The sequence below is a fragment of the Pseudomonas sp. A-1 genome (genome assembly GCF_004801855.1).
Taxonomy (GTDB): domain Bacteria; phylum Pseudomonadota; class Gammaproteobacteria; order Pseudomonadales; family Pseudomonadaceae; genus Geopseudomonas.
In genome coordinates this window covers 1-56,567 of sequence record NZ_SSTC01000016.1, presented here as the reverse complement: position 1 = coordinate 56,567, position 56,567 = coordinate 1, and the positions used below count along the sequence as shown (strand labels likewise).

Genomic DNA, 56,567 nt, shown 5'->3' with positions numbered 1-56,567 from the left:
CATGGCCTTGGCCAGCACCGGGTTCACCTTCTTCTCCTCGCACGGGGTGTTGAACATCATGTGCAGGAAGTTTTCCGCGTAGCTCAGGTCGTTGCGCGGGTACATGATCGGCTGGCCGACCGAGTACTTGTAGGCCATGGCGGCCATGGTCGGCATCTTGGCGATCAGGCGGATCGCGGAGATCTCGCGGTGCTTCGGATCGTTATTGTCCAGCGAGTCGTGGTAGAAGGCGGACAGGGCGCCGACCAGGCCGCACATCACCGCCATCGGGTGTGCGTCGCGGCGGAAGCCGTTGAGGAACGACTTCATCTGCTCGTGAACCATGGTGTGGTTCTTCACCAGGCCGGTGAACTCGGCCTTCTGCGCAGCGGTCGGCAGCTCGCCGTAGAGCAGGGCGTAGCAGGTTTCGAGGTAGTCGGATTTCTCGGCCAGCTGCTCGATCGGGTAGCCGCGGTGCAGCAGGACGCCCTTGTCGCCGTCGATGAAGGTGATCTTCGACTCGCAAGCGGCGGTCGACATGAAGCCAGGATCATAGGTGAACACCCCCTGGCTGGTCAGGCTGCGAACGTCGATGACGTCCGGGCCCATGGAGCCAGAGAGAATGGGCAGCTCGACGGGGGCGGCGCCCTCGATGATCAACTGTGCTTTCTTGTCAGCCATAACCGGCCTCCTAAAATTGTGCTTGGCTTGAAATCATCTTTCTATACACGGCCCCCCAGGCAGGGCCCGTGCCACTATAGAGCGATAAAGGCGAAAGTCAATTTGTCCGAAAGTCGGTCGACACGCCTTCTGCGCGCGCATGTTCGCTCAAGTTCACGGCTATTTACTCCTTTCGGACGGGTGCGACAATCAGTCCTTTAGGCTAAGGCCGCGCGTTGTCAGGCCTGACCTAACTGTCTATACTGCGTGGCCGACCGCCAGAGGCTATGCCAGGCCTAGGTTCTGGCTGTTGTCACTACCTGGTGATGGGTACCTGACAAGTGCACTTCCCGACAACTTGCCCTGCTGGTTGGGGCTCTCAGTGTGAAAAAAGCCGTGAATAGCAAACGACCCGTAAACCTAGACCTTAGGACCATCCAACTCCCAGTCACTGCTTACACGTCCATCGCTCACCGTATCTCCGGCGTCATTCTGTTCCTGGGCATCGCTGTGCTGCTGTACGCACTCGACCTGTCCCTGGCGTCCGAGGAAGGCTTCGAGCAGGTGAAGGCGTGTCTGGCCAGCCCCCTGGCCAAGCTCGTGATGTGGGGTCTGTTGTCCGCGCTCCTGTACCACCTGGTAGCCGGCATTCGCCATCTGATTATGGATATGGGCATTGGCGAAACGCTGGAAGGCGGCAAGCTGGGCTCCAAAATCGTCATCGCCATTTCCGCGGTGCTGATCGTTCTTGCAGGGGTGTGGGTATGGTAACCAACGTCACTAACTTCTCCCGGTCGGGCCTCTACGACTGGATGGCCCAGCGGGTCTCCGCTGTGGTGCTCGCGGCTTACTTCCTCTTCCTGCTGGGCTACCTGGTCGCCAATCCGGGGCTGGGCTATGCCGACTGGCACGGTCTGTTCGCCCAGGGCTGGATGCGCATCTTCAGCCTGCTGGCCGTCGTCGCCCTGAGCGTGCACGCCTGGGTCGGCATGTGGACCATCTCCACTGACTACCTGACGCCGATGGCGCTGGGCAAGTCGGCCACCGCTGTGCGTTTCCTCTTCCAGGCAGTCTGCGGCATCGCCATGTTCGCGTTCTTCGTCTGGGGTGTGCAGATTCTTTGGGGTATCTGATCCATGGCTAGCATTCCTACTCTTTCCTTCGACGCCATCATCATCGGTGGTGGCGGTGCCGGCATGCGCGCCGCGCTGCAGCTGTCCCAGTCCGGTCACAAGACCGCCTGCGTGACCAAGGTCTTCCCGACCCGTTCGCATACCGTGTCCGCCCAGGGCGGCATCACCTGCGCCATCGCTTCGGCCGACCCGAACGACGACTGGCGCTGGCACATGTACGACACCGTCAAGGGCTCCGACTACATCGGTGACCAGGACGCCATCGAGTACATGTGTTCCGTAGGTCCGGAAGCCGTGTTCGAGCTCGAGCACATGGGCCTGCCGTTCTCCCGCACCGAGCAGGGCCGCATCTACCAGCGTCCGTTCGGTGGTCAGTCCAAGGACTACGGCAACGGTGGCCAGGCTGCCCGTACCTGCGCCGCGGCCGACCGTACCGGTCACGCCCTGCTGCACACCCTGTACCAGGCCAACCTGAAGAACGGCACCACCTTCCTCAACGAGTGGTTCGCCGTCGACCTGGTGAAGAACCAGGACGGTGCCATCGTCGGCATCATCGCCATCCGCATCGAGACCGGCGAGACCGTCTACATCCGCTCCAAGGCCACCGTGCTGGCTACCGGCGGTGCCGGCCGTATCTACGCCTCCACCACCAACGCCCTGATCAACACCGGCGACGGCGTGGGCATGGCCCTGCGTGCCGGCGTGCCGGTGCAGGACATCGAGATGTGGCAGTTCCACCCGACCGGCATCGCCGGCGCCGGCGTGCTGGTGACCGAAGGTTGCCGCGGTGAGGGTGGCTATCTGATCAACGCCCACGGCGAGCGCTTCATGGAGCGTTACGCTCCGAACGCCAAGGACCTGGCCGGTCGCGACGTGGTCGCCCGTTCCATGGTCAAGGAAGTGATCGCCGGCAACGGCTGTGGTCCGGACAAGGATCACGTGCTGCTGAAGCTCGATCACCTCGGCGAGGAAGTGCTGCACAGCCGCCTGCCGGGCATCTGCGAACTGTCCAAGACCTTCGCCCACGTCGACCCGGTGGTCGCGCCGATTCCGGTGATCCCGACCTGCCACTACATGATGGGTGGCGTTGCCACCAACATCCATGGTCAGGCCATCACCCAGGACGCCAACGGCAACGACAAGATCATCGAAGGCCTGTTCGCCGTGGGCGAAGTGGCTTGTGTGTCGGTGCACGGCGCCAACCGTCTGGGCGGCAACTCGCTGCTCGACCTGGTGGTGTTCGGCCGCGCTGCCGGTCTGCACCTGGAGAAGGCCCTCAAGGAGGGCATCGAGCACCGCGGCGCCACCGAGAGCGACCTCGAGGCTTCCCTCAAGCGCCTGTCCGGCGTCAACGAGCGCACCACCGGTGAAGACGTTGCCCCGCTGCGCAAAGAGCTGCAGCAGTGCATGCAGAACTACTTCGGTGTGTTCCGTACCGGCGAATACATGCAGAAGGGCATCGCCCAGCTGGCAGAGCTGCGCGAGCGCATCGCCAACGTCAAGATCGCCGACAAGAGCCAGGCCTTCAACACCGCGCGTACCGAAGCGCTGGAGCTGCAGAACCTCCTCGAAGTGGCCGAAGCCACTGCGATCGCCGCCGAGGTCCGCAAGGAGTCCCGTGGTGCCCACGCCCGCGAAGACTTCGAAGAGCGCGACGACGAGAACTGGCTGTGCCACACCCTGTACTTCCCGGGTGAGAAGCGCGTGGCCAAGCGCGGCGTGAACTTCTCGCCGAAGACCGTTCCGGCGTTCGAGCCCAAAGTGCGTACTTATTAAGGGAGGCTGATATGTCGCTTGGTAAAACTCTGCAAGTCAGCGTCTACCGCTACAACCCGGAGAAAGACGCTGCTCCGTTCATGCAGGATTTCAACGTCGAGATCGACGGCAAGGACCTGATGGTCCTGGATGTCCTGGCGCTGATCAAGGAGCAGGACGTGACCTTCTCCTACCGTCGCTCCTGCCGCGAAGGCGTTTGCGGTTCCGACGGCATGAACATCAGTGGCAAGAACGGCCTGGCCTGCATCACCCCGATCTCGCAGGTGATCAAGAACGGCAAGCTGGTGATCCGCCCGCTGCCGGGCCTGCCGGTCATCCGTGACCTGGTGGTCGACATGAGCATCTTCTACAAGCAGTACGAGAAGGTGCAGCCGTTCCTGCAGAACGACACTCCGGCTCCGGCCATCGAGCGTCTGCAGTCCCCGGAACAGCGCGAGAAGCTGGACGGTCTGTACGAGTGCATCCTGTGCGCCTGCTGCTCGACCTCCTGCCCGTCGTTCTGGTGGAACCCGGACAAGTTCCTCGGTCCGGCCGCCCTGCTGCAGGCCTATCGCTTCCTGGCCGACAGCCGCGACACCAAGACCGAAGAGCGTCTGGCGTCGCTGGACGACCCGTTCAGTGTGTTCCGTTGCCGCGGGATCATGAACTGCGTGAACGTTTGCCCGAAGGGTCTGAACCCGACCAAGGCGATCGGCCACGTGCGTAACATGCTGCTGCAAAGCGGTACCTGATGAGCCGCCACGTGCGGTGAGTCAAAAGAATCTGCGCGGAGTGGCGGCTTGCCGGCACTCCGCGCAGTTGCAGAACCAGCCGTAGCCCACAAAGCCGCGGTTCTTGATTAAAAAACGACCAGCAGGGGCAACCGGGCTGGAGCCCGGACCATCAGCGGGATCCCAAGTGGCTTTGCCGAAGTCGCTGCTCTGGACTTTAAGCCACGGCGGTCTCCACGCCAGATGGTGTCCCCTTACCGAGGGTGACCTAGCATGCATGAAAGCGTAATGCAGCGGATGTGGAACAGTGCCCACCTGTCCGGTGGAAACGCTGCCTACGTCGAAGAGCTCTACGAGCTCTTCCTGCACGATCCCAACGCTGTGCCCGAAGAGTGGCGCACCTACTTCCAGAAGCTGCCGGCCGACGGCAGCCAGTCCCCCGACGTCTCCCATGCCACGGTCCGCGATCATTTCGTGCTGCTGGCCAAGAACCAGCGTCGCGCCCAGCCGGTGTCCGCCGGCACCGTCAGCAGTGAGCATGAGAAGAAGCAGGTCGAAGTGCTGCGTCTGATTCAGGCCTTCCGCATGCGTGGCCATCAGGCATCCAAGCTCGACCCGCTCGGCCTGTGGGAGCGCAAGGCGCCGGCAGACCTGTCGATCCATCACTACGGCCTGACCGACGCCGACCTGGATACCGTGTTCCAGACCGGCGAGCTGTTCATCGGCAAGCCGGAAGCGACCCTGCGCGAGATCCGCGACGCCCTGCAGGCGACCTACTGCGGCACCATCGGCGCCGAGTTCACCCACATCGTCGATTCCGAGCAGCGCAAGTGGTTCCAGCAGCGTCTGGAGAGCGTGCGTGGCCGTCCGCAGTACAGCAAGGAAGTCAAGGCGCACGTCCTCGAGCGTCTGACCGCCGGCGAAGGCCTGGAGAAGTACCTGGGCACCAAGTACCCGGGCACCAAGCGTTTCGGTCTGGAAGGCGGCGAGAGCCTGGTGCCGATGGTCGACGAGATCATCCAGCGCTCCGGCTCCTACGGCGCCAAGGAAATCGTCATCGGCATGGCCCACCGCGGCCGCCTGAACCTGCTGGTCAACGCCCTCGGCAAGAACCCGCGCGACCTGTTCGACGAGTTCGAGGGCAAGAAGCTGGTCGAGCTGGGCTCCGGTGACGTGAAGTACCACCAGGGCTTCTCCTCCAACGTCATGACCTCCGGTGGCGAAGTGCACCTGGCCATGGCGTTCAACCCGTCCCACCTGGAAATCGTTTCCCCGGTGGTCGAGGGTTCCGTGCGCGCTCGTCAGGACCGTCGCGGCGATGCCGCCGGCGACAAGGTGGTACCGATCTCCCTCCACGGCGACTCGGCCTTCGCCGGTCAGGGCGTGGTGATGGAAACCTTCCAGATGTCGCAGATCCGCGGCTACAAGACTGGCGGCACCATCCACATCGTCATCAACAACCAGGTCGGTTTCACCACCAGCAACCCGGAAGACACCCGTTCCACCGAGTACTGCACCGATCCGGCGAAGATGATCCAGGCGCCGATCCTGCACGTGAACGGCGACGATCCGGAAGCCGTGCTGTTCGTCACCCAGCTGGCCGTCGACTACCGCATGCAGTTCAAGCGTGACGTGGTCATCGACCTGGTCTGCTACCGCCGTCGCGGCCACAACGAGGCCGACGAGCCGAGCGGCACCCAGCCGCTGATGTACCAGAAGATCGCCAAGCAGCGCACCACTCGCGAGCTGTACGCCGATGCCCTGGTCAAGGAAGGCAGCCTGAGCCAGGAAGAGGTGCAGGCCAAGGTCGACGAATACCGCACCGCGCTGGACAACGGCCTGCACGTGCTGAAGAGCCTGGTCAAGGAGCCGAACCCCGAGCTGTTCGTCGACTGGCGCCCCTACCTGGGCCATGCCTGGACCGCCAAGCACGACACCAGCTTCGACCTGAAGACCCTGCAGGAGCTGAACGCCAAGCTGCTGCAGATTCCGGAAGGTTTCGTGGTCCAGCGCCAGGTTGCCAAGATCCTCGAGGATCGCGGTCGCATGGGCGTCGGCGCCATGCCGATCAACTGGGGCTGCGCCGAGACCCTGGCCTACGCCACCCTGCTGGTGGAAGGTCACCCGGTGCGCATCACCGGCCAGGACGTCGGCCGTGGCACCTTCTCGCATCGCCATGCCGTGCTGCACAGCCAGAAGGACGCCAACCGCTACATCCCGCTGCAGAACCTCTACGAGGGCCAGCCGAAGTTCGATCTGTACGACTCCTTCCTCTCCGAGGAAGCCGTGCTGGCCTTCGAATACGGCTACGCCACCACCACGCCGAACGCGCTGGTGATCTGGGAAGCCCAGTTCGGTGACTTCGCCAACGGCGCCCAGGTGGTGATCGACCAGTTCATCAGCAGCGGCGAGACCAAGTGGGGCCGTCTGTGCGGTCTGACCATGCTGCTGCCGCATGGCTACGAAGGCCAGGGTCCGGAGCATTCCTCCGCCCGCCTGGAGCGTTACCTGCAGCTGTGCGCCGAGCACAACATCCAGGTCTGCATGCCGACCACTCCGGCGCAGGTCTACCACATGCTGCGCCGCCAGGTGATCCGCCCGCTGCGCAAGCCGCTGGTGGCCCTGACTCCGAAGTCGCTGCTGCGCCACAAGCTGGCCATCTCCACCCTGGAAGACCTGGCTCAGGGCTCCTTCCATCCGGTGCTGCCGGAGATCGACAGCCTCGATCCGAAGAAGGTCGAGCGGCTGATCCTGTGCAGCGGCAAGGTCTACTACGACTTGCTGGAGAAGCGTCGCGCTGAGGGTCGCGAGGACACCGCCATCGTCCGCATCGAGCAGCTCTATCCGTTCCCGGAAGAGGAGCTGGCCGAGATCATGGCGCCGTACAAGCACCTCAAGCACGTGGTCTGGTGCCAGGAAGAGCCGATGAACCAGGGCGCCTGGTACTGCAGCCAGCATCACATGCGCCGCGTCATCGCCGCACACAAGAAGACCCTCGGCCTGGCCTACGCCGGTCGCGAGGCTTCCGCTGCGCCGGCCTGTGGCTACGCGTCGATGCACGCCGAGCAGCAGGAAAAGCTGCTGCAGGATGCTTTCACCGTTTAATGCCTTCACACTGCGCTGCCGGACCCCGGGTCCGGCAGTCGCATGCCTGAAGAACCCGAATCCATAGGAAATGCACAGAATGGCTATTGAGATCAAAGCCCCGACTTTCCCGGAATCCGTCGCTGACGGTACCGTTGCCACCTGGCACAAGAAGCCGGGCGAAGCCGTCAAGCGTGACGAGCTGATCGTCGACATCGAAACCGACAAGGTGGTGATGGAAGTCCTGGCCGAAGCCGATGGCGTGCTGGCCGAAATCGTCAAGAACGAAGGCGACACCGTGCTGAGCGGCGAACTGCTCGGCACCCTGACCGAAGGCGCTGCCGCCGCTGCCCCGGCTGCCGCTCCGGCCGCTGCCGCTGCTCCGGCTGCCGCCCCGGCCGCCGCTGCCGAGGAAGCCATCCTGTCGCCGGCCGCGCGCAAGATCGCTGCCGAGAACGACCTGGATCGCAACGCCATTCCGGGCACCGGCAAGGGCGGTCGCGTCACCAAGGAAGACGCCGTCGCTGCCGTCGAGGCCAAGAAGGCTCCGGCTCCGGCTGCCAAGCCGGCCGCTCCGGCTGCCGATGCGCCGATCTTCGCCGTCGGCGACCGCGTCGAGAAGCGCGTGCCGATGACCCGCCTGCGCGCCAAGATCGCCGAGCGTCTGGTCGAAGCCCAGTCCACCATGGCCATGCTGACTACCTACAACGAAGTCAACATGAAGCCGATCATGGATCTGCGCAACAAGTACAAGGACCTGTTCGAGAAGAAGCACAACGGCGTGCGCCTGGGCTTCATGTCGTTCTTCGTCAAGGCCGCCACCGAGGCGCTGAAGCGCTTCCCGGGCGTCAACGCCTCGATCGACGGCAACGACATCGTCTACCACGGCTACTCGGACATCGGCGTGGCCGTCTCCAGCGACCGCGGTCTGGTGGTTCCGGTGCTGCGCAATGCCGAGCTGATGAGCCTGGCCGAGATCGAAGGCACCATCGCCGGCTACGGCCGCAAGGCGAAGGAAGGCAAGCTGACCATCGAGGAGATGACCGGCGGCACCTTCACCATCTCCAACGGCGGCGTGTTCGGCTCCCTGCTGTCCAGCCCGATCGTCAATCCGCCGCAGACCGCCATCCTCGGCATGCACAAGATCCAGGAGCGCCCGATGGCCGTCAACGGCCAGGTGGTGATCCTGCCGATGATGTACCTGGCGCTGTCCTACGACCACCGTCTGATCGATGGCAAGGAAGCGGTCAGCTTCCTGGTGACCATCAAGGACCTGCTGGAAGATCCGGCTCGCCTGCTGCTGGACGTCTGATCCCGCGCTTCTCCCACGACGGCCCCTGACAGAGGGGCCGTCCGGTTCATCCCAAAAGGATCGAGAGTTATGACCCAGAAATTCGACGTAGTGGTGATTGGCGGTGGCCCGGGCGGCTACGTGGCGGCCATTCGCGCAGCCCAGCTGGGCTTCAAGACCGCCTGCATCGAGAAGTACAAGGGCAAGGATGGCAAGACTGCCCTGGGCGGCACCTGCCTGAACGTCGGCTGCATTCCCTCCAAGGCGCTGCTGGACAGCTCCTGGAAGTACCACGAGGCCAAGGAAAGCTTCGGCGTCCACGGTATCGAGGTGAAGGACGTCAAGATGGACGTCCCGGCGATGATCGACCGCAAGGCGAACATCGTGAAGAACCTGACTGGCGGCATCGCCAGCCTGTTCAAGATGAACGGCGTGACCCTGATCGAAGGCCACGGCAAGCTGCTGGCCGGCAAGCAGGTCGAAGTCACCGGCGAAGACGGCAAGGTCGAGGTGCTGGAAGCCAGCAACGTGATCATCGCCTCCGGCTCCAAGCCGATCGACATCCCGCCGGCACCGGTCAACCAGGACACCATCGTCGATTCCACTGGCGCCCTGGAGTTCCAGAGCGTGCCGAAGAAGCTGGGCGTGATCGGCGCCGGCGTCATCGGCCTGGAGCTGGGCTCGGTGTGGGCCCGCCTGGGTGCCGAAGTCACCGTGATCGAGGCCCAGGACAAGTTCCTGCCGGCCATCGACGAGCAGGTCGCCAAGGAAGCCCAGAAGCTGCTGACCAAGCAGGGCCTGGACATCCGCCTGAACGCCCGCGTCACCGGTTCGGAAGTCAAGAAGAAGCAGGTCACCGTGTTCTTCACCGACGCCAACGGCGAGCAGCAGCTGACCTTCGACAAGCTGATCGTCTCCGTCGGCCGCCGTCCGGTGACCCAGGACGTGCTGGCTGCCGACAGCGGCGTGACCCTGGACGAGCGCGGCTTCATCTTCGTCGACGACCAGTGCGCCACCAGCGTGCCGGGCGTGTACGCCATCGGCGACGTGGTGCGCGGCCCGATGCTGGCCCACAAGGCCTCGGAAGAGGGCGTGATGGTCGCCGAGCGCATCGCCGGCCACAAGGCCCAGGTCAACTACGACCTGATCCCGTCGGTCATCTACACCCACCCGGAAATCGCCGCCGTCGGCAAGACCGAGCAGCAGCTGAAGGCCGAGGGCGTCGCCGTCAACGTCGGCGTGTTCCCGTTCGCCGCCAGCGGCCGCGCCATGGCTGCCAACGACACCCACGGTCTGATCAAGGTCATCGCCGATGCCAAGACCGACCGCGTGCTGGGCGTCCACGTGATCGGCCCGAGCGCCGCCGAGCTGGTCCAGCAGGGCGCCATCGCCATGGAATTCGGCTCCAGCGCCGAAGACCTGGGCATGATGGTGTTCTCGCACCCGACCCTGTCGGAAGGCCTGCACGAGGCCGCTCTGGCGGTGAATGGCCACGCCATCCACATCGCCAACCGCAAGAAGCGCTGACGCGCCTGGCGCCGGCTGACACCTTCGTCAGCCGGCCCCGCAACGGCCCCTGGCAGCGGAAGTCCGGTACTTCCGCTGCCAGGGGCCGTTGTCGTTTCTGGCGGTTGCGCGGAGCGGAAAGCCCATTCCAGAGCTCTAGCCACTGAAGTGCATTCCCGGTTAGGATTCGGTCGCCAATACTTACAACTAAAGTGGTATGGAAAGATGAATCTTCACGAATATCAGGGTAAGCAGTTGTTTGCCGAGTATGGTCTGCCGGTGTCCCGGGGCTACGCAGTCGATACTCCGAAGGAAGCAGCCGAGGCCTGTGACAAGATCGGCGGCAGCGAGTGGGTGGTGAAGGCCCAGGTGCATGCCGGCGGTCGCGGCAAGGCAGGCGGCGTCAAGCTGGTTCGTAGCAAGGATGAGGCCCGCGCGTTCGCCCAGCAGTGGCTGGACCAGCGCCTGGTGACCTACCAGACCGATGCCAACGGGCAGCCGGTCAGCAAGATTCTGGTCGAGGCCTGCACCGATATCGCCAAGGAGCTGTATCTGGGTGCGGTGGTCGACCGCTCCTCGCGGCGCATCGTGTTCATGGCCTCCACCGAAGGCGGCGTGGACATCGAGAAGGTCGCCCACGAAACCCCGGAGAAGATCCTCAAGACCACCATCGACCCGCTGGTCGGCGCGCAGCCGTTCCAGGGCCGCGAACTGGCCTTCAAGCTCGGTCTCAAGGGCGATCAGGTCAAGCAGTTCGCGCAGATCTTCGTCGGCCTCGCCCAGCTGTTCCAGGACTACGACCTGGCCCTGCTCGAGGTCAACCCGCTGGTGATCAAGAAGGACGGCAACCTGCACTGCCTGGATGCCAAGCTCAACATCGACGGCAATGCCCTGTACCGCCAGCCCAAGCTGCGCGAGATGCAGGACCCCTCCCAGGACGACCCGCGCGAGGCCCACGCAGCCAAGTGGGAGCTCAACTACGTGGCGCTGGACGGCAACATCGGCTGCATGGTCAACGGCGCCGGCCTGGCCATGGGCACCATGGACATCGTCAACCTGCACGGCGGCCGCCCGGCCAACTTCCTCGACGTCGGCGGCGGCGCTACCAAGGAGCGCGTCACCGAAGCGTTCAAGATCATCCTCTCCGACAGCAACGTGCAGGCGGTGCTGGTGAACATCTTCGGCGGCATCGTGCGCTGCGACATGATCGCCGAGGGCATCATCGGCGCGGTCCGCGAGGTGGGCGTCAAGGTGCCGGTGGTGGTGCGTCTGGAAGGCAACAACGCCGATCTGGGCGCCAGGGTACTGGCGGATAGCGGTCTGAACATCATCGCGGCGAGCAGCCTGACCGACGCTGCGCAGCAGGTCGTCAAGGCCGCGGAGGGCAAGTAATGAGCATCCTGATCAACAAGGACACCAAGGTCATCTGCCAGGGCTTCACCGGCAGTCAGGGCACCTTCCACTCCGAGCAGGCCCTCGAGTACGGCACCCGCATGGTCGGCGGCGTGACTCCGGGCAAGGGCGGCACCACCCATATCGGCCTGCCGGTGTTCGATACCGTCAAGGATGCCGTGGCCGCCACCGGCGCCACCGCGTCGGTGATCTACGTGCCGGCGCCGTTCTGCAAGGACTCCATCCTCGAGGCGGCCTTCGGCGGCATCCAGCTGATCATCTGCATCACCGAAGGCATCCCGACCCTCGACATGCTCGAGGCCAAGGTCAAGTGCGACGAGCTGGGCGTTCGTCTGATCGGCCCGAACTGCCCCGGCGTGATCACCCCGGGCGAGTGCAAGATCGGTATCATGCCCGGCCATATCCACCTGCCGGGCAAGGTCGGTATCGTGTCGCGTTCCGGCACCCTGACCTACGAGGCGGTGAAGCAGACCACCGACGCCGGTTTCGGCCAGTCCACCTGCGTGGGCATCGGTGGTGACCCGATCCCGGGTTCGAGCTTCATTGATATCCTCAAGCTGTTCGAGGCCGACCCGCAGACCGAGGCGATCGTCATGATCGGCGAGATCGGCGGCAGCGCGGAGGAGGAGGCGGCGGCCTTCATCAAGGCTAACGTGACCAAGCCGGTGGTGTCCTACATCGCCGGCGTCACCGCGCCGCCCGGCAAGCGCATGGGCCATGCCGGCGCCATCATCTCCGGCGGCAAGGGTACCGCGGACGAGAAGTTCGCCGCCCTGCAGGATGCCGGGGTGAAGACCGTGCGCTCGCTGGCCGATATCGGCAAGGCGCTGGCCGAAGTGACCGGCTGGACCATGAAATAAGCTCCGGTGGAGCGGGCTTGACGGAAGGAGCCACCTGCGGGTGGCTCTTTTCGTTGTGCCTGGCGCCGGATTCCGTTCCCACTTTCTGGTTGTGTGCATGAATCATTTGAAAACCGTCGATGTCCTGGGTCTGGGCTTCATGACCTTCGCGCTGTTCCTCGGGGCGGGCAACATCATCTTCCCGCCGAGCGCCGGCCTCGCCGCTGGCGAGGCCATGTGGAGCGCGGCCCTGGGCTTCCTGCTCACCGGCGTCGGCCTGCCGCTGCTCACCGTGGTGGCCCTGGCCCGGGTGGGCGGCGGCATGGCGCAGCTCACTGCGCCGCTCGGCAAGAGCGCCGGCCTGCTGTTCGCCGTGACGGTCTACCTGGCGATCGGTCCGCTGTTCGCCACGCCGCGTACCGCGGTGGTGTCGTTCGAGATGGGCATCGCGCCGCTGGCCGGCAGCGGCAGCCTCGCGCAGGCCCTGTATACCCTGGTGTATTTCGCCCTGGTGCTGTTCCTCGCCCTCAATCCCGGGCGTCTGCTCGAGCGCGTCGGCAAGCTGATCACCCCGGTGCTGATCGTCGCCCTGCTGGTGCTCGGCGGCGCGGCGGTGTTCGCCCCGGCCGGTACGGTCGGCGCCACCGCGCCCGACTATCAGGCGGCGCCGCTGATGCAGGGCTTCCTGCAGGGCTACCTGACCATGGACACCCTCGGCGCGCTGGTATTCGGCATCGTCATCGCCACTGCCATCCGTGACCACGGTGTGGACATGGCGCACCGGGTCACCCGCTATTCGATCCTCGCCGCGCTGATCGCCGCCATCGGCCTGGCGCTGGTCTACCTGGCGCTGTTCCGTCTCGGCGCCACCAGTCACGCCATCGCCGGCGATGCGCAGAACGGCGTGCAGATCCTCACCGCCTACGTGCAGCACACCTTCGGCATGGCCGGCAGCCTGCTGCTGGCGCTGGTCATCACCCTGGCCTGCCTGACCACCGCCGTCGGCCTGATCACCGCCTGCGGCGAGTTCTTCAGCAACCAGTTCCCGGTGTCGTATCGCACGGTGGTGATCGTGGTCAGCCTGTTCAGCCTGCTGGTGGCCAACCTCGGCCTGACCCAGCTGATCAGCTTCTCGGTGCCGGTGCTGGTCGGCCTGTATCCGCTGGCCATCGTGCTGGTGCTGCTCAGCCTGGCCGACGGCCTGTGGCTGCATCCGCCGCGGGTGTTCCGCCCGGTGATGGCGATGACCCTGGTGTTCGGCGTGTTCGCCGGCCTGGACGCCGCCGGCCTGAAGGCCCTGGTGCCGGGCTGGCTCGGCAGCCTGCCGCTGGCCGAGCACAGCCTCGGCTGGCTGCTGCCGGCGTTGCTGACCCTGCTGGGCGCGATGATCTTCGACCGCCTGCGGGGCTGCCCGCCGGTGCGCGCGTAATCCTGCTGGTGCCTCCGGCAAGGGTGCCGGAGGCACAGGCGCAGCATACAAGGAGTTGTCATGACCATCGACGCGCACTACCTGCCCCATGTGGCCGCCCTGGCCTGGTTCATCCTCTGCTGGCTGGGCTACACCCGCTACGCGATCTGGAAGGGCAAGGACACCCCCTGCCTGGCCAGCGTGATGCACCTGTACCGCGAGGACTGGATGCGCCGCCTGCTGATGCGCGACAACCGCATCGCCGATGCCAACGTGATCGGCAACCTGGAGCGCAACGCCTCGTTCTTCGCTTCCAGCACCCTGATCATCCTCGCCGGCGTGCTGACCGTGCTCGGCTCCACCGAGCGGGCGGTGTCGGTGCTGGAAGGCCTGCCGTTCGTGCAGGAGGTCAGCCGCGAGCTGTCGGAGATCAAGATCATCTGTGTGGCGCTGGTGTTCATCTACTCGTTCTTCACCTTCAGCTGGTGCATGCGCCAGTACAACTTCGCGGCGATGATGGTGGGGGCGGCGCCGATGATCTCCGAGCGCAACGTCACCGAGGCGGAGCGCCGTGCCTTCGCCGAGCGCACGGCGCGGGTGATCTCGCTGGCCGCCAACCAGTTCAACCTGGGGCTGCGTTCCTACTATTTCGGACTGGCGACCCTGGCCTGGTTCATCAATCCCTGGGTCTACATGCTGGCCACCGCCGGGGTGGTGTTCGTGCTGTACCGGCGCGAATTCCATTCCGACGTGCTGGAGGTGATGGCCTACAGCCCGGCACCGCTGGGCGAGCCGGCCAGGGACAGGATGGAGTAGCGCAGGGAGGAGGAGCGCCGCCCCGCCCGGTCGCGCAGACCGGGAGGGCGGCAGGGTGGGGGGGTTACTGCTGCTTCTGTTCTTCGGCAGGGGCGGCCTCTCCGGCCTTGTCCTGCATGGCGGCGCCTGCATCCTGCATCGTCTTGCCGGCTTCCTCGACGGCAGCGCCTGCCTTCTCGGTCATTTCGGCTGCCTTCTCCTCGACGGCAGCGCCTGCCTCCTTGGCAGCCTCGCCAGCCTTCTGCACGGCGGTGGCGGGCGCCTGGGCGGCGGAGCCGCTTGCCGACTCCACCTTGTCTTCAGGCTTGTCGCCACAGGCCGCGAGGCCGAGGGTGGCGGCAAGCAGCAGGGCGTAAGTCAGGGGCTTTTGCATGTTGGTGCTCCTTGGGAGTATCCGAATCAGGTGAAAGGCGAATGCCGGTCAGATTCAGGTGTAGTGCAGCATCGGGAGGCTGGCAAATCGCCTGCCGAGGCTCGTCCTGCACGGCTTTCCCCGTTCCTCGCAACAACTGGGACGAGTATCGGGGAAGCTCCATTCGCTCATCCGATGAGAGTGCCATTTCGGGCAAAGGTTCCGGGCCGAACCCCGATGTATCGGCGCTTGGGCTGCTGTCGTCGAAGCGGGTATCATGCGATGCCGTTCGTCCGCCAGAATGCCGGCGGGGTTTCCTAGCAGACAAGGTCTTTCGATGAGTCAACTTCTCGTGCTTGAGCGCGGCAACCGCTTCACGGTCGACCAGCCATGATGTCTTCTTTCCCCTCCCGCCACCTGCGGAAGCCTGCCTGATGGATTCCTTGCTGATAGTCGCTGGCCTGCTGCTGATCCTGTCCGGCCTGTTCTGGCTGGTGGCCAGTGCCTTCGCCACCAGTCTGCTGTGGGGGTGCGGCAGCCTGCTGCCGCCGCTGCCGCTGTTGTTCATCCTGCGCCACTGGCGCCGCGCGCGCAGCGCCGTGATGCTGATGGGCCTGGGCTGCATTCCGCTGGTGGTGGGTTTCACCATGCTGGCCGGCCACGATCCCGACCGCCTGGCCGCCATCCTCAGCCTGCGCTGGCTGGAGCCCGAGCCCAAGGCCGCTGGCGGCCTGGAGATCCGCCTGGGCGGCGAGTTCAACGGCAAGCCCTTCGCGCCCGATCTGGGCGAACTGATCGATGGCGCCCTGGTGCTGCGCGAGGGCGACGATTCCTTCGCCCGGCGCGAGCTGCGCATCCGCCTGCCCGCCCATGACGGCGGCGAGCTGCGCGTCGACGTGCTGCCGGAGGATCACGGGACGCTGCCGGAAATCGAGCTCGACTGGCTGCTGCCCGACCAGGACCAGCCCGAGTCTCGGCGCATCGTCGACGGCTACACCCTGCATCTCGACCTGCGGCCGGTACCGCCCAACCGGCTGCGTGGCGACTTCCACCTGGTGCTGCCGCCGGCCTTCCGAACCTCGCTGAGCGGCGAGGTCGAGCTGTACACCGACCGCCTGCGCTACCGCGACGGGCGCGTGGATACCCGCCACAACACCGAGGAAACCATCGCCTGGCTGGTCACCGACTACCTGCAGCGCAGCACCCGGCAGCGCGACCTGGTGCTGGAGCCGCTGCCGGCGCTGGACCTGGACGGCGAGCAGCTGCAGCTGGAAGTGCTGGCGCGGGTGGGCGGGGTGCTGCGCCGCTTCGACGTTGCCCTGCGGCGCAGCGAGCTGCAGGGCTGGCATGTGCAGGGCGACCAGGCGCCGGCCCTGCCGCGGCCCAGCGAGGAGGAGCTGCGTCGCACCGCGCCGGTTCCCACCACTGTGGTACGCGGCGAGCCGCGCCCGCTCGACCGGCGCATCGGTTTTTCGCTCGAGCGCCTGCTCACCTCGCCGAGCCGCTACCAGGGCGTTCGTGTCCACGTGGTCACCGAGCGTGGCCGCAGTGCCGAAGGGCGATTCGATGGACTCAACCCCGAAGGGCGTCTGGTGATCCAGCATTCGCTGGGCGGCCAGGGCGAAGCCAGCTTCATCCTGCGCCCGAGCGAGGTGGCGCAGATCCAGCTGCTCGAGCCCTGAATCCGGGCTTTCGCGGCAAGCCCTTGAAATTCCGGGCGAAGTCTCCATATCCACGGCACTCGCCGCAGACGCGGCTTTGTCATCCGTGGAGTTCGCATTCATGAGCGTGGAGACTCGCAAAGAGACCCTGGGTTTTCAGACTGAAGTGAAGCAACTGCTTCACCTGATGATCCATTCCCTGTATTCGAATAAGGAGATCTTCCTGCGCGAGCTGATCTCCAACGCCTCCGACGCCGCCGACAAGCTGCGTTTCGAGGCGCTGGCCAATCCGGCGCTGCTGGAAGGCGGCGATCCGCTGAAGATCCGCCTGAGCTTCGACAAGGAGGCGCGTACCGTCACCCTCGAGGACAACGGCATCGGCATGAGCCGCGACGAGGTGATCGCCCACCTCGGCACCATCGCCAAGTCCGGCACCGCCGACTTCCTGAAGAACCTCTCCGGCGACCAGAAGAAGGACTCCCAGCTGATCGGCCAGTTCGGCGTGGGCTTCTACTCGGCGTTCATCGTCGCCGACCAGGTTGACGTCTACACCCGTCGCGCCGGCGCCGCTGCCAGCGAGGGCGTGCACTGGAGCTCGAAGGGCGAGGGCGAGTTCGACATCGCCAGCATCGACAAGGCCGAGCGCGGCACCCGCATCGTCCTGCACCTGAAGGCCGACGAAGCCGAGTTCGCCGACGGCTGGCGCCTGCGCAACATCGTCAAGAAATACTCCGACCACATCGCCCTGCCCATCGAGCTGCCGAAAGAGCAGTTCGGTGAAGAAAAGCCGGCCGAGCCCGAGTGGGAAACCGTCAACCGCGCCAGCGCACTGTGGACCCGCCCGCGCAGCGAGGTCAAGGACGAGGAGTACCAGGAGTTCTACAAGCACGTCGCCCATGACTTCGAGAATCCGCTGTCCTGGAGCCACAACAAGGTCGAGGGCAAGCTCGAGTACACCTCGCTGCTCTATGTGCCGGGCAAGGCGCCGTTCGACCTCTACCACCGCGAGGCGCCCAGGGGCCTCAAGCTCTACGTGCAGCGCGTGTTCATCATGGACCAGGCCGACCAGTTCCTGCCGCTGTACCTGCGCTTCATCAAGGGCGTGGTCGACTCCAACGACCTGTCGCTGAACGTCTCCCGCGAGATCCTGCAGTCCGGCCCGGTGATCGACTCGATGAAGTCGGCGCTGACCAAGCGCGTCCTCGACATGCTGGAGAAGCTGGCCAAGGACAAGCCGGAGGACTACCAGACCTTCTGGAAGGCCTTCGGCCAGGTGCTCAAGGAAGGCCCGGCGGAAGACTTCGCCAACAAGGAGAAGATCGCCGGCCTGCTGCGCTTCGCCTCCACCTCCGACGCTTCCGGCGAGCAGAGCGTGGCGCTGGCCGACTACCTCGGCCGCCTGAAGGAAGGCCAGGACAAGATCTACTACCTCACCGGCGAGAGTTACGCCCAGGTGAAGAACAGCCCGCACCTGGAGGTGTTCCGCAAGAAGGGCATCGAGGTGCTGCTGCTCACCGACCGCATCGACGAGTGGCTGATGAGCTACCTGCCGGAGTTCGATGGCAAGCAGTTCGTCGACGTCGCCCGCGGCGATCTCGATCTCGGCAAGCTGGACTCGGAAGAGGACAAGAAGGCCCAGGAAGAGGTGGCCAAGGCCAAGGAGGGACTGATCGAGCGCCTCAAGGGCGCGCTGGGCGAGCAGGTCGCCGAGGTGCGCGTCTCCCACCGGCTGACCGACTCGCCGGCGATCCTCGCCATCGGCGAGCAGGATCTCGGTCTGCAGATGCGCCAGATCCTCGAGGCCAGCGGGCAGAAGGTGCCGGAGTCCAAGCCGATCTTCGAGATCAACCCGCAGCACCCGCTGATCGAGAAGCTGGATGCCGAGCCCGACGAGGACCGTTTCGCCGACCTGTCGCACATCCTCTTCGATCAGGCCGCACTGGCCGCCGGCGACAGCCTCAAGGACCCGGCCGCCTACGTGCAGCGCCTCAACAAGCTGCTGGTGGAGCTGTCGGCCTGAACGGCTGAACCCCGCCCGCGGTGGTCCTGAAGATGCCGCTCGCCCTCCGGGGCGGGCGGCATTTTTCATGGTGGCGGAAAAGCGCGAGCGTCATCGCTTCGTCATGAAAAGGTCATAGGCTCGCCGCATCGCAACGAAGGAGAGCCACATGCGACTGTTCAAGATGGGGGCGCTGGCGGCGCTGGGGTTGGTGTCCGGTCTGGCCATGGCCGAGGTGCGGGTCGAGGGGCCGGTGGAGTACGGCGTGTTCGCGACGCCCGAGCGCGAGGTGCAACCGGGCGAGCGGGTGCTGCTGCGCAACAACCAGCAGATCCGGCAGACCGCAGAAATTCCCGCCCGGCTCGGCACCAGGTTCGGCCTGCGCCTGACCCTGAGCGGCAAGCAGGCGGACGACGTGCCGCTGACCCTGCTGTACCTCACCCCCGGGGTGGTGACGCCTGACGGCCAGCGCCACGACCGCTTCGAGGTGGTGCAGAAGCTGGCGCCCGGCGCCAGCCAGGAGGTGATGGCCTTCGAGTTCAGCGAGCCGCACGAGGTGGTTCCGGGCGAGTGGCACTTCCTGGTGTTCCAGGGCGACCGCAAGCTGGCCGAGCAGCGCTTCAGCGTGCGCTGAGTGGTGCAAGACGACGAAGCCCGGCGCAGCTGCTCCGGGCTTCGTCGTCTCTGGACTCAGGCCAGGGTGGTCAGCAGGTTGGTTCCGTGCAGGAGGTTGTCGGCCAGCGGGCAGCGCCGTTCGATTTCCTCCAGCACCGCCTGCTTTTCCTCGCGACTGAGGTCGGCGTCGAGCTCCACCTTGACCCGCAGGGCCTGGAAGCCCGGGCGCACGTCGCTGCGCCGGCCCAGCAGGCCGTCGGGATCGTAGTCGGCCTCGATCTCGAACTGCATGCCGCGCAGCTCGAACTTGCGCTGGTGGGCGATGAAGCGGCCGATGGTACCGAAGCAGCCGGCCACCGCGGCGAGGATGATCTCCAGCGGCGTCGGTCCCAGGTCCTGGCCGGCGGCGTTCTTCGGCTGGTCCATGCGGATCACGTGGTTGCCGGCGGCCACGGTGATGGTGAAGGCGTTATCGAGGCTGCCGCTGGCGCGGATGGTCTTCAGGGTCATGGGATGTCCTTGCGTTCGGAAGGGAGTCATCACTCTATACCCTAGGGGGTATGTGCTGCCAGCGGCAGGGAAGTGGCGGAGGGCGGAAACGACGACGGCACCCGAAGGTGCCGTCGTGGATGGTGCGGGAGCGGCTTACTCGCCGGTCCAGCGCTTCAGGACCAGGGTGGCGTTGGTGCCGCCGAAGCCGAAGCTGTTGCTCATCACGGTGTTGAGGGTGACGTTATCGCGGGTCTGGGTGACGATCGGCAGATCGGCCACTTCCGGGTCCAGTTCCTCGATGTTGGCCGAGCCGGCGATGAAGTTGCCTTCCATCATCAGCAGGGTGTAGATCGCTTCCTGCACGCCGGCGGCGCCCAGCGAGTGGCCGGACAGGCTCTTGGTCGAGCTGATCGCCGGGGCCTTGTCGCCGAACACGGTGCGCACGGCCTTGGCTTCGGCGACGTCGCCGACCGGGGTCGAGGTGCCGTGGGTGTTCAGGTAGTCGATCGGGGTGTCGACGGTGGCCAGCGCCTGCTGCATGCAGCGCACCGCGCCTTCGCCGCTCGGGGCGACCATGTCGTAGCCGTCGGAGGTGGCGCCATAGCCGACCACCTCGGCATAGATCTTCGCGCCGCGGGCCAGGGCGTGGTCGAGGGCCTCGACCACCACCATGCCGCCGCCGCCGGCGATGACGAAGCCGTCACGCTTGGCGTCGTAGGCGCGCGAGGCCTTCTCCGGGGTGGCGTTGTACTGGGTGGACAGCGCGCCCATGGCGTCGAACAGGAAGCTCTGGCTCCAGTGCTCCTCTTCGCCGCCGCCGGCGAACACGATGTCCTGCTTGCCCATCTGGATCTGCTCCATGGCATTGCCGATGCAATGGGCGCTGGTGGCGCAGGCGGAGGAGATCGAGTAGTTGACGCCCTTGATCTTGAACGGGGTCGCCAGGCAGGCGGACACGGTGCTGCCCATGGTGCGCGGCACGCGGTACGGGCCGACGCGCTTGACGCCTTTCTCGCGCAGGGTGTCCAGGGCTTCCATCTGGTTGAAGGTGGAGGCGCCACCGGAGCCGGCGATCAGGCCGGTACGCGGGTTGGAGATCTGTTCCTCGGACAGGCCGGCATCCTTGATCGCCTGCTCCATGGACAGGTAGGCGAAGGCGGCGGCGTCACCCATGAAACGGTAGACCTTGCGGTCGATCAGGGCTTCGAGGTCGAGGTTGACGGAGCCGGAAACCTGGCTGCGCAGCCCCATGTCGGCGTACGACTGGTTGAAGCGGATGCCGGATTTGCCGGCGCGCAGGTTGGCGGAAACGGTCTCTTTGTCAGTGCCGAGGCAGGACACGATGCCCATCCCGGTGATTACGACGCGACGCATGCGGGTAACCCTTAGAAGCTGTCAGTGGAAGTGAACAGGCCGACGCGCAGGCCTTCGGCACTGTAGATCTCGCGGCCATCGACGCTGACGGTGCCGTCGGCGATGCCGAGGATCAGCGAGCGACTGATGGTGCGCTTGATGTGGATGTTGTAGGTGACCTTCTTGGCGGTCGGCAAGACCTGGCCGAAGAATTTCACTTCGCCCGAGCCGAGGGCGCGGCCGCGGCCGGGGTTGCCCTGCCAGCCCAGGTAGAAGCCGACCAGCTGCCACATGGCATCCAGGCCCAGGCAGCCGGGCATCACCGGGTCGCCCTCGAAGTGGCAGGCGAAGAACCACAGGTCCGGGTTGATGTCGAGCTCGGCCACGATTTCGCCTTTGCCGTACTTGCCGCCGGTCTCGCTGATGTGAACGATGCGATCGATCATCAGCATGTTGGGGGCGGGCAGTTGCGCGTTACCCGGGCCGAACAGTTCACCGCGGCTGCAGCTGAGCAGTTCTTCCCGAGTGAAGGCGTTTTGTTTGGTCATGCGAGCTCCTCGACGGTCCCTGAGCGCAGGGGGCAGATCTTTTCTGGCCTCGCCCCTCCCGGGGGGAGCGCGGCTTTGGTCTGGTTATAGACTATGGCCAGGTGATGAAAGTCACAGGCCGACCGGGGGCATTCTGCGACGAATGACTGCCAGCCAAGACTGTGCGGGTGCAAGCCTGCCGCATTTCGCACCTTTTCGCCAGCCGTCTATGGTCGGTTGTGCACCCAGCGCTGCAGGATGGCCCGCAGGTCCGAGCGCTTGAAGGGCTTGGCCAGGTAGTCGTTCATCCCGGCTGCCAGGCAGGCCTCGCGGTCGCCCTGCAGGGCATTGGCGGTCAGGGCGATGATCGGCGTGTGGCGGTTCGGTCCGTCGCTGTCACGGATCTGCCGGGTGGCGCTGAGACCGTCGAGGTCGGGCAGCCGGCAGTCCATCAGGATGGCCGCGAAGGGCTGCTCGGCGACGGCCTGCAGCGCCTGCCGGCCGCTGCCGACCAGCTGGGGAGTGAAGCCGAGGCTGCGCAGGATGGCTTCGATCACCGTCTGGTTGACCGGGTTGTCCTCCACCAGCAGCACATGCTGGCCGCCGCCCTGTGTCGCCTCGCTGTCCAGCAGCACCTGCTCGTCGGCATGGCGGTAGCGCCAGGGCAGGGGCAGTTCCAGGGTGAAGGTCGAGCCCTCGCCGATGGTGCTCTCCGCATGCAGGCCGCCGCCCATGTGCTCGGCCAGGGTGCGGGCGATGGACAGGCCCAGGCCGGTGCCGCCGTAGCGGCGCGAGGTGGAGGTGTCGGCCTGCTCGAAGGCGTCGAACATGTGCTGCAGGCGTTCGGGGGCGATGCCGATGCCGGTATCGCGCACGGCGATGGTCAGCCAGAGCATCTGCTGCTGGTCGAGCACCTGCCAGCGTGCGGTCACGCCGACGTGGCCCTGCTCGGTGAACTTCAGGGCGTTGCCGATCAGGTTGACCAGGATCTGCCGCAGGCGGGTGGGGTCGCCGCGGACCTCGAACTGCTCCAGGCCGGGCTGGATGTCCAGATGCAGCTCCAGGCCGCGCTGCTGGGCGCTGGGGCGGAACACCTGCACCGAGTTGGTGAGCAGCTCGTCCAGCGGGAAGGGAATGTGCTCCAGCTCCAGCGAGCCACGCTCGATGCGCGAGAAGTCGAGGATGTCGTTGATCACCTTGAGCAGGTGTTCGGTGGACTCGGTGGCCAGCGCGGTGTACTCGGCCTGCTCGCCGGTCTGCGTGGTGGTCTCCAGCAGCTGCAGCATGCCCAGCACGCCGTTCATCGGCGTGCGCAGTTCGTGGCTCATCATCGCCAGGAAGTCCGACTTGGCGCGGCTGGCCTGCTCGGCTTCCTCGCGGGCGGCGACCAGTTGGGCGATGCTGCGCTGCTGCTCGATCTGGGCCTGCTCCAGTCCGGCGGCCAGCAGGTTGATGTGGCGCGCCAGATCGCCGATCTCGCCATGGTCGGCCACCGGCAGTTCGGCCTGGTAGTCGCCTTCCTTGATCGCCTGCAGCGCCCGGCCCATGGCATGGATCGGTTCCGACAGGCTGCGCGCCAGGCGGTAGGCGAGCAGCAGGGTCAGCGTCAGCGCCAGCAGCGCCAGCAGGCCGGCGCGCAGGAAGATCTGTGTCTGGCGGCGGTCGAAGGCCTCGTCGGTCATGCCGACCACCACCCGGCCCAGGCGCTCCTCGGCCGGTTCGCGCGCCGCCAGCGGCGGGCTGAGCAGGAAGGGATCGTCGAGGCGGACCTGCTGGCGGAGGATGTCGGCCTCGAACACCTCGATCCGCGCATCGCGCCCGCCCTGGGCGCGCTCGACGTAGGCGAGCACTTCGCCGGTCCGGTCGTGCACCTCGATGAAACGCACATGGGGGATGTCGAGGCTGGCCCGCAGCAGGCCCTCGAGGATCGGGATGTTGCCGGAGATCACCCCGTACTCGGTGGCCGGGGCCAACTGGTCGGCGATCAGCTGGCCGGTCTGGGTCAGCTCGGCGTGCAGGTCCTGCAGGCGCGAGTAGGCGAGGTAACCGGTCAGCAGCAGGGTCAGCAGCAGCGCCGGGCCGAGGCTGATGGCCAGGGTGCGGGTACGGATGTCGCTGTGGCGCCAGCGCAGCATCATGGCAGGCTCTCCCATTGCTGCAGGCGCAGCGCCTGGTCGCGGTCGTCGCTGAGTTCCACGCCCAGGGAGCGTGCCACCTGCGGGTTGCTGAGCACCTTGAAGTGCTGCGGGTAGGCCTCGCGCGGCCAGTGCTGCGGCGCCAGCGAGAGCAGCCGGTCGAGCTCGTTGAGCCAGTCCTGCTGGTCGCTGTAGCTGCTGCTCAGGCTGCCGGCGCGGATGAACGCCGCGGTCGGTCCGATCAGCGCCAGTCGGCGCCCGTAGCTGGCCAGCAGCACGCCCTTGATGGTGCCTGGGTTGTACAGCGCGGGGTCGTCGACGCCCAGCAGCACGTCGCTGCCGTCGAGCAGTCGGTTGAGCGGGCGGCTGTCGCGGGTGTCCGGCCAGTACCAGGTGGTGATGGCGAGGCCCTGGGCGGCGGCCAGGCGGCGCAGTTCGTTGACCAGGAAGCGGCTGTCGTCGCCGTACAGCAGGCCGACCCGGCGTGCCTGCGGCAGCAACTGGCGGATCAGGCGCAACTGGCGGGACGGGGCCGGATCGCTCCACAGCAGGGTCAGGTGGGGCGGGCGGCTGTCGCCGAGACGCCGGAAGGCCTGCACACGGCTGATCTGCATCACCAGGGTCGGTGGTCCGCCCGGGGTGCCGAGCCGCCAGTCCAGCGCATCGGCGCCGAGCAGCACCAGGCGGCTGTCGGCGGGCAGGGACTCCGGGCTGGTCAGCGCCGAGGTATGCACGAAGCGCACCCGGTCATCCGGGCGGCGTGTCGCCAGGTCGTCGACGAAGCGCTGCAGGGCCGGGGTATCGTTGCTGGCGGCGACCAGGATATCGGTCGCCTGGGCCAGCGCCGAAGCGGCCAGCAGGCAGAGGAGGGCGAGCGCTTGCAATAATCTCATCCTTGAGTACGGGCGCACGGGTCAGAGCTCGAATCCGGCGGAGAGCCAGAGTACGCGGCGCTCATCATACATATTGTCGGACCAGCCGAGGGGCTCGTCGTCCAGGCGTTGTTGCACGACACCGGCCAGCTCCAGCTGGCTGCTGCCCAGCTGCAGGCGCTTGGCCAGGCGCAGGTCGAGGCGCTCGAAGCGGTATTCGTTGAGCAGGTCGGCGCCGTAATAGAAGACGGAACTCGACCAGCCGCGGCCCCAGTCGTGCAGCCAGCCGGCCGAGCCGCTGTGGCGCGGGGTCAGTCGCTCGTCGTGGCGATGGCTGGCCTCCAGTTCGATGTAGGCCTGGCTCAGGCGCAGGCGGTCGCGCAGCCCCAGGCGCCAGTCCAGCTCGCTCTCGATGCCGCGCAGGCGCAGACGGTGGTCGTTGCTCGGCTCGAACCGCTCGAGGGTCAGGGTCTCGCTGATCAGGCCGCCGATCTCGTCGTGGAACAGCTTCACGTCCAGGTTCAGGCCGAGGTCGGCAAAGTGGCCGTGGTAGCCCAGCTCGCGCGAGCGCATGTGCTCCTGGCCGAGCTCGCCGGTGCCGCGGGCGCTGGCGAAATACAGCGCCTCGCCCATGCCCAGGGCGGCCGGACGCAGGTCCCGGACCCGGTAATGCCAGTCGGCGTAGTTCTCGAACATGTCCGGCGAGCGCACCGCCTCGGAGTAGACGGCGCGCAGGCTGTGCGCCGGGGTGATCAGGTAGTTGAGCGCCAGGCGCGGCGACAGCGAGTCGCCGGCGCTGCTGTCGTGCTCGTAGAGGGCGCCGCCCTGCAGCAGCCAGTGGCGGTCGAGCTGCCACTCGAACTGGCCGAAGCCGCGGGCGATGTCCTTGCTGCGCCGGCCGCCCAGGTAGGTCTCGCCGTCGGCGCTGTCATGACGATAGCTCAGGCCGCTGACCAGGCGCAGGCTGTCGGACAGGCTGAGGGTATCCTGCAGCTCGAGGTCGAAGCGGTTTTCCCGGGTGTCCTCGTTGATCAGGCCGCAGCTGTGGGCCACGTTGCCGGTGGCGGGATCGAAGGTGCTCGCCACCTGGCCGATGAACTGGCTGGCCAGGGTCGTCTGCTCGGGTGTGCCGGGCGGCGGGGTGAAGTCGTTGCGCGCCAGGTTTCGGAACAGCGCCTTGACATAGGCCGGCGAGGAGGCCCACAGCTGGTGCAGTTGCGGGCTGAACCCGACCTGGGCCTCGCAGGCGCGCCACTCGCGCAGGCGCTCCCAGTGCTGCAGCGAGCTCTGCACCTGCAGGCGGTGGTCGGCGTTCAGGTCGAGGTTCCAGCGCAGGCTGGCGGCATAGTCGCGGGCGCGCACGTCGGCCGCCTCGTCGGCCTCGCCCGGCTGGGCGGCGATCGGGAACACCGACTCGTAGCTGTTCGGCGCCTGGTTGGTGCCCTCCTTGAGCGCCAGTTGCCAGTCCAGCGACTGGCGCGGATCGAGATCCTGCTGCACGCGCAGGTTGAGGCGATTGAGGCGGCGATCGTCACGCGCCGGGCTGCCGTCGCGCTCGTGGTCGAAGCCCTCGTCGTGCCAGCCGGACAGCGACAGGCGCAGGTTGCCGCCGTCCCAGCCGTTGCCCTGGCTGGCATACCAGTCGGCGATGCCGCGCTCGCCGCGGGTGATCTTCAGGCGGGTGCCGTGGGTGTCGCGCGGTGCGCGGGTGAAGATGCTGACCACCGCCATCAGCGCGTTGGCGCCATAGCTGACCGTGTTGGGGCCGCGGAACACCTCGATGCGCTCGATGTCCTCGATGGCCACCGGGATGTCGCTCCAGTCGACCCGGGCCAGGCCCGAGTGGTACACCGAGCGGCCATCCACCAGCACCTGCAGGCGGCGAGCCTGGGCGGCGTTGCTGCCGTGGTAGTTGACCGTGGTCAGGTTGCCGTCAGGCACCACCAGCATGCCCGGCACCAGGCGCAGCAGTTCCGGCAGCTCGCGGGCGCCGCTGGCGCGGATCAGCTCGCGGTCGAGCACGGTGACGCTGCCGGGGACCTCGGCGGGCGACTGCTGCAGGCGCGTGGCGGTGAGCACCTCCGGCAGGTCCGCCGCGCCGACGAACAGATCCTCGGCCGCCGCCGCGCCGGCGAGCAGGCCGAGAGATAGCGCCAGCGTTGTGCGCAGGGGGGCGGACACGTACGGTGTCTCCATTCGGACTCGAGCGGCGCGCATGTTACCCGAGGGCGCGCGTTCTGCCAGCACGACCTCGTCACGGTGTGCTGGTCGACCGGCGGTCGCCCCGTATAATGCAGCGATTGCCGAGTGGCGACCCGATATGGATGGAACATGACTGAGCAGCAACCGATTGCCGTGCTCGGCGGCGGCAGCTTCGGCACCGCCCTGGCCAACCTGCTGGCGGAGAACGGCCAGCGCGTGCGCCTGTGGATGCGCGACGAGGCCCAGGCCGAGGCGATCCGCAGCACCGGCGAGAATCCGCGCTACCTCAAGGGCATCAAGGTGCACGCCGTGGTCGAGCCGGTCAGCGACCTGGCCGCCACCCTGCAGGCCTGCGAGCTGGTGTTCGTCGTGCTGCCGTCCTCGGCCCTGCGCGCCGCGCTGCAGCCGGTGGCCGGCCTGCTCGCCGGCAAGCTGCTGGTCAGCACCACCAAGGGCATCGAGGCGGATACCTTCAAGCTGATGAGCCAGATCCTCGAGGAGATCGCCCCGCAGGCGCGCATCGGCGTGCTGTCCGGGCCGAACCTGGCGCGCGAGATCGCCGAGCATGCGCTCACTGCCACGGTGATCGCCAGCGAGGACGAGGAGCTGTGCCGGCGCGTGCAGCAGGTGCTGCACGGCCGTACCTTCCGCGTGTATGCCAGCCGCGACCGCTTCGGCGTCGAGCTGGGCGGGGCGCTGAAGAACGTCTACGCCATCATGTCCGGCATGGCCGCCGCGCTGGGCATGGGCGAGAACACCAAGAGCATGCTGATCACCCGCGCGCTGGCGGAGATGACCCGCTTCGCCGTGCGCATGGGCGCCAACCCGATGACCTTCCTCGGTCTGGCCGGGGTGGGCGACCTGATCGTCACCTGCTCCTCGCCGAAGAGCCGCAACTACCAGGTCGGCTTCGCGCTGGGGCAGGGGCTGAGCCTCGAGGAGGCGGTGTCGCGTCTGGGCGAGGTGGCCGAGGGGGTCAACACCATCCGCGTGCTCAAGGCCCGCGCCGACCAGCTCGGCGTCTACATGCCGTTGGTCGCCGGCCTGCATGCCATACTTTTCGAGGGCCGCACTTTGCAGCAGGTGATCGGCCTGCTGATGTCCGGCGAGCCGAAGACCGATGTCGATTTCATTTCCGCCAGTGATTTCTGAGGGAGCGCGTTGCATGTCCGATGACAAACAGAGTCGTGAAGGCCTGATCCTGCGGGTGCTGTGGATGGTGCTGTTCGCCATCGTCTGGCAGCTCGCCGAGCTGGTGCTGGTGGCCGTGGTCCTGCTGCAGCTGGTCCTGCGCCTGATCAACGGCGCGCCCAGCCGCGCGCTGATGGATTTCGGCGATGGCCTCAGCCAGTACCTGGCGCAGATCGGTCGTTTCGGCTGCTTCCACAGCGACGAGAAGCCCTGGCCGTTCGCCGACTGGCCGGCGCCCCGCGAGGCGCAGGGCGAGGGCGCCCGGCCGCTGACCCCGGCTCCTGTCGTGGCGCCGGCGGCTGCCGCATCCGCAGCCGTTGCCCCGGTTGCGGCCAGTACGCCGGCCGAGGCGCCGGTTGCCGAGTCCGCTGCCGAGGCCACCGAAACGCCGTCCGGGACGGACCAGGCCGCTCCGGCTCCCGAGGCCGGCAAGGCGGACGGCCCGGATGCGCCGGCGGAGCCCCGGGCATGAGGCTGTGGCTGCTGCGCCACGGCCAGGCCGGCCCCTACGTGCGCACCGGCGACCACCTGCGCGAGCTGACCGAGCGCGGCCGCACCGAGGCCCTGCATGCCGCCGGCCACCTGCTCGGCGAGCCGCTGGATGCCATCCTGGTCAGCCCCTACGTGCGCGCCCAGCAGACCGCCGAGCTGGTGCACGAGGCCCTCGGCCGCGAGCCGGCGCTGCATACCGTCGACGGCATCACCCCCGACGACGACCCGCGCGCCGCCCTGGCCATGCTCGCCGGACGCCGCGAGCAGAACCTGCTGGTGGTCACCCACATGCCGCTGGTCGGTGCCCTGGCCGGTCTGCTGGTGCACGGCCACCTGCAGCAGCCGGTGACCTTCAATACCGCCAGCCTGGCCCTGCTCGAGGGCGACATGGCCCTGGCCGGGCTGATGGACCTGCGCGCCCTGTACCATCCGCCGGAGCGCTGAGACGACCATGACCGTCGCCGTCGAGGAAATCCGCCTCAACCTGCCGCACATCGAACTGGCCGCCCATCTCTATGGTCCCGAGGACGGCCAGCCGGTGCTGGCACTGCACGGCTGGCTGGACAACGCCATGAGCTTCGCCCGCCTGGCGCCGCGTCTGCCCGGCCTGCGCATCGTCGCCCTCGACCTGGCCGGCCATGGCCACTCCGGGCACCGCGCTGCCGGCGCCAGCTACCAGCTGTGGGACTACGCGCTGGACGTGCTGGCGGTGGCCGACCAGCTCGGCTGGCAGCGCTTCGCCCTGCTCGGCCACTCGCTGGGCGCCATCGTCGCCACCCTGCTGGCCGGCGCCGTACCCGAGCGCATCGAGCGGCTGGCACTGATCGACGGCATGTTCCCGCTGACCCACGAGCCGGAGCAGGCGCCGCACAAGCTCGGCGAGGCGCTCCGGGCCCAGCTGGCGCTGCGCGACAAGCGCCGCCCGGTGTACGCCAGCGTCGAGCGGGCGGTGGAGGCGCGCCTGCGCGGCGGCTCCCCGCTCAGCCACGAGGCCGCCGAACTGCTCGCCAGCCGCGGCCTGACGGCGGTGGCCGGCGGCTATACCTGGCGCACCGATCCGCGGCTGACCCTGCCTTCGCCGCTGCGCCTGACCCGTGCCCACGCCGAGGCCTTCGTGCGCGCCGTGCGCTGTCCGGTCGACCTGGTGCTGGCCGAACAGGGCCTGCCGGTACAGCGCGGCGAATGGCTGGCGCTGCTCGACAGCCTGCCGGTGCGCGTGCACCGCGTGCCGGGCGGTCATCACCTGCACCTGGACGACGAGGCCGGCGCGCAGGCGGTTGCAGACTGTTTCAAAGCCCTGTCCGCCGCGCCTTGACTTGTGCCGGCCAACTGTCGAGGCTGAGCGGCATCGCAAGGGAGAAACTGCATGACCGAGCTGTACACCGCTGCGCCGGCCGGCGCGGGCGGGTCGCCGAGGGGCGCCTGGCGCCGCCTGCCGCTGATCGCCAGTCTGGCCATCCTGCCGGCCTGGGCCGAGGTGCCGGGCAGCCAGGACCTGGAGATCCTGCCGCGTTTCCCGCGCGCGGAGATCGTCGACTACCGGGTGCAGGACAACGTCGAGCGCATCTATCCGCAGAGCGCCCTGCGCCGCATCAGCGGCCGCCTGCGCGTGGATGCCGAGATCGATGTGGTCGGCCGCCTCAGCGCGCTGACCTACGAACTGCCGCAGGGCCACGGCAGCGCCGACGCCTTCGCCCAGGCGCGCACCGCCCTGCTGGCCCTGGACGCGCGTCCGCTGCACTGGTGCGAGGGGCGCGAGTGCGGCGCTAGCAGCCTGTGGGCCAACAACGTGTTCGGCAACGCGCGCCTGTACGGCCCGGACGAGCAGCAGGCCTATCTGCTGCTGCAGCTCGCCGCGCCGCGCCAGGACAGCCTGCTGGCGCTGTACGCCATCACCCGCGGCACCCGCCGCGGCTACCTGCACGTCGAGCTGCTGGAGGCCAATGCGCCGCAGGGCGAGCATCTGCCCAACGCCGAGACCCTGCTGCGCCAGCTCAAGGATGCCGGCGTGCTCGAGCTGGCGCAGCTGCCCGCCGAGCCGGCCGATCCCTGGCTGGCGCTGCTGACGCGCGCCCTGCGCCTGGATACCGGCGTGCGCCTGCTGCTCGGCGGCCAGGCCGCCCCGGCCTGGCGCGAGGCGCTGATCGAGCGCGGCACCCGCGCTGCCCGGCTGGAAAGCGAGCCGGGCGAGGCGCCGGGTCTGCGCCTGGAGTGGCTGCGTTGAGCCGGGAGCCGTGCCGATCGCACGCCACTTCTTCGCCGGCACCGGCCGGCGCTGCGCAGCAAGGGAAGGCCAATGATCGAGCATGACCGCTTGCTGGTGCAGATCCTCATGCTGGGCCTGCTGGCCGCCTGTCTGTGGGTGCTGGCACCGTTCTGGTCGGCGCTGTTCTGGGCCGCGGTGCTGGCCTTCGCCAGCTGGCCGCTGATGCGCGGCCTGACCCGCCTGCTGCGCGGGCGCACCTCGGCAGCCGCCGGCGTGCTGACCCTCGGCTGGATGCTGCTGGTGGCGGTGCCGCTGGTCTGGCTCGGCTTCAACCTGGCCGACCACGTCCGCAGCGTCGTGGCCCTGCTCAAGGATCTGCAGGTCGAAGGCCTGCCCGAGCCGCCTGCCTGGCTGGCCGGAGTGCCGCTGTTCGGCGCGCAGCTGGTGGGCCTGTGGAACAAGCTCGACGTGCAGGGCGCGGCGCTGCTCGCCGCGCTCAAGCCGTATCTGGGCGAGGTCGGCAACTGGCTGCTGGCGCGCAGCGCGCAGATCGGCGGCGGCGTGCTGGAGCTGGCGCTGAGCCTGGTGCTGGTCTTCTTCTTCTACCGCGACGGGCCGCAGCTGGCCGACTATGCGCGCAGCCTGCTGGAGCGCCTGATGAGCGGGCGCGCCGATCACTACCTGGAACTGGTCGCCGGCACCGTGCAGCGGGTGGTCAACGGCGTGATCGGCACCGCCGCGGCGCAGGCGGTGCTGGCGCTGATCGGCTTCCTGATCGCCGGGGTGCCGGGCGCCCTGGTGCTGGGCATCCTCACCTTCGCCCTCAGCCTGATCCCCATGGGCCCGCCGCTGGTGTGGATTCCGGCCAGCGCCTGGCTGATCTGGCAGGAGCAGTACGGGATGGGCTTGTTCCTCGCCATCTGGGGCCTGGTGGTGATCAGCGGCGTGGACAACGTGCTCAAGCCCTACCTGATCAGCCGCGGCGGCAACCTGCCGCTGGTGGTGGTGCTGCTCGGCGTGTTCGGCGGCATCCTCGCCTTCGGCTTCATGGGCCTGTTCCTCGGTCCGACCCTGCTGGCGGTGGCCTACAGCCTGATCGGCGACTGGATCGCCAACCAGCCCCACAAGCGCCATGCACCGCGTCCCGGAGACTCCGGCTGAGCCGGCGCCATTCTCCTTCACTCAATGGAAGAGTCGACATGCACAAGACAGGAATCGCCCTGGGTCTGATCCTCGCCGCGGGCGCCGCGGTCACGCTGCCGCCCTGGTATAGCGGCACGCAGCTGGAGGGCACGCTGCAGGCCGCGCTCGAGCGCGGCAACCAGCAGCTGCGCGAGGCGCTGCCCGGGCAGGGCACCAGCCTCGAACTGGTGGCCCTCGAGCGCGGGATCTTCTCCAGTACCGCTCGCTACCGGATCGCCTTCGGCGAGGCCGAGGGCGCCGATGGCGACCCCGCCGAGCTGCTGTTCAGCGACCGGATCGAGCACGGCCCGCTGCCGCTGTCGCGGCTGGCGTCCTTCGAGCTCGCGCCGGTCCTGGCGGTCAGTCGCTTCAGCCTCGAGCGCAGCGCGGCGGTCACGCCCTGGTTCGCCGGCGCGGGCGGGGCGGTGCCGCTGAGCGGCTACCTGGTGCTGGGCTATGACGACAGCGTGACGGGGCAGGTCAGCCTGCACCCCCTGGAGCTGGCTTCCGACCAGGGCCGGTTGCGCTTCTCCGGCATCGACCTGGCCCTGACGCTGGGCGCGCAGGCGCAAACCGTGCAACTGTCCGGCGGCATGGACAGCCTGACCTTCGATTTCCCCCGCGACGGGGAGGTGGCGCAGGTCCGCCTCTCCGGCCTGAGCCTGAACAGCGAGCACCGCCTCGGCGCTTCCGGCTTCTATGTCGGCGGCAGCCGCCTGGCCCTGGCCCGCGTCGAGCTGCTCGACGCGGACCGCCCGGGGCTGCTGGTGGAGAACTTCGTGCAGACCGACCGGATCGAGGAGCAGGGCAGCCGCCTGAGCGCCGCGCTCGACTACGAGGTCGGCAGCCTCGGCTACGGTGGCAAGCCGCTGGGTTCGGCCAGCCTCGGGCTGACCCTGGGCAATCTCGACGTGGCCGCCCTGCAGCGGCTGGAGAGCTGGTACAAGGAGCTGCTCGCGCGCATGAATGAGCCGCAGGCGCAGCCCGTCGCATTGACCGACAGCGACGAAAGGCGCCTGCGCGATGGTCTGGAGGCGCTGCTCGCCGGCAAGCCGAGCGTGTCGCTCGATCGGCTGGCGCTGAGGACCGCCAGCGGCGAGAGCCGCTTCGACCTGCGGGTCGAGCTGGACAGGCCGCAGTCCTACGAGTTGCCGCCCGCGGAGCTGGCCCGGCAACTGATCGGCAGGCTGGAAGCGCACCTGGTGCTGGGCAAGCCGACGATCCGCGACCTGATGAACTTCCAGGCGTCCCTCGACCCGGACGCCGATCAGGGCGCGGCGGCCCTGCAGGCCGAGGAGGTGGCCGAGCTGGCCGCGATGATCGCCACCAGCATGCAGGTCGGCCGGGTGGAGGGGGAGGACATCGTCAGCCGCCTGAGCTATGCCGGCGGACAGGTCGACTTCAACGGCCAGGCCATGCCAGCCGAGGAGTTCGTCGCCATGGTCGCCGGCATGGCGCCAGGATCGCCCCTGGAGCTGATGCCGGGAGTCGTCGACGGGGAAGGCGAACTGGCCGGTCTGGAGGAAGAAGCGGACGAGGGCTACGACCTGGAGTCCGTGTCGGAAGGCGGTGCGCCCGGCGGCGAGTGAGCGGCCGGGCTGATGGTGGCAGCGGGCGCGGCTGCCTCAGTCGTGGTGCTGCTCGTACTTGTCCAGCGCGTCGCCGGCGATCTGCCGGCCGAGGGCGATCAGCTCCGGCGCCTTGTAGAACTCGAAGAAGCGGCACACCCGCTTGGGCACGTTGACCAGGATGTCCGGCGGATAGCCGGCGATCTTGTACTGGGCCAGCGAGTTCTGCATCACGTCGATGCTCTGGTTGATCATCTCCAGCAGGCTGTCCGGCGCCTCGTTCTCCACCACGTGCAGGTGAGTGGCCTTGGCCGCGGCGACGCCGTGGGTGGAGCCGCCCGCCAACTGCGCCTCGTGCCCCTCGAGCAGCACCGGCAGTTCCGGCCCGCCGCGCCGGCGGAACGGCAGGCGCGCGCCGAGGGCGCCGATCGACGTCATCATCTGGTCGAGACGGTTCTTCATCGCCTGCGGCCGCTCGATCACCGGCAGCTCGTACTGCAGCTGGTTGCTGGCGTTGACGTTGACCGCGACTATCAGGTCGCAGCGACTGGACACCACCGGCACGATCGGGATCGGGTTGAGCAGGCCGCCGTCGACCAGCACCCGCGAGCCCTGCACCACCGGGGTGAACAGGCTGGGAATCGCCGCCGAGGCGCGCATCGCCTGGTGCAGGCAGCCTTCCTGGAACCACACTTCCTGCTGGTTGGTCAGGTCGGTGGCCACCGCGGTGTAGGGGATCGGCAGGTCCTCGATGTTGATCTCGCCGAGAAAGGCGCGGATGCGCCCGAATACCCGCTCGCCGCGGATCGCGCCCATCGAGAAGCTGACGTCGAGCAGGCGCAGCAGGTCCAGGTAGTCGAGGGTTTCCACCCAGCGGCGGTACACCGGCAGCTTGCCGGCGGCGTAGATGCCGCCGATCACCGCCCCCATCGAACTGCCGGCGATGCAGGCGATCTTGTAGCCGCGCGCCTCCAGCTCCTCGATCACCCCGATGTGCGCGTAGCCGCGCGCGCCGCCGGAGCCGAGCACCAGTGCGACAGTCTTGCCCATGATCCTATCCCCCTGTCCTTGCAGGCCGGGCAGCAGCATCTGCCCATACCCATGATTCCAGTATGGCCCCGAACGCCCCCGCAGGTCTTGCCCCGTGGCGTTTGCTAGAATCGCCGCCATCGCGAATTCCCCGGAGTGACTCATGAGCGAACCGATCCGCCTCACCCAGTACAGCCACGGCGCCGGCTGTGGCTGCAAGATTTCCCCCAAGGTGCTGGAAGTGATCCTCGCCGGCAGCGGCGCGCAGAACCTCGACCCGAAACTGTGGGTCGGCAACGCCTCGCGCGACGACGCCGCGGTGTACGCCATCGACGAGGAGCGCGGTGTGGTGTCCACCACCGACTTCTTCATGCCGATCGTCGACGATCCGTTCGACTTCGGTCGCATCGCCGCCACCAACGCGATCAGCGACATCTACGCCATGGGCGGCGACCCGCTGATGGCCATCGCCATCCTCGGCTGGCCGGTCAACGTGCTGGCGCCGGAAGTGGCCCGCGAGGTGATCCGCGGCGGTCGCGCGGTGTGCGACGAGGCGGGCATCCCGCTGGCCGGCGGCCACTCCATCGACGCCCCCGAGCCGATCTTCGGCCTGGCGGTGACCGGCATCGTCGACAAGCGCTTCATGAAGCGCAACGACACCGCCACCGCGGGCTGCCGGCTGTACCTGTCCAAGCCGCTGGGCATCGGCATCCTCACCACCGCCGAGAAGAAGGGCAAGCTGCGCGCCGAGGACGTGGGCCTCGCCCGCGACTGGATGTGCACCCTGAACAGGCCGGGCGCGCGCTTCGGCAAGCTGGAGCAGGTGAAGGCGATGACCGACGTCACCGGCTTCGGCCTGCTCGGCCACCTGGTGGAGATGGCCGACGGCAGCGGCCTGACCGCTCGCATCGACTACGCCGCGGTGCCGCGCATCGCCGGTGTCGAGCACTACCTCGATGAGGGCTGCGTGCCCGGCGGCACCCTGCGCAACTTCGACAGCTACGGCGAGCGCATCGCCCCGCTGCCGGAAGCGCAGAAGCTGCTGCTGTGCGACCCGCAGACCAGCGGCGGTCTGCTGATCGCCGTGGCGCCGGAAGGCGAGGCCGAGTTCCTCGCCGTCGCCGCCGAGCTGGGCCTCGCGCTGGCGCCGATCGGCGAGCTGGTCGCCCGACAGAGCCACGCGGTAGAGGTGCTCTGATGCGTCCCAACAGTGCCCATTACCGCGACATCTTCCTCAACGACCTGCCGCTGATGGACGTGCGCGCCCCGGTGGAATACACCAAGGGCGCCTTTCCCCACACGGTCAACCTGCCGCTGATGAACGACGTCGAGCGGCAGAAGGTCGGCACCTGCTACAAGCAGCACGGCCAGGCGGCCGCCATCGAGCTGGGCCACCAACTGGTGCGCGGCCCGCTCAAGGCCGAGCGCATCGAGGCCTGGGCCGCCTTCGCCCGCGCCAACCCCGACGGCTACCTGTACTGCTTCCGTGGCGGCCTGCGCTCGCAGATCACCCAGCAGTGGCTCAAGGAAGAGGCTGGCATCGACTACCCGCGGGTGATCGGCGGCTACAAGGCGCTGCGCAACTTCCTGATCGACACCACCGAGGCTGCGGTCGCCGAGTGCGACTTCGTCATCGTCGGCGGCATGACCGGCACCGGCAAGACCGAAGTGCTCGCCCAGCTCGGCAACGCCGTCGACCTGGAGCAGCACGCCAACCACCGCGGCTCCAGCTTCGGCAAGCACGCCACCGGGCAGCCGGGGCAGATCGACTTCGAGAACCTGCTGGCCATCGACCTGCTGAAGAAGCGTGCGGCCGGCATGCATTCCTTCGTCCTTGAGGACGAGAGCCGGCTGATCGGCAGCTGCTCGCTGCCGCTGCCGCTGCACCAGGGCATGCAGGAGTACCCGCTGGTGTGGCTGGAGGACAGCCTGGAAGGGCGCGTCGAGCGCATCCTCGGCGACTACGTGATCGACCTGTCCGCCGAGTTCGTCGCCCTGCACGGCGAGGAACAGGGCATGCTCGCCTTCGCCGAGCGCCTGCAGCAGAGTCTGAAGAACATCGTCAGGCGCCTGGGCGGCGAGCGCTACCAGCGCCTGGCGGCGATCATGGACGAGGCGCTGGCCGAGCAGCAGCGCAGCGGTAAGGTCGACCTGCACCGCGGCTGGATCGAGGGGCTGCTCGGCGAGTACTACGACCCGATGTACGCCTACCAGCGCGAGAGCAAGGCCGCGCGCATCGAGTTCAGCGGCGACCAGCAGGCGGTGGTCGACTACCTGCGCCAGCGCGCCCGGCGCTGAGCTTCCCGCCGTGCAACGGGAAGGGGGCGCAGCTGGCCGGCTACGCCCCTTTCGCGTTCCTGGGGATCGCTCAGGCCGGCACGCCGAGGATCGCGCTGGATGCCTCGATCACCGCGCCTGGCTGCACGGAGGCGACGCTTCCCTCGAAGACGTTGCCTGCGCCGATTTCCATGACGCACTCCTGCCGCGAGTCATGTAGGGTCTGCAACATTCGCTATGTCGCTTGTGACATAGCGAATATCGGTAAGCCGGTGGCAGGCCCATGGGCAACAGCGTAAGGGCGCGGCTTTTGGCCGTTCAACCATAGGAAAGACGGTTTGGCATGCAGGTTGCCTTGTATGAATCCGTGAATACAGATAACCAGGTAGCAACCGCCATGACCACGACCGCCACCCGTTTCCTGGCGCGCATGTCGCTGGATACCGACGTCGGTACCGCGCTGTCCGATACCCGCATCCGCCTGCTCGAGGCCATCGAGCGCGAGGGCTCGATCAACCGCGCGGCCAAGGCCGTGCCGCTGTCCTACAAGGCGGCCTGGGACGCCATCGACACCCTCAACAACCTGGCCCCGGAGCCGGTGGTGGTGCGCGTGGCCGGCGGGCGTCAGGGCGGCGGCACGCAGCTCACCGAGTACGGACGGCGCATCGTGGCCATGTACCGTGCCCTGGAGATCGAGTACCAGGGCGCCCTCGATCGCCTGTCGGCGCGCCTCGGTGATGTCGGCGGCGGCGACATCCGGTCCTTCCAGCGCCTGATGCACTCGATGAGCATGAAGACCAGCGCGCGCAACCAGTTCGCCGGCACCGTCAGCGGCCTGCGCGTCGGCGGGGTGGACTACGAGGTGCGCATCCGCCTGGACGCGCAGACCGAGATCGCCGCCATCATCATCCCGGCCAGCGCCGACAATCTCGGCCTGGCCATCGGCAAGGAGGTGTTCGCCCTGGTCAAGTCTTCCTCGGTGATGCTGGCCACCGAGCGCGGCATCCGGCTCACCGCGCGCAACCAGCTGTGGGGCGAAGTCGCCGCCGTCCACCAGGGGCCGGTGAACAGCGAGGTGACCCTGGCCCTGCCGTCCGGGCGCAGCGTAACCTGCGTGGTCACCGCCGAGAGCTGCGCGGCGCTGGGCATCGCCCCCGGGGTGGAGGCCTGCGCCTTCTTCCAGTCCTCCAGCGTGATCCTCGCCGCCTGGGACTGATCTTTCGACAAGGAGTCCAACCATGAGCCTTTCGCTGTCCCGCCTGTCCGTTGCCCTGGGTTCCGTCCTGCTGGCCTGCGCCGCCCGGGCCGGTGAGGTGCAGGTCGCCGTCGCCGCCAACTTCACCGCGCCGATCAAGGAGATCGCCAGCGCCTTCGAGAAGGACACCGGCCACAAGCTGGTCGCCTCCTTCGGGCCCACCGGCGGTTTCTACGCGCAGATCCACAACGGCGCGCCCTTCGAGGTACTGCTCTCCGCCGACGACGGCACGCCGCAGAAGCTGGAGGAGGAGGGGGCCGGCGTGCCGGGTTCGCGCTTCACCTACGCCATCGGCAAGCTGGTGCTGTGGTCGGCCAGGCCGGACTACGTGGACGGCCGGGGCGAGGTGCTCAGGCAGGGCGGCTTCAGGCACCTGGCCATCGCCAACCCGAAGACCGCGCCCTACGGCCTGGCCGCCACCCAGGTGCTGGACAAGCTGGGGCTCAGGGCGACGCTGGCGCCTAAGCTGGTGGAAGGTGCCAACATCGCCCAGGCGCACCAGTTCGTCGCCACCGGCAATGCCGAGCTCGGTTTCGTCGCTCTGTCGCAGGTGTACAAGGATGGCCGGATCACCGGCGGCTCGGCCTGGCTGGTGCCGGCGGAGCTGCATGAGCCGATCCGTCAGGATGCGCTGATCCTCGCCAAGGGCAAGGACAACCCGGCAGCCCGGGCGCTGGTCGACTACCTCAAGGGCCCGCAGGCCGCCGCGGTGATCCGCGCCTACGGCTACGACCTCTGACCCGGAGCTGCGGCCATGCCACTGACCGCCCAGGATCTCGCCGCCATCCGTCTGACCCTGGAACTGGCGTCGTTGACCACCGTGCTGCTGCTGCTGATCGGCACGCCGATCGCCTGGTGGCTGGCGCGCACGCGCTCGCCGCTGAAGGGGCCGGTGGGGGCGGTGGTGGCCCTGCCGCTGGTGCTGCCGCCCACGGTGCTGGGCTTCTACCTGCTGGTGACCCTGGGACCGCACGGCCCGGTCGGCCAACTGACCCAGGCGCTGGGCCTCGGCACCCTGCCGTTCACCTTCGCCGGCCTGGTGGTCGGCTCGGTGTTCTATTCCATGCCCTTCGTGGTGCAGCCGCTGCAGAATGCCTTCGAGGCGATCGGCGAGCGTCCGCTGGAGGTAGCGGCGACCCTGCGCGCCGGCCCCTGGGACACCTTCTTCAGCGTGGTGCTGCCGCTGGCCCGGCCCGGCTTCATCACCGCCAGCATCCTCGGCTTCGCCCACACGGTGGGCGAGTTCGGCGTGGTGCTGATGATCGGCGGCAACATTCCCGAGCGCACGCGCACCGTGTCGGTGCAGATCTTCGATCACGTCGAGGCCATGGAGTACGCCCAGGCCCACTGGCTGGCCGGTGGCATGGTGCTGTTCTCCTTCCTCGTGCTGCTCGCGCTCTATTCCAGTCGCCGCGTCAAGGCGGGGCTGGGCTGATCCGGTGGAGGATTCTCGGATGTCCGCAGCTCTGGAACTCGCCGCCGCCAACAGCGCCAACACGGCCAGCGCGCCGGCCGATGGCATCCGTGCCCGTTTCCGCCTGGACTATGCCGGCTTCGTGCTGGATGTCGACCTGCAACTGCCCGGCCGTGGCGTCACCGCGCTGTTCGGCCACTCCGGCTCGGGCAAGACCACCTGCCTGCGCTGCGTCGCCGGCCTGGAGCGGGCGAGCGTGGCGCATCTCGAGGTCAACGGCGAGCTGTGGCAGGACAGCGAGCGCGGCCTGTTCGTGCCCACCCACCGCCGCGCCCTGGGCTACGTGTTCCAGGAGGCCAGCCTGTTCCCGCACCTGTCGGTGCGGCGCAACCTGGAGTACGGGCTGAAGCGCATCGACAAGGCGACGCAGCGGGTCTCCTGGGAGCGGGTCATCGAGCTGCTCGGCATCGGCCACCTGCTCGAGCGCATGCCCGGGCGGCTGTCCGGCGGCGAGCGGCAGCGGGTCGGCATCGCCCGCGCGCTGCTCACCAGTCCGCGCCTGCTGCTGATGGACGAGCCGCTGGCGGCGCTGGACCTCAAGCGCAAGCACGAGATCCTGCCCTACCTGGAGCGCCTGCACGACGAGCTGGACATCCCGGTGCTCTACGTCAGCCACTCGCCGGACGAGGTGGCGCGGCTGGCCGACCATGTGGTGCTGCTCGATCAGGGCCGGGTGGTCGCCCAGGGCCCCCTGCAGCAGACCCTGGCGCGCCTCGACCTGCCCACCGCCCTCGGCGAGGACGCCGGGGTGGTGATCGAGGCGCGGGTGGCCGACCACGATCCGGCCTACCACCTGACCCGCCTGGTCTTCCCCGGCGGCGCGGTGCTGGTCGCCCGGCGCCCCGAGGCGGTCGGCCACAAGCTGCGCTTTCGCGTGCATGCCCGCGACGTCAGCCTGGCGCTCAGCCGCTGCGAGGACAGCAGCATCACCAACGTGCTGGCCGCCACGGTGTGCGAGCTGGCCGAGGCCGACACCCCGGCCCACGTGCTGGTGCGCCTGGACGCTGGCGGCACGCCGCTGCTGGCGCGCATCACCCGCCGCTCCAGCGACCATCTCGGCCTGGCGCCGGGGTTGCAGCTGTGGGCGCAGATCAAGGCGGTGGCGCTGCTCGGCGAGGGGGGATGAAGGGGGCGTGTCCGCATGCGTGGCATTCATGCCCTAGACTTGGCGTATTTCCCCGTGCTGGAGACGTGCCAATGAAGAGCTGGATAGTGCTGCCGGTACTCGCCCTGACCCTGGTCGGTTGCGCCGGCAAGACGCAGAATCGCGATGGTTGCGCCTACTCGGTGGATGCCGCCTGGAAGGAGCTGGACATCGCCAAGGCCGAAGGCTTCGCCGGCACGGTCAGCTATTCCAAGGCCCTGTCGCTGATCACCGCGGCCAAGACCCAGCAGCAGTTCGAGGCCTACGACAGCTGCGTGAAGAAGGCCGAGCGGGCGCGCTACTACATCCGCGAGTCGCGCGCCGGGCGCTGACCGTTCAGTTGTCGGCGGCCACCTTGCGCCCGGCCATGTGGCGCAGGTAGGCCAGCAACTGGTCGAGCTGCGTCTCGCTCAGCGCCGCCTCGCCGAAGCCGGGCATGCGTGCCTGCGGCCAGTGGCGCAGGGCCTGCGGGTCGCGGATGTAGCGGCGCAGCAGGTCGGCGCGCAGGTATTCGGTGGGGTTGTAGGGCACGTTGAGGTCGGGGCCGAAGGCGGCGTCGCCCTGTTTGTTCAGGCGGTGGCAGGCCAGGCAGTGCTTCTGGAACTGGGCGAAGCCGAGGCTGACCGGATCGTCCGCCGCCAGTGCAGGATCGGGGCGCAGCGCCGGGAAGCGCTCGGCCACGGCGGGGAACACGCGCAGGCGCACCATGCGGAACGGCCACTGCTCGGGGCCGATCTGCTCGGCCTCCGGATTGGTCCACACCAGGTAGAAGGGGCCGGCGCTGCGGCCGGCCTTGCCCAGCGCCGGCCAGGGTGCGGCCGGGTCCTCCACCGCCAGCCAGGCGCGCGCGCCGGGGGCGTCGAGCAGCGCGGCGGCGGGCAGTTCGGCGGCGAAGCCGTCGTCGGCCACCGCCTGCAGATGGTCGCCGGGTCGCACGCCCGGCAGCAGTTCGGCCAGCGGCAGCGCGCGGTAGCGCATGGCGCGCTTGTAGCTGACGTCGGCGGGGATCTCGATCTCGCGGCTGGCCGGATGGGCCAGCAGCTCGGCGCTGGCGTAGCGGCGCGGGCCGTCGGCCAGCTCCACCAGCAGTTCGGCGGCGCCGGCCAGGGGGGCGAGCAGGACCAGCAGCAGCGGCAGGAGGCGCATGGCAGAGCTTCCGACAGGGGGACGATGACGCGCAGCCTAGCAAACTTGGCAGGGCGCGTCCCCGGCGCGTAGCATCGGCTTCTTTTGCGCAAGGACAGGACATGCTGGCCGAGTTGTTCGCCGTGATGGCGCCGGTGCTGATCGTCGCCGGGATCGGATATGGCTGGGTGCGTTCGGGACAGGGCTACCCCACCGACTTCGTCGCCCGCCTGGTACTCAACGTCGGCACGCCCTGCCTGGTGCTGTCGACCCTCAGCCGCACCGAGGTGGACGTCCAGGCCTTCAGCCAGATGGCTTTGGCGTGCGTGGCGGTGTCGCTGGTCATGGGCCTGATCGGCCTGGCCCTCAGCCGCGCCATGGCCCAGGACTGGAAGGTGCTGGTGCCGGCCTACCTGTTCCCCAATACCGGCAACATGGGCCTGCCGATCAGCCTGTACGCCTTCGGCGAGCAGGGCCTGGCGCTGGCAGTGGCCTTCTTCCTGATGCTCTCGGTCGGCCACTTCACCCTCGGCATGATCCTCTCCGGTGCCGAGCGCTCGTGGCGCAGGCTGCTGGTCAACCCGATCATCCTCAGCCTGTGTGCGGCGCTGGCGGTGATGCTGCTGGACCTCGAACTGCCGCGCTGGCTGGCCAACACGGTCAACCTGCTGGGCGGCCTGGCGATCCCGATGATGCTGATCACCCTCGGCGTGTCGCTGGCGAGCATCCGCGTGCAGCACATCGGTCGCGGCATGCTGCTGGGCGCGCTGCGGATTCTCTGCGGGGCGGCGGTGGGCTGGGGGATGGGCGTGGCGCTGGGCCTCTCGCCGCTGGCGCACGGGGTGCTGGTGCTGCAGTCGGCGATGCCGGTGGCAGTGTTCAACTACCTGTTCGCCGTGCGCGCCAACCGCTCGCCGGAGGCGGTGGCGAGCCTGGTGATGTGTTCGACAGTGCTGTCGTTCGTGCTGCTGCCGCTGCTGCTGGCCTGGTGGATGCCGATCGCGCGCTGAAGCGACGCTCGGCGCCGTTTCAGCCGATCATTCGACTCAGGTTGGGCAGCACCAGCAGGAGGGTGATGGCGAACACGGCCAGGGCAGCCTGACGCCATTTGGTATTGAACTTGATCATTTCGGGGCCTGTTGTTTTTGTTGGCCTGTCGTTATCCACGCGGTCTGGCGTTGCCGCTCGAGTCCTGGTGCACCGCGCAAAGTTTGTCAGTGCCACTCTAGATGCAGAATGCACGCCAGATTAGATGTTTTCGATGCAAAAAGTTTCCCGAGCTGCCAGCTGGGTTATCGGCTGGTCCGCAGATGCCTGCCGAGGCCTGATGCAGAGCCGTTGCGCTGCCGCAGCGGGGTGAGCCGCGGCGCTTTGACCGTTGGTCGGGATTTTGGCGGTGCGGCACGCTTGTCCGTTTTCCGCCGCGCGATGTGCGGGCGAATGTTACCACAGGTAGCGGTGACGACGGCGTGACGGCGGCGCCCCCAGTCCGTGCGGAGGCGCGGCCAACCGCCGCACTTGCGGGGCGGTCCGCTCCATGCAGGGCTTCGCGCGTGTTGCAGGCGTGGGGCGGCCAGGCTCAGCGCATGCCGACCGCCGCGAGCAGGTCGCTCGGCTCGGTCTGCTCGGCATTCTGACGGGCTGCTGCCACCTCGCCGATCACCAGGATCGCCGGGCTCTGCAGGCGGAAGGCGGCGGCGTCCTCCCGCATGGCGCCGAGGCTGCTGCGGCACTCGCGCTGCCGCGGCAGCGAGGCGTTCTCGATCATCGCCACCGGCATGGCGGCGGGCATGCCGCCGGCCAGCAGACCGTCGCGGATGTCGGCCAGCTTGGCCACGCCCATGTACACCACCAGGGTGGTGCCGCCCTGGGCTAGCGCCGGCCAGTTGAGGCTGCTGTCGTCCTGGGTGTGGGCGGTGACCAGGGTCACGCCACGGGCGACACCGCGCAGGGTCAGCGGGATGCCGCACTGGGTGGCGCCTGCCAGGCCCGCGGTGATGCCGTTGACGATCTCGCTGGCCACGCCGCGCTCGGCCAGCCAGTCGGCCTCCTCGCTGCCGCGGCCGAAGATGCACGGGTCGCCGCCCTTCAGGCGCGCCACGCACTTGCCCTGGCGGGCGTAGCGCAGCATCAGGCGGTGGATGAACTCCTGCGGGGTGGAGCGGCAGCCGCCGCGCTTGCCGACGCCGATCACCCGGGCCTGCGGGCAGTGTGCGAGCACCGCCGGGTTGACCAGGTCGTCGATCAGCACCACCTCTGCCTCGCCCAAGGCGCGCACGGCCTTGAGGGTCAGCAGTTCCGGATCGCCCGGGCCGGCACCGATCAGCCAGACTTTTGCGCTCATCTCTAACACCTCTCTCGTGTCGCTGGTCGGCGCTGCTGGCACCGGCCGGGCATTCGCTCTTCGTAGGGTGCGCAGTGCGCACCCCGTCGGGTTTGTGGTGCGCGTGGCGCACCCTACGGTTCGTTTCGGTGCCGGCATTTCGCGTCGGCGGGGGCTCAGCGACTCTTCGTAGGGTGCGCCGTGCGCACCCCGTCGGGGTTGCGGTGCGCGTGGCGCACCCTACGTTTCAGGCCGGGGCCTTCGCCAGCAGGCGCTTGATTTCCGGCACGCAGGAGCCGCAGCTGGTGCCGCACTTGAGTTCCTGCTTGAGGTCGTCGAGGTCGAGGCCGCGCTCGATGCCGGCGCGGATCGCCGCCTCGCTGACGTTCATGCAGCTGCACAGCGTCTTGCTCTTGCACGCCCCGGCGTTGCCCGGCGGGGTGCTCAGCGGGGCGAGCAGCCAGCGGCGCAGTTCGGCGTCGGCCTGGCCGTCTTCCCACAGCGCCTTCAGCCAGTCGCGCGCGGCGGTCTCGCCGGCCAGGCGGATGGCGACGATGCGCCCGTCCTCGATGCGCACGCGCTTGCCGACGGTGCGCCGCGGGTCGTCGTAGGCCAGCACCGGACCCTGGTCGAGGCCGAGCAGGGCGTCGATCCGGGCCAGCAGGGCGGCGTCGGGCGCCACCGCGCTGGCGGCCTTGACCAAGAGGGCCGGGCGCTCGCGGCCGGTGAGGGTCAGGCTGGCGTAGGCGAAGTCGTCCAGCAGCGGGCGCAGCGCGGTGAAGCGCTGCTGCACGTCGCCCTCGACCAGGGCGAACAGCTGCCAGGGCAGCTCGACCTTCTCCGCCTCGACGCCGGCGTGCTTGAGTTCCGGCTGCTTGGACAGCGGGTCGTAGGCCGGCAGGGTCAGCACGTTGATGCCCAGGCCCTTGAGGAAACGGTCGCCCCAGTGCATCGGCAGGAAGGCCTGGCCGGGACGCACGCTGTCGTCGGCCTGTACCGGCAGGATCAGGCTGCCGCGGCGGCTGCGCAGCCTGACCAGGTCGCCGCTGGCCAGGCGCCGGCGGCGCAGTTCGTCCGGGTGCAGGCTGAGCGCGGCCTCCTCGACGTGGCCGAACAGCTGGGCGACGGTGCCGGTGCGGCTCATGCCGTGCCACTGGTCGCGCAGGCGGCCGGTGTTGAGGGTCAGCGGATAGCGCGCCTCGCGCTTCTCCTGCGGCGCGCGGAACGGGTCGGCGTGGAAGCGGGCGCGGCCACTGGCGGTGGGGAATACGCCGTCGGCGTACAGGCGCGGCGTGCCGCTCAGCGCGCCGGCCGGGAACGGCCACTGCTGCGGGCCGAGGTCGTCGAGCAGCGCATGGCTGAGGCCGGACAGGTCGAGGTCGCGGCCGGCGGTGAGCAGCTTGTACTCCTCGAACAGCGCGGCCGGGCCGGCGAAGTCGAACAGGCTCGGCTGGCCGGGGCGCAGCTGACGTTCCAGGCGGCGGGCGAAGTCGCAGGTGATCGCCCAGTCCGGCCGGGCTTCGCCGGCGGCCGCCACGGCGCGGCGTACGTGGCTGACGCGGCGCTCGGAGTTGGTCACCGAGCCTTCCTTCTCGCCCCAGCCGGCGGCGGGCAGCAGCAGGTCGGCGTAGCGGCAGGTCTCGGTGGTGGCGTAGGCCTCCTGCACCACCACGAACGGGCAGTTGCTGAGGGCCTCGTGGATCTTCTGCTGGTCGGGCAGCGACTGCGCCGGATTGGTGCAGGCGATCCACAGCGCCTTGACCTTGCCGACCCGCACCGCCTCGAACAGCTCGATGGCGCTCAGCCCGGTCGACTCCGGCAGGGCGTCGACGCCCCAGTAGCCGGCGACCTCGGCGCGGTGCTCGGCGTTGCCGGCCTCGCGGTGGCCGGGCAGCAGGTTGGCCAGGCTGCCGGTCTCGCGCCCGCCCATGGCGTTGGGCTGGCCGGTCAGCGAGAAGGGCCCGGCGCCGGGCTTGCCGATCTGTCCGGTGGCCAGGTGCAGGTTGATCAGCGCGCTGTTCTTGGCGCTGCCGCTGCTCGACTGGTTGAGGCCCATGCACCACAGCGACAGGAAGGACGGCGCCTGACCGATCAGTTCGGCGCACAGTTGCAGATTGTCGATGCTGATGCCGCAGATGTCGGCCACCGCCGCCGGGGTGTAGTCGCGCACCAGCTTCTTCAGCGCGTCGAAGCCTTCGGTGTGGGCGTCGATCCAGGCGCGGTCGATCCAGCCTTCCCAGAGCAGGATGTGCAGGATGCCGTGGCACAGCGCCACGTCGGTGCCGGGCAGGATCGCCAGGTGCAGGTCGGCCAGCTCGCAGGTGTCGGTGCGCCGCGGGTCGACCACGATGATCTTCATCTCCGGGCGGGCGGCCTTGGCCGCTTCCAGGCGACGGAACAGCACCGGATGGGCGTAGGCCATGTTGCTGCCGGCGATCAGCAGGCAATCGCTCTGCTCGATGTCCTCGTAGGAGCAGGGCGGCGCGTCGGCGCCCAGGCTGCGCTTGTAGCCGACCACCGCCGAGGACATGCACAGCCGCGAGTTGCTGTCGATATTGTTGGTGCCCACCAATGCTCTAGCCAGCTTGTTGAAGGCGTAGTAGTCCTCGGTGAGCAGCTGGCCGGAGATGTAGAAGGCCACGCTGTCCGGGCCGTGCTCGCGGATGGTCTCGGCGAACACGTGGGCGGCGTGGTCGAGGGCGCTGTCCCAGTCGGTGCGGGCGCGGGCCAGGTCCTTGCCCAGGCGCAGCTCGGGGTACAGCGCGCGGGCGGCCAGGTCGCCGGTCAGGTGCAGGGTCGAGCCCTTGCTGCACAGGCGGCCGTAGTTGGCCGGGTGCGCCGGGTCGCCCTGTACGCCGGTGATCCGCTCGCCGTCGTGCTCGATCAGCACGCCGCAGCCGACGCCGCAGTAGCAGCAGGTGGAGGCGGTGGTCTGGGTCGGCCGGGTCATGGCTGTCGCTCCGTCGTGGTTCAAGCGTAGGGTGCGCCGTGCGCACCGGATGGGCGTGTCTGGGGTGCGCGCGGCGCACCCTACGGGTCAGGCGCAGTCCTTCAGCGCCAGCAGCACGCGGCCGCCCTCGACCTTGACCGGGTACTTGTGGCTGCAGCCGACGTCCGGCTCCAGCGCCTCGCCGCTTTCCAGGTCGATCTGCCAGTTGTGCAGCGGGCAGGCGACGCGCTTGCCGTAGATCAGCCCCTGGGAGAGCGGGCCGCCCTTGTGCGGGCAGCGGTCGTCAATGGCGAACACTTCATCTGCGGAAGTCCTGAACAGCGCGATGTCGCCCTTGGGTCCGGCGACGATGCGCGCGCCGAGCACGTTGATCTCTTCCAGGGCACAGATATCCAGCCAGTTCATGTCGTTTCTCCTCAATCTCGTTCGGTCGCTCGCGGTGTGGGTGGCAGGTGCCGGTCCTGCCGGTGCGGCGCTTTCCTGGACGCCGACCGGCAGGACCCGCCCCTGGCAGGCGGGGTCAGGCGGGTTCCATCACCCTGACCGGGATGCGCTCGAACTCCTTCTTCAGCGCCGGGGTTTCGATCTGCTGCTTCCACGGGTCCTGTTCGAAGGTCAGGGCGAACAGCAGGCGCTGGTGCAGTTCCTTGCGGCGGGCCTCGTCCTCCAGGACGATCTTCTTGATGTGCTCGAGGCCGACGCGGTGCATGTAGTGCACGGTGCGCTCCAGGTAGAACGCCTCCTCGCGGTACAGCTGGAGGAAGGCCAGGCTGTATTCCATGACCTCCTCGGCAGTCTTCACCTTGACGAAGAACTCGCCGGCCTCGGTCTTGATGCCGCCGTTGCCGCCGACGTACAGCTCCCAGCCGGAATCCACGCCGATGATGCCGACGTCCTTGATGCCCGACTCGGCGCAGTTGCGCGGGCAGCCGGAGACCGCCAGCTTGACCTTGTGCGGCGACCACATGCCGAACAGCGCGTGCTCCAGGTCGATGCCCATCTGCGTCGAGTTCTGCGTGCCGAAGCGGCAGAACTCGGAGCCCACGCAGGTCTTCACGGTGCGGATGGACTTGCCGTAGGCGTGGCCGGAAGGCATGTCGAGGTCCTTCCACACCCCCGGCAGGTCTTCCTTCTTCACCCCGAGCAGGTCGATGCGCTGGCCGCCGGTGACCTTGACCATCGGGATGCTGTACTTGTCGGCGACGTCGGCGATGCGGCGCAGCTCGGACGGGTTGGTCACTCCGCCCCACATGCGCGGCACCACCGAGTAGGTGCCGTCCTTCTGGATGTTGGCGTGCGAGCGCTCGTTGATCAGGCGCGACTGCGGATCGTCCTTGGCCTCGCCCGGCCAGGTGGAGATCAGGTAGTAGTTGAGCGCCGGGCGGCAGGTGGCGCAGCCGTTGGGGGTGCGCCACTCCATGAAGGCCATGGTATCGGCCAGCGAGGTCAGGTGCTGCTCGCGGATGACCTTGCGCACCTGGCCATGGTTGTAGTCGGTGCAGCCGCACACCGGTTTCTCGCTCTTGGGCTTGACGTCGGCGGCGCCGCCGACGGTGTTGATCAGGATCTGCTCGACCAGGCCGGTGCACGAGCCGCAGGAGCTGGCCGCCTTGGTGTGCTTCTTGACCTCGTCGAGGCTGAACAGGCCGTGCTCCTGGATGGCCTTGACGATGGTGCCCTTGCACACGCCGTTGCAGCCGCACACTTCCATGTCGTCGGGCATCGCCGTGGCCTTGTCCTGGCCCTGGTGGCCGGCGTCGCCCAATGCATTTTCACCGAACATCAGGTGGTCGCGGATCTCGGCGACGTTGTGGCTCTCGCGGATCTGCCGGAAGTACCAGCTGCCGTCGGCGGTGTCGCCGTACAGGCAGGCGCCGACCAGCACGTCGTCCCTGATCACCAGCTTCTTGTACACGCCGCCGATGGGGTCGGAGAGGGTGATGGTCTCGGTGCCGTCCGCGCCCATGAAGTCGCCGGCGGAGAACAGGTCGATGCCGGTGACCTTGAGCTTGGTCGAGGTCACCGAGCCTTCGTAGCGGGCGAAGCCGAGCTGGGCCAGGTGGTTGGCGCACACCTTGGCCTGCTCGAACAGCGGGGCGACCAGGCCGTAGGCGATGCCGCGGTGGTTGGCGCACTCGCCGACCGAGTAGATGCGCGGGTCGTAGGTCTGCAGGGTGTCGTCGACCAGGATGCCGCGGTTGCACGGCAGGCCGGCGCGCTCGGCCAGCTCGGTGTTGGGGCGGATGCCGGCGGCCATCACCACCAGGTCGGCGGGGATCACGTCGCCGTTGGCGAACTGGGCGGCGCACACGCGGCCGTCGCCGTCGTCGAGCAGGGCGGCGGTCTGGGTGCTCAGGCGGAACTGGATGCCGCGCGCCTCCAGGGCGCTCTGCAGCAGCTGGCCGGCGGTCCTGTCGAGCTGGCGCTCGAGCAGCCAGTCGCCGAGGTGCACCACGGTGACGTCCATGCCGCGCAGCTTCAGACCGTTGGCGGCTTCCAGGCCGAGCAGGCCGCCGCCGATCACCACGGCGTGCCTGTGGGTCTTGGCGGTTTCCATCATGGTCACGGTGTCGGCGATGTCGCGGTAGCCGATCACGCCCTGCAGGTCCTTGCCGGGGATCGGCAGGATGAACGGGTTGGAGCCGGTGGCGATGAGCAGGCGGTCGTAGTGCAGTTCGCTGCCGTCCTCGGCGATCACCTTGTGAGCGTGGCGGTCGATGTCGACCACCTTGCAGCCCAGGCGCAGGTCGATGCCGTTGTCCCTGTACCAGTCGAGGTCGTTGAGAATGATCTCCTCGAAGGTCTGTTCGCCGGCCAGCACCGGGGAGAGCAGGATGCGGTTGTAGTTGGGGTGCGGCTCGGCGCCGAACACGGTGATGTCGTACATGTCCGGCGCGAGCTTGAGCAGCTCCTCCAGGGTCCGCACCCCGGCCATGCCATTGCCGACCATCACCAGCTTGAGCTTGTTCATGGTTTCTCTCCCATCGCGGAAACCGACCTGCGAAAAACAAAAAAGGCGTCCTGCCGTTGCCAGCAGGACGCCTTTGTCCGGATCCCGAATCGCTCGGGGAGCGCGCCCCTCGCCGTTGAGGGTTACGCTCGATGAATTGTCGAATTCTCTAAAGCAGATAACGTGCCAGATTCTCTGATGCGGCTATTGGTGGAGTTTGCGCCGGGGAGTGCCTAATCGAGCGCATGGATCGGCACCGCTTTGATGCGGCTTGCGTCGTTATGGTGCGTGTCGGCTGGCCTTGACTCCTCCCGTCAGCCGGCCGGCTCGCCGAGCAGCGCCGCGATGGTCCGCTCGCCCAGCGCCGGGCCGACGCTCATGCCCAGGCCCGTATGCATCAGCACAGCGGTGACGCCCTCGGCGGCTTTGGTGACCGTGAACGGCGCCGGCCCGCGCCCGCCGTACACGCCCTGCCAGCGCTCGATCGCCCGCAGCGGGGTGGCCAGGGTGTGCTCGGCGAGCTGCAGCAGCAGCTTGTCGACTTCCTCGGCGTTGAACGGCGAGGCGTCCTGGCCGTAGTCGTGGGAGTCGCCGATGATCAGCTCGCCACTCGGCGTCGGGCTGACCAGCAGGTGGATGCCGAAGCGCTCCAGCGCCGGGCACTCGCGGCGGATCTGCGCGCGCACCGCCTCGGCCTCCGGCAGGTCGGCGAAGGCGCCGTAGTGCACGCCGGACAGGCCGGTGAGCACCGCGTGCTGCAGGTCCAGCGCCTGCTGCGGGGCGACGCGCAGCATCTGCAGTCGGCAGACCTGCGGCTCCAACGCGCGCAGCTGCTCGGCCAGCAGGGTCAGGTAGTCGTGGCCGGAGCAGACCAGGATCTGCCCTGCGCGGAAGCGCCCGGCAGTGGTGTGCAGCAGGCCCGGCTCGACGTCGCGCACCAGGGTGGCGAAGTGGAACTCCACGCCGTGCTCGCGAGCCAGCCAGGCGGCCAGCGCCGGGAGCGCCTCGCGCGAGTACAGCTGCTGGTCGTCGAAGCCGTGCAGGGCGGCGCGGTGGTGGCGGAAGCGGCCGGCGTAGATGCTGCCCAGTGCCTCGCGGCCGAGCAGCTCGACGCGGTAGCCGTGCGCGCGGGCGCGGCCGGCGCAGAAGGCTTCCAGCAGCCGTTCCTCGGCTTCGCTGCGGGCGAACAGCAACGAGCCCTCGCGCTTGACCGCGAAGCCCGCGGCCTGCGCCCAGCCGGCCCAGAGCGGCCGGCTGGCGCGGGCCAGCTCTAGCATCGGACCGGGCGCCTGGCCGGTGATCAGGCCCATGCCGAAGTTGCGCACCGAGGCGCCGAGGGCGCGCTCGCTGCGCTCGAACACGCGCACCTTGAGGCCGCGACGGGCGGCGGCATAGGCGTGGGCCAGGCCGAGGATGCCGGCGCCGACGATGGCGATGTCGCAGTGGTTGCTCATGCCGGGCTCCTCACTGCTTCTCGGACTTGCCGTCGTAGCGCTGGCGCCACTCGGCGAGGATGCGCTCGCGCTCCTTCGAGGCCCAGGCGAAGTCGTTGGCGATCAGGCGCTGCTCGTAGTCGGCCGGCAGCTCGCTGATGCGCTGGGCGATGCCCGGCTGGGCCAGCACGGCGAAGTTCTGGCTGTACAGCTGCATGGCCTCCGGGCTGGCGGAGAAGTCGGCGAGCTTGCGCGCCGCCTCCATGGCGTCGCTGCCCTTGAGGATGGCGGTCGCCTCGACCTCCCAGCCGAGGCCCTCCTTGGGCAGCACGATGTCCAGCGGCGCGCCCTGGCGCTGCAGCTGGATGGCCGGGTACTCGAAGGAGATGCCGATCGGGAACTCGCCGGCGGCGGCCAGCTTGCACGGCTTGGAGCCGGAGTGGGTGTACTGGCCGATGTTGGCGTGCAGCTTGTCCATGAACGCCCAGCCCTGCTGCTCGCCGAAGGTCTGCAGCCAGGCGCTGACGTCCAGGTAGCCGGTGCCGGAGGAGGCCGGGTTGGGCATGACGATCTTGCCCTGGTACACCGGGTCGGTCAGGTCTTCCCAGCGTATCGGCTTGGGCAGGCCCTGCTTCTCGGCCTCGACGTGGTTGAAGCACACGGTGGCGGCCCACACGTCCATGCCGACCCAGCTCGGCGGGTTGGCGGCGTCGCGGTACTTGGTATCGATGTTGGCGAGGTTCTGCGGCGCGTAGGCCTCCAGCATGCCCTGCTGGTCGAGGATCGCCAGGCTGGAGGCGGCCAGGCCCCAGACCGCGTCGGCCTGCGGGCGGTCCTTCTCGGCCAAGAGCTTGGCGGTGATGATGCCGGTGGAGTCGCGCACCCAGCGGATCTCGATGTCCGGGTGCTGTTTCTCGAAGGCTTCCTTGTAGGCCTTGAGCTGCTCCACCTCGAGGGCGGTGTAGACGGTCAGTTCGGTGGCGGCCTGGGCCTGCAGGCTGAGGCCGGCGGCAGCGGCGATGGCGAGGGCGAGACGCTTGAGCATGGTGGTTCTCCGGGAGTGAGTCAGGGGTTCGGGTCCTGGCGCCAGGCCTGGCTGCGGCGCAGTAGCCCGCGCGAGGCGGCGGCCAGCAGCAGGGACACGGCGGCGGAGGTGAGCAGGATCAGGGTGGACATGGCGGCGGCGCCGCCGACGTTGCCGGCGTCGTCCATGTTCAGCACGGCGATGGCGGCGAGCATGCTGTCCGGGCTGTAGAGGAAGATCACCGCCGACACCGTGGTCATCGCCGAGACGAACAGGTAGCGCACGATGTCCAGCAGCGCCGGCAGGCATAGCGGCAGGGTGACGCGCAGGTAGTGGCGATAGAGCGGTACGCGCAGCGACAGGGCAGCCGCCTCGAATTCGCCGTCGAGCTGGCGCAGCGCGGTGCTGGCGGTGATCTGCGCGGTGCTCAGGAAGTGCGCCACGGTGCAGACGGTGAGCAGCAGCAGGCTGCCGTACAGGCCGCCGAGCGGGTTGCCCGGCAGGTTGAAGAAGAACACGTAGCCGAGGCCGAGCACGAGACCGGGCACCGCCATGGGCACGAAGCACAGCAGACGCAGCGCCTGGGTGAGGGCGTCCTGGCGGGTCTTCTCCAGCAGCCAGGCGCCGGTGAAGATCAGGAAACCGCCGATCAGCGCGCTGGTGGAGGCCATCAGCAGGCTGTTGAAGTAGGGCTGCCAGCCGCCGGGCAGGTCGGCGAAGGCATAGTGGCGCAGCGACAGCGCCAGGTTGTACGGCCAGAACTTGACCAGCGAGGAGTACACCGCCATGCCGAACACCAGCAGGAGCAGGCTGCACAGGGCGATCACCACGGCGAGGAACACGGCGTCGCGGCGCGGCGCTGGCTGCGGGCGGAACAGCTGGGCGCGGCCGCTCATCGAGTCGCGCTGGCGGCGGCGCAGCCAGGCGTCGACCGCGAAGCTGAGCAGCGCCGGCACCAGCAGCACCAGGCCGATCAGCGCGCCGCGACCGAACTGCTGCTGGCCGACCACCGCCTTGTAGGCCTCCAGGGCCAGCACCTGGTAGTCGCCGCCGATCACCACCGGAACGCCGAAGTCGGTGATGGTCAGGGTGAACACCAGGCAGAAGGCGGCGAACACGCCCTGGCGGCTGCCCGGCCAGGTGATGCTGCGGAACGCCTTCCACGGCCCGGCGCCCATGCTCGCCGCGGCGTCGAACAGCCGTGCGTCGGCCAGCGCCAGCGCCGAGAGCAGGATCATCAGTGCGTGGGGGAAGGTGTAGATCACCTCGCCGAGGACGATGCCCCAGAAGCCGTAGATGTTGTCGGCCAGCAGCCCGCGCAGCAGGCCCTGGTTGCCGAACAGGTAGATCAGCGCGATGCCCGGCAGCATCGACGGCGCCAGCAGCGGCAGCAGCGAGATGCCGCGCCACAGGCCCTTGGCCGGGATCAGCGTGCGCTGCAGGGCGTAGGCGAACAGGTAGGCCAGCGGCACCACGATCAGCGCCACGGTCAGCGCCACCTTGAGACTGTTGCCGAGCAGCCAGCGGAAGTTGGCGCTGGCCAGCAGCTCGGCCGCGGCGGCCAGACCGCCGCCTTGGCCCGGCTCGCCGGCAAAGCCGCGCCAGAGCATGGCGGTCAGCGGCAGCAGCACGGCGAGGACGAGGAGGGCGAGCATCAGCCACTTGCCGCCGTCGACGAACAGGCGGTCGGCGCGGGCGCAGCGCAGGCCGGCGCGGGCGCCGGCGGGGAGGGTGAGGGTGCTGTGCATGTCAGGCGAACACCTGCAGGCGGTGCGGCGGCAGGGCGACCCACAGCTCGCCGGCCGGGTGCGGCAGCGCCTCGGGGGCGACCTCGGCCTGCAGGGCGTGGCCAGGCAGCTCGGCCAGCTCGAAGCTCAGCCGGCAGCGGTTGCCGAGGAAGGTGATCTCGCGCATCCGCGCACGGCACAGGTTCGGCTCGTGCACCGGCGGGTTGATGACAATGGCCTCGGGGCGGCAGAACAGCCGGCCGCGCTCGGCGCCGGCCGCCACCGGCAGGCGCAGGTCGAGGTTGCCGACCCGGGCGAAGCCCTCGCCGCTGCGCTCGAACGGCAGCCAGTTGCCCTGGCCGACGAACTCGGCGACGAACGGGCTGGCCGGCTGGGCGTAGATCTCCCTTGGGGTGGCGTACTGCTCGACGCGGCCGTGGTTCATCACCGCGATGCGGTCGGCCATCAGCATGGCCTCGTCCTGGTTGTGGGTGACCATCAGGGTGGTGATGCCGAGCTGGCGCTGCAGGGCGCGCAGCTCGGTGCACAGGTGCTCGCGCACGCGGGCGTCGAGCGCCGACATCGGCTCGTCAAGCAGCAGCAGCGAGGGCGCCGGGGCCAGCGCGCGGGCCAGGGCGACGCGCTGCTGCTGGCCGCCGGAGAGCTGGCCGGGATACTTCTTCTCGCTGCCGGTCAGGCCGACCAGCTCGAGCATCTGCGCGACCCGCGCGCGGATCGCCTCGCGCTCGCTGCCGGTCAGGCCATAGGCGATGTTCTGCTCGACGGTCAGGTTGGGGAACAGCGCGTAGGACTGGAACAGGATGCCGTAGTCGCGGGCCTGCGGCGGCAGCGCGGAGATGTTGCGGGCACCGATGTGCAGGGTGCCGCCGTCCTGGCGCTCGAGGCCGGCCACGCAGCGCAGCAGGGTAGTCTTGCCGCAGCCGGAGGGGCCGAGCAGGCAGACCAGCTCGCCGGCGGCGATGTCCAGGGACACGCCGTCGAGGGCGGTGAAGCTGCCGAAGCGCTTGCGCAGATCGTGCACGCGCAGGTGCGGGGTGGACGTGGGGAGCATGATGCGTTCCTCGTGGAGCGGTATGACGCGACGAGGGTCATGCTAGGCGGACTGTGCGAAAGCCCTGTGGCAGTTGGGCAAAACCTGCCGATGGATGCATCGGGATTTTTGTGAAGCCGGGTTTTCAGTCCGGCTGTGCGGCGGCCTCGCGGGCCACGGTGAGGAAGGCCGCCGGCAGGCGGGCCAGGCGGCGTTCCTTCAGGCAGTACAGGTATTCGACGATCTGCGGCGCGCCCTCCAGCGCCAGCACGCGCAGCTCCGGGCTGTGCGGCACCTCGTGACGGGCGATGATGCTGACGCCGATGTTGCGCAGCACCGCCTCGCGGATCGACTCGCGGCTGCCGATCTCCAGCAGTGCCTGCGGGCGCACGCCGGCATCCATGAGCATCCGCTCGGTCAGTTCGCGGGTGGTGGAGCCGGCCTCGCGCATCAGCAGGCAGTGGCGGGCCAGGGCGGCCAGCGGCACGCTGCTCAGCGCCGCCAGCGGATGCTCGCGGTGCACCGCCAGCACCAGTGGGTCGCGGCCCAGTTCCAGGCGCACCAGGCGCGGATCGTCGAGGCGCTGCGAGGAGGCGGCGAGGTCGACGCGGAACTCGTCGAGCGCCTCCAGCACCTCCTGGGAGTTGCCGATCTGCACCGCCACCTCGACGCTGGGCAGGCGCTCGCGGAAGCGCTTGAGCAGGTCGAGCACGTAGTAGGGCGCGGTGGCGCCGAGGCGCAGGCTGCCCTGCTGCTGGCCGCTGTTGCGCAGGAAGAACTCGATGTCGGCTTCCTGCTGCAGCAGCGCGCGCACCCTGGGCAGCAGCTCGGCGCCGGCATCGCTGAGGGTCAGCCGGCGGCCGCCGCGGTAGAACAGCTCGATGCCGTAGCGCGCCTCCAGCTGGCGGATCTGGGTGGTCACCGTCGGCTGACTGAGGCCGAGCTTCTTCGCCGCCTGGGTGATGCTGCCCAGTTGCGCCACCTGGTAGAAAGCCTTCAGTTCGCTGCTCAACGCCGTCGCTTCCGGGGATTGGGGGTTCATTTTAATGCCAGCCGTACTCCACTGGCAGCGGGAGAGCGGTCTGACCGGGCAACTGAGCGGCCCGGGGCTGCCGAAGTCGCGGCCGGAGCGCGGGGCATGGAAAAAAAGCGCGGCCGAAGCCGCGCTGTGAAGAGGTGCTGCCGGAAACTGAGGGAAACCGGCAGCCACCCCGGACGGCTCCGACCTGCCGACCCTTGCGTCGGGGCGCGTGGAGAACGGCAGGGTCAGAAGAAGCCCAGCGGCTTGATGTCGTAGCTGACCAGCAGGTTCTTGGTCTGCTGGTAGTGGTCGAGCATCATCT

General features: G+C 68.3%; 48 protein-coding genes and 1 pseudogene (1 of these 49 running past the window's edge). 29 read left to right on the top strand and 20 right to left on the bottom strand.

Translation table 11 applies throughout. From position 1 onward, the window contains the following. A protein-coding gene (gene gltA / locus E5198_RS05475) for a citrate synthase (protein ID WP_136489004.1) crosses the window boundary here: on the bottom strand, positions 1–660 show its 5' portion. Its footprint begins 627 nt before the window's first position; the window shows 660 of its 1,287 coding nt (coding positions 1–660); it begins with the start codon at positions 658–660; the stop codon falls past the left edge of the window. A gap of 363 nt (positions 661–1,023) precedes the next feature. Here gltA and sdhC point away from each other — a divergent pair, with 363 nt between their 5' ends. From sdhC to E5198_RS05420, 11 genes are all read left to right on the top strand, one after another. Continuing rightward, entirely contained in the window at positions 1,024–1,410 is a 387-nt protein-coding gene (gene sdhC / locus E5198_RS05470) for a succinate dehydrogenase, cytochrome b556 subunit (RefSeq protein WP_178084045.1), read from the top strand. Further along, positions 1,404–1,772 carry a succinate dehydrogenase, hydrophobic membrane anchor protein gene (gene sdhD, locus E5198_RS05465; protein ID WP_136489002.1) on the top strand — a complete coding sequence of 123 codons (369 nt, stop codon included), beginning with the start codon at positions 1,404–1,406 and terminating at the stop codon, positions 1,770–1,772. The genes sdhC and sdhD overlap by 7 nt, the downstream gene beginning before the upstream one ends. Positions 1,773–1,775: 3 nt before the next feature. Next, the gene (gene sdhA / locus E5198_RS05460) at positions 1,776–3,548 is read left to right on the top strand and encodes a succinate dehydrogenase flavoprotein subunit (protein ID WP_136489001.1); all 1,773 of its coding nucleotides are present in this window, start codon (positions 1,776–1,778) and stop codon (positions 3,546–3,548) included. Positions 3,549–3,559: 11 nt separating this feature from the next. Next, complete coding sequence (locus E5198_RS05455; protein WP_136489000.1) at positions 3,560–4,279, top strand: succinate dehydrogenase iron-sulfur subunit; 720 nt, start codon at positions 3,560–3,562, stop codon at positions 4,277–4,279. A gap of 252 nt (positions 4,280–4,531) precedes the next feature. Beyond that, complete coding sequence (locus E5198_RS05450) at positions 4,532–7,363, top strand: 2-oxoglutarate dehydrogenase E1 component (RefSeq protein WP_136488999.1); 2,832 nt, start codon at positions 4,532–4,534, stop codon at positions 7,361–7,363. A 79-nt stretch (positions 7,364–7,442) separates the two neighbouring features. Next, complete coding sequence (gene odhB / locus E5198_RS05445; protein ID WP_136488998.1) at positions 7,443–8,654, top strand: 2-oxoglutarate dehydrogenase complex dihydrolipoyllysine-residue succinyltransferase; 1,212 nt, start codon at positions 7,443–7,445, stop codon at positions 8,652–8,654. Between the two features lie 69 nt (positions 8,655–8,723). Next, positions 8,724–10,160 (top strand): dihydrolipoyl dehydrogenase, encoded by a 1,437-nt coding sequence (lpdA, locus tag E5198_RS05440; RefSeq protein WP_136488997.1) that lies wholly within the window; start codon positions 8,724–8,726, stop codon positions 10,158–10,160. Between the two features lie 204 nt (positions 10,161–10,364). Continuing rightward, positions 10,365–11,531: an ADP-forming succinate--CoA ligase subunit beta gene (gene sucC, locus E5198_RS05435; protein WP_136488996.1), complete on the top strand. Its 1,167-nt coding sequence runs from the start codon at positions 10,365–10,367 to the stop codon at positions 11,529–11,531. Beyond that, entirely contained in the window at positions 11,531–12,412 is an 882-nt protein-coding gene (gene sucD / locus E5198_RS05430; protein WP_136488995.1) for a succinate--CoA ligase subunit alpha, read from the top strand. The genes sucC and sucD overlap by 1 nt, the downstream gene beginning before the upstream one ends. 97 nt (positions 12,413–12,509) lie before the next feature. After that, positions 12,510–13,820, top strand: a complete 1,311-nt coding sequence (gene brnQ, locus E5198_RS05425; protein ID WP_136488994.1) for a branched-chain amino acid transport system II carrier protein — start codon at positions 12,510–12,512, stop codon at positions 13,818–13,820. Between the two features lie 60 nt (positions 13,821–13,880). Beyond that, complete coding sequence (locus E5198_RS05420) at positions 13,881–14,615, top strand: DUF599 domain-containing protein (protein ID WP_136488993.1); 735 nt, start codon at positions 13,881–13,883, stop codon at positions 14,613–14,615. Positions 14,616–14,679: 64 nt separating this feature from the next. Here E5198_RS05420 and E5198_RS05415 read toward each other — a convergent pair whose 3' ends face one another. Continuing rightward, positions 14,680–14,988 carry a hypothetical protein gene (locus tag E5198_RS05415; RefSeq protein ID WP_136488992.1) on the bottom strand — a complete coding sequence of 103 codons (309 nt, stop codon included), beginning with the start codon at positions 14,986–14,988 and terminating at the stop codon, positions 14,680–14,682. Between the two features lie 413 nt (positions 14,989–15,401). Between E5198_RS05415 and E5198_RS05410 the strand changes: the two genes are divergently transcribed. From E5198_RS05410 to E5198_RS05400, 3 genes are all read left to right on the top strand, one after another. Beyond that, positions 15,402–16,649, top strand: a complete 1,248-nt coding sequence (locus tag E5198_RS05410) for an MFS transporter (protein WP_136488991.1) — start codon at positions 15,402–15,404, stop codon at positions 16,647–16,649. Positions 16,650–16,749: 100 nt separating this feature from the next. After that, entirely contained in the window at positions 16,750–18,648 is a 1,899-nt protein-coding gene (gene htpG, locus E5198_RS05405; protein ID WP_136488990.1) for a molecular chaperone HtpG, read from the top strand. Between the two features lie 148 nt (positions 18,649–18,796). Beyond that, on the top strand, positions 18,797–19,261 hold the full coding sequence (locus E5198_RS05400) for a DUF3859 domain-containing protein (RefSeq protein ID WP_136488989.1): 465 nt from the start codon (positions 18,797–18,799) through the stop codon (positions 19,259–19,261). A 56-nt stretch (positions 19,262–19,317) separates the two neighbouring features. Here the strand turns inward: E5198_RS05400 and E5198_RS05395 are convergent, their stop codons facing one another. The 6 genes from E5198_RS05395 to E5198_RS05370 form a co-directional block, all read right to left on the bottom strand. Continuing rightward, entirely contained in the window at positions 19,318–19,752 is a 435-nt protein-coding gene (locus E5198_RS05395; protein ID WP_136488988.1) for an OsmC family protein, read from the bottom strand. A 135-nt stretch (positions 19,753–19,887) separates the two neighbouring features. After that, a complete protein-coding gene (gene fabB / locus E5198_RS05390; RefSeq protein ID WP_136488987.1) occupies positions 19,888–21,108 on the bottom strand; it encodes a beta-ketoacyl-ACP synthase I in 1,221 nt (406 codons plus the stop codon). Between the two features lie 11 nt (positions 21,109–21,119). After that, complete coding sequence (gene fabA, locus E5198_RS05385) at positions 21,120–21,635, bottom strand: 3-hydroxyacyl-[acyl-carrier-protein] dehydratase FabA (RefSeq protein WP_136488986.1); 516 nt, start codon at positions 21,633–21,635, stop codon at positions 21,120–21,122. Between the two features lie 206 nt (positions 21,636–21,841). Further along, positions 21,842–23,746 (bottom strand): ATP-binding protein, encoded by a 1,905-nt coding sequence (locus E5198_RS05380; protein ID WP_236574728.1) that lies wholly within the window; start codon positions 23,744–23,746, stop codon positions 21,842–21,844. A gap of 2 nt (positions 23,747–23,748) precedes the next feature. After that, positions 23,749–24,642 (bottom strand): ABC transporter substrate-binding protein, encoded by an 894-nt coding sequence (locus tag E5198_RS05375; protein ID WP_136488984.1) that lies wholly within the window; start codon positions 24,640–24,642, stop codon positions 23,749–23,751. A 21-nt stretch (positions 24,643–24,663) separates the two neighbouring features. Beyond that, positions 24,664–26,817 (bottom strand): TonB-dependent siderophore receptor, encoded by a 2,154-nt coding sequence (locus E5198_RS05370; protein WP_136488983.1) that lies wholly within the window; start codon positions 26,815–26,817, stop codon positions 24,664–24,666. A 135-nt stretch (positions 26,818–26,952) separates the two neighbouring features. On the opposite strand from E5198_RS05370, the gene E5198_RS05365 reads away from it, so the two are divergent. The 7 genes and pseudogenes from E5198_RS05365 (at position 26,953) to E5198_RS05335 (ending at position 33,483) form a co-directional block, all read left to right on the top strand. Then, positions 26,953–27,975, top strand: coding sequence for an NAD(P)H-dependent glycerol-3-phosphate dehydrogenase (locus tag E5198_RS05365; protein WP_136488982.1), 1,023 nt, complete (start codon positions 26,953–26,955; stop codon positions 27,973–27,975). 13 nt (positions 27,976–27,988) lie between these two features. After that, positions 27,989–28,297, top strand: a pseudogene (locus E5198_RS21925) (DUF4389 domain-containing protein); the annotation flags it as partial. Between the two features lie 185 nt (positions 28,298–28,482). After that, positions 28,483–28,950 (top strand): phosphohistidine phosphatase SixA, encoded by a 468-nt coding sequence (gene sixA, locus E5198_RS05355; protein ID WP_136488980.1) that lies wholly within the window; start codon positions 28,483–28,485, stop codon positions 28,948–28,950. Between the two features lie 7 nt (positions 28,951–28,957). Next, positions 28,958–29,821 carry an alpha/beta fold hydrolase gene (locus tag E5198_RS05350; protein ID WP_136488979.1) on the top strand — a complete coding sequence of 288 codons (864 nt, stop codon included), beginning with the start codon at positions 28,958–28,960 and terminating at the stop codon, positions 29,819–29,821. Between the two features lie 51 nt (positions 29,822–29,872). Beyond that, entirely contained in the window at positions 29,873–30,730 is an 858-nt protein-coding gene (locus tag E5198_RS05345; protein WP_136488978.1) for a DUF4892 domain-containing protein, read from the top strand. A 72-nt stretch (positions 30,731–30,802) separates the two neighbouring features. Then, positions 30,803–31,873, top strand: coding sequence for an AI-2E family transporter (locus E5198_RS05340; RefSeq protein ID WP_136488977.1), 1,071 nt, complete (start codon positions 30,803–30,805; stop codon positions 31,871–31,873). A 38-nt stretch (positions 31,874–31,911) separates the two neighbouring features. Next, the gene (locus tag E5198_RS05335; RefSeq protein ID WP_136488976.1) at positions 31,912–33,483 is read left to right on the top strand and encodes a YdgA family protein; all 1,572 of its coding nucleotides are present in this window, start codon (positions 31,912–31,914) and stop codon (positions 33,481–33,483) included. Positions 33,484–33,519: 36 nt separating this feature from the next. On the opposite strand, the gene E5198_RS05330 is transcribed toward E5198_RS05335, so the two are convergent. Next, the gene (locus tag E5198_RS05330) at positions 33,520–34,512 is read right to left on the bottom strand and encodes a patatin-like phospholipase family protein (RefSeq protein WP_136488975.1); all 993 of its coding nucleotides are present in this window, start codon (positions 34,510–34,512) and stop codon (positions 33,520–33,522) included. Positions 34,513–34,654: 142 nt separating this feature from the next. Between E5198_RS05330 and selD the strand changes: the two genes are divergently transcribed. The 7 genes from selD (at position 34,655) to E5198_RS05295 (ending at position 40,973) form a co-directional block, all read left to right on the top strand. Beyond that, positions 34,655–35,689, top strand: coding sequence for a selenide, water dikinase SelD (selD, locus tag E5198_RS05325; RefSeq protein WP_136488974.1), 1,035 nt, complete (start codon positions 34,655–34,657; stop codon positions 35,687–35,689). Beyond that, a complete protein-coding gene (mnmH, locus tag E5198_RS05320) occupies positions 35,689–36,789 on the top strand; it encodes a tRNA 2-selenouridine(34) synthase MnmH (protein ID WP_136488973.1) in 1,101 nt (366 codons plus the stop codon). Before selD ends, mnmH begins: the two co-directional genes overlap by 1 nt. A 376-nt stretch (positions 36,790–37,165) precedes the next feature. Further along, a complete protein-coding gene (locus E5198_RS05315) occupies positions 37,166–37,984 on the top strand; it encodes a TOBE domain-containing protein (RefSeq protein ID WP_136488972.1) in 819 nt (272 codons plus the stop codon). 22 nt (positions 37,985–38,006) lie between these two features. After that, positions 38,007–38,762, top strand: coding sequence for a molybdate ABC transporter substrate-binding protein (gene modA, locus E5198_RS05310; protein ID WP_136488971.1), 756 nt, complete (start codon positions 38,007–38,009; stop codon positions 38,760–38,762). 15 nt (positions 38,763–38,777) lie between these two features. After that, a complete protein-coding gene (modB, locus tag E5198_RS05305) occupies positions 38,778–39,458 on the top strand; it encodes a molybdate ABC transporter permease subunit (protein ID WP_136488970.1) in 681 nt (226 codons plus the stop codon). Between the two features lie 19 nt (positions 39,459–39,477). Beyond that, on the top strand, positions 39,478–40,623 hold the full coding sequence (modC, locus tag E5198_RS05300; protein WP_136488969.1) for a molybdenum ABC transporter ATP-binding protein: 1,146 nt from the start codon (positions 39,478–39,480) through the stop codon (positions 40,621–40,623). 71 nt (positions 40,624–40,694) lie between these two features. After that, the gene (locus E5198_RS05295) at positions 40,695–40,973 is read left to right on the top strand and encodes a hypothetical protein (protein WP_136488968.1); all 279 of its coding nucleotides are present in this window, start codon (positions 40,695–40,697) and stop codon (positions 40,971–40,973) included. Between the two features lie 4 nt (positions 40,974–40,977). On the opposite strand, the gene E5198_RS05290 is transcribed toward E5198_RS05295, so the two are convergent. Further along, positions 40,978–41,787, bottom strand: coding sequence for a cytochrome c (locus E5198_RS05290; protein WP_136488967.1), 810 nt, complete (start codon positions 41,785–41,787; stop codon positions 40,978–40,980). Positions 41,788–41,888: 101 nt separating this feature from the next. Here E5198_RS05290 and E5198_RS05285 point away from each other — a divergent pair, with 101 nt between their 5' ends. After that, entirely contained in the window at positions 41,889–42,776 is an 888-nt protein-coding gene (locus E5198_RS05285; RefSeq protein WP_136488966.1) for an AEC family transporter, read from the top strand. Positions 42,777–43,345: 569 nt separating this feature from the next. Here E5198_RS05285 and cobA read toward each other — a convergent pair. The 10 genes from cobA to E5198_RS22320 form a co-directional block, all read right to left on the bottom strand. Beyond that, positions 43,346–44,110 carry a uroporphyrinogen-III C-methyltransferase gene (cobA, locus tag E5198_RS05280; protein WP_136488965.1) on the bottom strand — a complete coding sequence of 255 codons (765 nt, stop codon included), beginning with the start codon at positions 44,108–44,110 and terminating at the stop codon, positions 43,346–43,348. A gap of 226 nt (positions 44,111–44,336) precedes the next feature. Then, positions 44,337–47,039 (bottom strand): nitrate reductase, encoded by a 2,703-nt coding sequence (locus tag E5198_RS05275; RefSeq protein WP_136488964.1) that lies wholly within the window; start codon positions 47,037–47,039, stop codon positions 44,337–44,339. 87 nt (positions 47,040–47,126) lie between these two features. Next, positions 47,127–47,444, bottom strand: coding sequence for a nitrite reductase small subunit NirD (gene nirD, locus E5198_RS05270; RefSeq protein WP_136488963.1), 318 nt, complete (start codon positions 47,442–47,444; stop codon positions 47,127–47,129). Positions 47,445–47,559: 115 nt separating this feature from the next. Further along, a complete protein-coding gene (gene nirB, locus E5198_RS05265) occupies positions 47,560–50,010 on the bottom strand; it encodes a nitrite reductase large subunit NirB (RefSeq protein ID WP_136488962.1) in 2,451 nt (816 codons plus the stop codon). A gap of 293 nt (positions 50,011–50,303) precedes the next feature. After that, positions 50,304–51,443 carry a TIGR03364 family FAD-dependent oxidoreductase gene (locus E5198_RS05260; RefSeq protein WP_136488961.1) on the bottom strand — a complete coding sequence of 380 codons (1,140 nt, stop codon included), beginning with the start codon at positions 51,441–51,443 and terminating at the stop codon, positions 50,304–50,306. Between the two features lie 10 nt (positions 51,444–51,453). Further along, positions 51,454–52,467, bottom strand: coding sequence for a putative 2-aminoethylphosphonate ABC transporter substrate-binding protein (locus E5198_RS05255; protein ID WP_136488960.1), 1,014 nt, complete (start codon positions 52,465–52,467; stop codon positions 51,454–51,456). A gap of 20 nt (positions 52,468–52,487) precedes the next feature. Next, a complete protein-coding gene (locus E5198_RS05250) occupies positions 52,488–54,194 on the bottom strand; it encodes a putative 2-aminoethylphosphonate ABC transporter permease subunit (protein ID WP_136488959.1) in 1,707 nt (568 codons plus the stop codon). Position 54,195: 1 nt separating this feature from the next. Continuing rightward, positions 54,196–55,245, bottom strand: coding sequence for a putative 2-aminoethylphosphonate ABC transporter ATP-binding protein (locus E5198_RS05245; protein WP_136488958.1), 1,050 nt, complete (start codon positions 55,243–55,245; stop codon positions 54,196–54,198). Positions 55,246–55,369: 124 nt separating this feature from the next. Beyond that, positions 55,370–56,236: a LysR substrate-binding domain-containing protein gene (locus tag E5198_RS05240; RefSeq protein WP_256658997.1), complete on the bottom strand. Its 867-nt coding sequence runs from the start codon at positions 56,234–56,236 to the stop codon at positions 55,370–55,372. A 254-nt stretch (positions 56,237–56,490) separates the two neighbouring features. Beyond that, on the bottom strand, positions 56,491–56,567 hold a 77-nt coding region (locus E5198_RS22320; protein WP_372239867.1), incomplete at its 5' end, for a hypothetical protein.

Excerpts from the sequence above, each read along its gene's own strand:
- E5198_RS05275 (WP_136488964.1), bottom strand. The coding sequence starts at position 47,039 with ATGACCCGGCCGACCCAGACCACCGCCTCCACCTGCTGCTACTGCGGC.
- E5198_RS05245 (WP_136488958.1), bottom strand. The coding sequence starts at position 55,245 with ATGCTCCCCACGTCCACCCCGCACCTGCGCGTGCACGATCTGCGCAAG.
- nirB (WP_136488962.1), bottom strand. The coding sequence starts at position 50,010 with ATGAACAAGCTCAAGCTGGTGATGGTCGGCAATGGCATGGCCGGGGTG.
- cobA (WP_136488965.1), bottom strand. The coding sequence starts at position 44,110 with ATGAGCGCAAAAGTCTGGCTGATCGGTGCCGGCCCGGGCGATCCGGAA.
- E5198_RS05250 (WP_136488959.1), bottom strand. The coding sequence starts at position 54,194 with ATGCACAGCACCCTCACCCTCCCCGCCGGCGCCCGCGCCGGCCTGCGC.
- E5198_RS05340 (WP_136488977.1), top strand. The coding sequence starts at position 30,803 with ATGATCGAGCATGACCGCTTGCTGGTGCAGATCCTCATGCTGGGCCTG.
- E5198_RS05395 (WP_136488988.1), bottom strand. The coding sequence starts at position 19,752 with ATGACCCTGAAGACCATCCGCGCCAGCGGCAGCCTCGATAACGCCTTC.
- E5198_RS05455 (WP_136489000.1), top strand. The coding sequence starts at position 3,560 with ATGTCGCTTGGTAAAACTCTGCAAGTCAGCGTCTACCGCTACAACCCG.
- sucC (WP_136488996.1), top strand. The coding sequence starts at position 10,365 with ATGAATCTTCACGAATATCAGGGTAAGCAGTTGTTTGCCGAGTATGGT.
- E5198_RS05295 (WP_136488968.1), top strand. The coding sequence starts at position 40,695 with ATGAAGAGCTGGATAGTGCTGCCGGTACTCGCCCTGACCCTGGTCGGT.
- sucD (WP_136488995.1), top strand. The coding sequence starts at position 11,531 with ATGAGCATCCTGATCAACAAGGACACCAAGGTCATCTGCCAGGGCTTC.
- E5198_RS05330 (WP_136488975.1), bottom strand. The coding sequence starts at position 34,512 with ATGGGCAAGACTGTCGCACTGGTGCTCGGCTCCGGCGGCGCGCGCGGC.
- sdhD (WP_136489002.1), top strand. The coding sequence starts at position 1,404 with ATGGTAACCAACGTCACTAACTTCTCCCGGTCGGGCCTCTACGACTGG.
- sixA (WP_136488980.1), top strand. The coding sequence starts at position 28,483 with ATGAGGCTGTGGCTGCTGCGCCACGGCCAGGCCGGCCCCTACGTGCGC.
- E5198_RS05315 (WP_136488972.1), top strand. The coding sequence starts at position 37,166 with ATGACCACGACCGCCACCCGTTTCCTGGCGCGCATGTCGCTGGATACC.
- modA (WP_136488971.1), top strand. The coding sequence starts at position 38,007 with ATGAGCCTTTCGCTGTCCCGCCTGTCCGTTGCCCTGGGTTCCGTCCTG.
- E5198_RS05365 (WP_136488982.1), top strand. The coding sequence starts at position 26,953 with ATGACTGAGCAGCAACCGATTGCCGTGCTCGGCGGCGGCAGCTTCGGC.
- brnQ (WP_136488994.1), top strand. The coding sequence starts at position 12,510 with ATGAATCATTTGAAAACCGTCGATGTCCTGGGTCTGGGCTTCATGACC.
- E5198_RS05345 (WP_136488978.1), top strand. The coding sequence starts at position 29,873 with ATGACCGAGCTGTACACCGCTGCGCCGGCCGGCGCGGGCGGGTCGCCG.
- fabB (WP_136488987.1), bottom strand. The coding sequence starts at position 21,108 with ATGCGTCGCGTCGTAATCACCGGGATGGGCATCGTGTCCTGCCTCGGC.
- nirD (WP_136488963.1), bottom strand. The coding sequence starts at position 47,444 with ATGAACTGGCTGGATATCTGTGCCCTGGAAGAGATCAACGTGCTCGGC.
- E5198_RS05420 (WP_136488993.1), top strand. The coding sequence starts at position 13,881 with ATGACCATCGACGCGCACTACCTGCCCCATGTGGCCGCCCTGGCCTGG.
- E5198_RS05350 (WP_136488979.1), top strand. The coding sequence starts at position 28,958 with ATGACCGTCGCCGTCGAGGAAATCCGCCTCAACCTGCCGCACATCGAA.
- htpG (WP_136488990.1), top strand. The coding sequence starts at position 16,750 with ATGAGCGTGGAGACTCGCAAAGAGACCCTGGGTTTTCAGACTGAAGTG.
- modB (WP_136488970.1), top strand. The coding sequence starts at position 38,778 with ATGCCACTGACCGCCCAGGATCTCGCCGCCATCCGTCTGACCCTGGAA.
- mnmH (WP_136488973.1), top strand. The coding sequence starts at position 35,689 with ATGCGTCCCAACAGTGCCCATTACCGCGACATCTTCCTCAACGACCTG.
- lpdA (WP_136488997.1), top strand. The coding sequence starts at position 8,724 with ATGACCCAGAAATTCGACGTAGTGGTGATTGGCGGTGGCCCGGGCGGC.
- E5198_RS05285 (WP_136488966.1), top strand. The coding sequence starts at position 41,889 with ATGCTGGCCGAGTTGTTCGCCGTGATGGCGCCGGTGCTGATCGTCGCC.
- E5198_RS05400 (WP_136488989.1), top strand. The coding sequence starts at position 18,797 with ATGCGACTGTTCAAGATGGGGGCGCTGGCGGCGCTGGGGTTGGTGTCC.
- E5198_RS05290 (WP_136488967.1), bottom strand. The coding sequence starts at position 41,787 with ATGCGCCTCCTGCCGCTGCTGCTGGTCCTGCTCGCCCCCCTGGCCGGC.
- E5198_RS05450 (WP_136488999.1), top strand. The coding sequence starts at position 4,532 with ATGCATGAAAGCGTAATGCAGCGGATGTGGAACAGTGCCCACCTGTCC.
- odhB (WP_136488998.1), top strand. The coding sequence starts at position 7,443 with ATGGCTATTGAGATCAAAGCCCCGACTTTCCCGGAATCCGTCGCTGAC.
- E5198_RS05370 (WP_136488983.1), bottom strand. The coding sequence starts at position 26,817 with ATGGAGACACCGTACGTGTCCGCCCCCCTGCGCACAACGCTGGCGCTA.
- E5198_RS05260 (WP_136488961.1), bottom strand. The coding sequence starts at position 51,443 with ATGAGCAACCACTGCGACATCGCCATCGTCGGCGCCGGCATCCTCGGC.
- fabA (WP_136488986.1), bottom strand. The coding sequence starts at position 21,635 with ATGACCAAACAAAACGCCTTCACTCGGGAAGAACTGCTCAGCTGCAGC.
- E5198_RS05410 (WP_136488991.1), top strand. The coding sequence starts at position 15,402 with ATGGATTCCTTGCTGATAGTCGCTGGCCTGCTGCTGATCCTGTCCGGC.
- modC (WP_136488969.1), top strand. The coding sequence starts at position 39,478 with ATGTCCGCAGCTCTGGAACTCGCCGCCGCCAACAGCGCCAACACGGCC.
- E5198_RS05335 (WP_136488976.1), top strand. The coding sequence starts at position 31,912 with ATGCACAAGACAGGAATCGCCCTGGGTCTGATCCTCGCCGCGGGCGCC.
- sdhA (WP_136489001.1), top strand. The coding sequence starts at position 1,776 with ATGGCTAGCATTCCTACTCTTTCCTTCGACGCCATCATCATCGGTGGT.
- E5198_RS05255 (WP_136488960.1), bottom strand. The coding sequence starts at position 52,467 with ATGCTCAAGCGTCTCGCCCTCGCCATCGCCGCTGCCGCCGGCCTCAGC.
- E5198_RS05415 (WP_136488992.1), bottom strand. The coding sequence starts at position 14,988 with ATGCAAAAGCCCCTGACTTACGCCCTGCTGCTTGCCGCCACCCTCGGC.
- E5198_RS05375 (WP_136488984.1), bottom strand. The coding sequence starts at position 24,642 with ATGAGATTATTGCAAGCGCTCGCCCTCCTCTGCCTGCTGGCCGCTTCG.
- selD (WP_136488974.1), top strand. The coding sequence starts at position 34,655 with ATGAGCGAACCGATCCGCCTCACCCAGTACAGCCACGGCGCCGGCTGT.